The sequence below is a fragment of the Acidovorax sp. Root267 genome (genome assembly GCF_001429215.1).
GTDB lineage: Bacteria > Pseudomonadota > Gammaproteobacteria > Burkholderiales > Burkholderiaceae_C > Acidovorax > Acidovorax radicis.
In genome coordinates this window covers 229743-284115 of sequence record NZ_LMJC01000030.1, presented here as the reverse complement: position 1 = coordinate 284115, position 54373 = coordinate 229743, and the positions used below count along the sequence as shown (strand labels likewise).

The 54373-nt window shown below is 62.8% G+C and carries 58 protein-coding genes and 2 tRNA genes (2 of these 60 only partly in view); 35 read left to right on the top strand and 25 right to left on the bottom strand.

Features of this window, described 5'->3' with window-relative positions; genetic code table 11:
• The 12 genes from hisH to tatC all read left to right on the top strand — a co-directional run.
• Positions 1 to 152, top strand: the 3' portion of a protein-coding gene (hisH, locus tag ASE39_RS19970) for an imidazole glycerol phosphate synthase subunit HisH (RefSeq protein WP_057272269.1). It extends 517 nt beyond the left edge of the window; only the last 152 of its 669 coding nucleotides appear in the window; the start codon falls outside the window, past its left edge; its stop codon occupies positions 150 to 152.
• A gap of 65 nt (positions 153 to 217) precedes the next feature.
• Entirely contained in the window at positions 218 to 958 is a 741-nt protein-coding gene (gene hisA / locus ASE39_RS19965) for a 1-(5-phosphoribosyl)-5-[(5-phosphoribosylamino)methylideneamino]imidazole-4-carboxamide isomerase (RefSeq protein WP_010462075.1), read from the top strand.
• A gap of 125 nt (positions 959 to 1083) precedes the next feature.
• Entirely contained in the window at positions 1084 to 1884 is an 801-nt protein-coding gene (gene hisF / locus ASE39_RS19960) for an imidazole glycerol phosphate synthase subunit HisF (protein ID WP_057272268.1), read from the top strand.
• Positions 1884 to 2453 carry a hypothetical protein gene (locus ASE39_RS19955; protein ID WP_057272267.1) on the top strand — a complete coding sequence of 190 codons (570 nt, stop codon included), beginning with the start codon at positions 1884 to 1886 and terminating at the stop codon, positions 2451 to 2453. Before hisF ends, ASE39_RS19955 begins: the two co-directional genes overlap by 1 nt.
• A 240-nt stretch (positions 2454 to 2693) precedes the next feature.
• Positions 2694 to 3092 (top strand): phosphoribosyl-AMP cyclohydrolase, encoded by a 399-nt coding sequence (hisI, locus tag ASE39_RS19950; protein WP_181147543.1) that lies wholly within the window; start codon positions 2694 to 2696, stop codon positions 3090 to 3092.
• Between the two features lie 5 nt (positions 3093 to 3097).
• A complete protein-coding gene (locus ASE39_RS19945) occupies positions 3098 to 3472 on the top strand; it encodes a phosphoribosyl-ATP diphosphatase (protein ID WP_010462066.1) in 375 nt (124 codons plus the stop codon).
• Positions 3469 to 3855, top strand: a complete 387-nt coding sequence (locus ASE39_RS19940; protein ID WP_010462065.1) for a membrane protein — start codon at positions 3469 to 3471, stop codon at positions 3853 to 3855. The genes ASE39_RS19945 and ASE39_RS19940 overlap by 4 nt, the downstream gene beginning before the upstream one ends.
• Positions 3848 to 4912 (top strand): patatin-like phospholipase family protein, encoded by a 1065-nt coding sequence (locus ASE39_RS19935; protein ID WP_057272266.1) that lies wholly within the window; start codon positions 3848 to 3850, stop codon positions 4910 to 4912. The genes ASE39_RS19940 and ASE39_RS19935 overlap by 8 nt, the downstream gene beginning before the upstream one ends.
• 164 nt (positions 4913 to 5076) lie before the next feature.
• Entirely contained in the window at positions 5077 to 5433 is a 357-nt protein-coding gene (locus ASE39_RS19930; protein WP_057228893.1) for a histidine triad nucleotide-binding protein, read from the top strand.
• 106 nt (positions 5434 to 5539) lie between these two features.
• Positions 5540 to 5782 carry a Sec-independent protein translocase subunit TatA gene (tatA, locus tag ASE39_RS19925; RefSeq protein WP_010462059.1) on the top strand — a complete coding sequence of 81 codons (243 nt, stop codon included), beginning with the start codon at positions 5540 to 5542 and terminating at the stop codon, positions 5780 to 5782.
• Between the two features lie 43 nt (positions 5783 to 5825).
• A complete protein-coding gene (gene tatB / locus ASE39_RS19920) occupies positions 5826 to 6290 on the top strand; it encodes a Sec-independent protein translocase protein TatB (protein ID WP_010462057.1) in 465 nt (154 codons plus the stop codon).
• 62 nt (positions 6291 to 6352) lie between these two features.
• Complete coding sequence (gene tatC, locus ASE39_RS19915; protein WP_010462055.1) at positions 6353 to 7147, top strand: twin-arginine translocase subunit TatC; 795 nt, start codon at positions 6353 to 6355, stop codon at positions 7145 to 7147.
• Between the two features lie 224 nt (positions 7148 to 7371).
• Here tatC and ASE39_RS19910 read toward each other — a convergent pair whose 3' ends face one another.
• Positions 7372 to 8523: a trypsin-like peptidase domain-containing protein gene (locus tag ASE39_RS19910; RefSeq protein WP_010462053.1), complete on the bottom strand. Its 1152-nt coding sequence runs from the start codon at positions 8521 to 8523 to the stop codon at positions 7372 to 7374.
• Positions 8524 to 8645: 122 nt separating this feature from the next.
• On the opposite strand from ASE39_RS19910, the gene ASE39_RS19905 reads away from it, so the two are divergent.
• Complete coding sequence (locus ASE39_RS19905) at positions 8646 to 9407, top strand: Nif3-like dinuclear metal center hexameric protein (protein WP_057272332.1); 762 nt, start codon at positions 8646 to 8648, stop codon at positions 9405 to 9407.
• 94 nt (positions 9408 to 9501) lie between these two features.
• Positions 9502 to 10530 (top strand): 4-hydroxythreonine-4-phosphate dehydrogenase PdxA, encoded by a 1029-nt coding sequence (gene pdxA / locus ASE39_RS19900; RefSeq protein ID WP_057272265.1) that lies wholly within the window; start codon positions 9502 to 9504, stop codon positions 10528 to 10530.
• Between the two features lie 183 nt (positions 10531 to 10713).
• On the opposite strand, the gene mscL is transcribed toward pdxA, so the two are convergent.
• Positions 10714 to 11145 (bottom strand): large conductance mechanosensitive channel protein MscL, encoded by a 432-nt coding sequence (gene mscL / locus ASE39_RS19895; RefSeq protein WP_057272264.1) that lies wholly within the window; start codon positions 11143 to 11145, stop codon positions 10714 to 10716.
• Positions 11146 to 11290: 145 nt separating this feature from the next.
• Between mscL and petA the strand changes: the two genes are divergently transcribed.
• From petA to ASE39_RS19865, 6 genes are all read left to right on the top strand, one after another.
• Positions 11291 to 11890, top strand: a complete 600-nt coding sequence (petA, locus tag ASE39_RS19890) for a ubiquinol-cytochrome c reductase iron-sulfur subunit (protein ID WP_035197058.1) — start codon at positions 11291 to 11293, stop codon at positions 11888 to 11890.
• A gap of 11 nt (positions 11891 to 11901) precedes the next feature.
• The gene (locus ASE39_RS19885; protein WP_057272263.1) at positions 11902 to 13317 is read left to right on the top strand and encodes a cytochrome bc complex cytochrome b subunit; all 1416 of its coding nucleotides are present in this window, start codon (positions 11902 to 11904) and stop codon (positions 13315 to 13317) included.
• Between the two features lie 17 nt (positions 13318 to 13334).
• Positions 13335 to 14096 carry a cytochrome c1 gene (locus tag ASE39_RS19880; RefSeq protein ID WP_010462043.1) on the top strand — a complete coding sequence of 254 codons (762 nt, stop codon included), beginning with the start codon at positions 13335 to 13337 and terminating at the stop codon, positions 14094 to 14096.
• A gap of 110 nt (positions 14097 to 14206) precedes the next feature.
• Complete coding sequence (locus tag ASE39_RS19875; RefSeq protein WP_007854512.1) at positions 14207 to 14818, top strand: glutathione S-transferase N-terminal domain-containing protein; 612 nt, start codon at positions 14207 to 14209, stop codon at positions 14816 to 14818.
• Between the two features lie 49 nt (positions 14819 to 14867).
• The gene (locus ASE39_RS19870; RefSeq protein WP_057272262.1) at positions 14868 to 15419 is read left to right on the top strand and encodes a ClpXP protease specificity-enhancing factor; all 552 of its coding nucleotides are present in this window, start codon (positions 14868 to 14870) and stop codon (positions 15417 to 15419) included.
• Positions 15420 to 15470: 51 nt separating this feature from the next.
• A tRNA-Thr gene (locus ASE39_RS19865) sits at positions 15471 to 15546 on the top strand.
• A 44-nt stretch (positions 15547 to 15590) separates the two neighbouring features.
• Here the strand turns inward: ASE39_RS19865 and ASE39_RS19860 are convergent.
• Positions 15591 to 15890 (bottom strand): hypothetical protein, encoded by a 300-nt coding sequence (locus ASE39_RS19860; RefSeq protein ID WP_057228881.1) that lies wholly within the window; start codon positions 15888 to 15890, stop codon positions 15591 to 15593.
• 31 nt (positions 15891 to 15921) lie between these two features.
• Here ASE39_RS19860 and ASE39_RS19855 point away from each other — a divergent pair, with 31 nt between their 5' ends.
• From ASE39_RS19855 to ASE39_RS19835, 5 genes are all read left to right on the top strand, one after another.
• Entirely contained in the window at positions 15922 to 16905 is a 984-nt protein-coding gene (locus ASE39_RS19855; protein WP_010462031.1) for a M23 family metallopeptidase, read from the top strand.
• A gap of 137 nt (positions 16906 to 17042) precedes the next feature.
• A complete protein-coding gene (gene secA / locus ASE39_RS19850; RefSeq protein WP_010462028.1) occupies positions 17043 to 19796 on the top strand; it encodes a preprotein translocase subunit SecA in 2754 nt (917 codons plus the stop codon).
• A gap of 96 nt (positions 19797 to 19892) precedes the next feature.
• Complete coding sequence (argJ, locus tag ASE39_RS19845; RefSeq protein ID WP_010462027.1) at positions 19893 to 21122, top strand: bifunctional glutamate N-acetyltransferase/amino-acid acetyltransferase ArgJ; 1230 nt, start codon at positions 19893 to 19895, stop codon at positions 21120 to 21122.
• Between the two features lie 57 nt (positions 21123 to 21179).
• Entirely contained in the window at positions 21180 to 22052 is an 873-nt protein-coding gene (locus tag ASE39_RS19840; protein WP_010462026.1) for an ATP-binding protein, read from the top strand.
• The gene (locus ASE39_RS19835; protein WP_050812517.1) at positions 22045 to 22512 is read left to right on the top strand and encodes an NUDIX domain-containing protein; all 468 of its coding nucleotides are present in this window, start codon (positions 22045 to 22047) and stop codon (positions 22510 to 22512) included. Before ASE39_RS19840 ends, ASE39_RS19835 begins: the two co-directional genes overlap by 8 nt.
• A gap of 95 nt (positions 22513 to 22607) precedes the next feature.
• Here the strand turns inward: ASE39_RS19835 and ASE39_RS19830 are convergent, their stop codons facing one another.
• The 8 genes from ASE39_RS19830 to ASE39_RS19795 all read right to left on the bottom strand — a co-directional run bounded on the left by ASE39_RS19830 (position 22608) and on the right by ASE39_RS19795 (position 29382).
• Complete coding sequence (locus ASE39_RS19830; protein ID WP_010462022.1) at positions 22608 to 22826, bottom strand: DNA gyrase inhibitor YacG; 219 nt, start codon at positions 22824 to 22826, stop codon at positions 22608 to 22610.
• A gap of 52 nt (positions 22827 to 22878) precedes the next feature.
• Positions 22879 to 23634, bottom strand: coding sequence for a cell division protein ZapD (zapD, locus tag ASE39_RS19825; RefSeq protein WP_010462020.1), 756 nt, complete (start codon positions 23632 to 23634; stop codon positions 22879 to 22881).
• 85 nt (positions 23635 to 23719) lie between these two features.
• Positions 23720 to 24340 carry a dephospho-CoA kinase gene (gene coaE / locus ASE39_RS19820; RefSeq protein ID WP_057272261.1) on the bottom strand — a complete coding sequence of 207 codons (621 nt, stop codon included), beginning with the start codon at positions 24338 to 24340 and terminating at the stop codon, positions 23720 to 23722.
• Positions 24341 to 24343: 3 nt separating this feature from the next.
• Positions 24344 to 25225 carry an A24 family peptidase gene (locus ASE39_RS19815; protein ID WP_057272260.1) on the bottom strand — a complete coding sequence of 294 codons (882 nt, stop codon included), beginning with the start codon at positions 25223 to 25225 and terminating at the stop codon, positions 24344 to 24346.
• Complete coding sequence (locus ASE39_RS19810; protein ID WP_057272259.1) at positions 25225 to 26442, bottom strand: type II secretion system F family protein; 1218 nt, start codon at positions 26440 to 26442, stop codon at positions 25225 to 25227. The genes ASE39_RS19815 and ASE39_RS19810 overlap by 1 nt, the downstream gene beginning before the upstream one ends.
• An 18-nt stretch (positions 26443 to 26460) precedes the next feature.
• Positions 26461 to 28200, bottom strand: coding sequence for a type IV-A pilus assembly ATPase PilB (gene pilB, locus ASE39_RS19805; RefSeq protein WP_057272258.1), 1740 nt, complete (start codon positions 28198 to 28200; stop codon positions 26461 to 26463).
• Between the two features lie 132 nt (positions 28201 to 28332).
• Positions 28333 to 28409 (bottom strand) — tRNA-Pro (locus tag ASE39_RS19800).
• Positions 28410 to 28452: 43 nt separating this feature from the next.
• Positions 28453 to 29382 (bottom strand): polyprenyl synthetase family protein, encoded by a 930-nt coding sequence (locus ASE39_RS19795; RefSeq protein WP_057272331.1) that lies wholly within the window; start codon positions 29380 to 29382, stop codon positions 28453 to 28455.
• A gap of 225 nt (positions 29383 to 29607) precedes the next feature.
• Between ASE39_RS19795 and rplU the strand changes: the two genes are divergently transcribed.
• The 4 genes from rplU (at position 29608) to proB (ending at position 32669) form a co-directional block, all read left to right on the top strand.
• Positions 29608 to 29919 carry a 50S ribosomal protein L21 gene (rplU, locus tag ASE39_RS19790; RefSeq protein WP_010462012.1) on the top strand — a complete coding sequence of 104 codons (312 nt, stop codon included), beginning with the start codon at positions 29608 to 29610 and terminating at the stop codon, positions 29917 to 29919.
• A gap of 16 nt (positions 29920 to 29935) precedes the next feature.
• Positions 29936 to 30193 carry a 50S ribosomal protein L27 gene (rpmA, locus tag ASE39_RS19785; RefSeq protein WP_008905145.1) on the top strand — a complete coding sequence of 86 codons (258 nt, stop codon included), beginning with the start codon at positions 29936 to 29938 and terminating at the stop codon, positions 30191 to 30193.
• A 174-nt stretch (positions 30194 to 30367) separates the two neighbouring features.
• Positions 30368 to 31438 carry an Obg family GTPase CgtA gene (gene cgtA, locus ASE39_RS19780; protein ID WP_057272257.1) on the top strand — a complete coding sequence of 357 codons (1071 nt, stop codon included), beginning with the start codon at positions 30368 to 30370 and terminating at the stop codon, positions 31436 to 31438.
• A gap of 91 nt (positions 31439 to 31529) precedes the next feature.
• A complete protein-coding gene (gene proB / locus ASE39_RS19775) occupies positions 31530 to 32669 on the top strand; it encodes a glutamate 5-kinase (RefSeq protein ID WP_057272256.1) in 1140 nt (379 codons plus the stop codon).
• 118 nt (positions 32670 to 32787) lie between these two features.
• Here the strand turns inward: proB and ASE39_RS19770 are convergent, their stop codons facing one another.
• A complete protein-coding gene (locus tag ASE39_RS19770; protein ID WP_057228863.1) occupies positions 32788 to 33456 on the bottom strand; it encodes an RNA pyrophosphohydrolase in 669 nt (222 codons plus the stop codon).
• Between the two features lie 92 nt (positions 33457 to 33548).
• On the opposite strand from ASE39_RS19770, the gene ASE39_RS19765 reads away from it, so the two are divergent.
• Positions 33549 to 35291 carry a proline--tRNA ligase gene (locus ASE39_RS19765; RefSeq protein ID WP_057272255.1) on the top strand — a complete coding sequence of 581 codons (1743 nt, stop codon included), beginning with the start codon at positions 33549 to 33551 and terminating at the stop codon, positions 35289 to 35291.
• On the top strand, positions 35288 to 35980 hold the full coding sequence (locus ASE39_RS19760) for a lytic transglycosylase domain-containing protein (RefSeq protein ID WP_057272254.1): 693 nt from the start codon (positions 35288 to 35290) through the stop codon (positions 35978 to 35980). Before ASE39_RS19765 ends, ASE39_RS19760 begins: the two co-directional genes overlap by 4 nt.
• 127 nt (positions 35981 to 36107) lie before the next feature.
• On the opposite strand, the gene ASE39_RS19755 is transcribed toward ASE39_RS19760, so the two are convergent.
• From ASE39_RS19755 to hemA, 7 genes are all read right to left on the bottom strand, one after another.
• Positions 36108 to 37457 (bottom strand): hemolysin family protein, encoded by a 1350-nt coding sequence (locus ASE39_RS19755; protein WP_057272253.1) that lies wholly within the window; start codon positions 37455 to 37457, stop codon positions 36108 to 36110.
• A 119-nt stretch (positions 37458 to 37576) separates the two neighbouring features.
• On the bottom strand, positions 37577 to 38584 hold the full coding sequence (locus tag ASE39_RS19750; RefSeq protein ID WP_057272252.1) for an AAA family ATPase: 1008 nt from the start codon (positions 38582 to 38584) through the stop codon (positions 37577 to 37579).
• A gap of 178 nt (positions 38585 to 38762) precedes the next feature.
• Positions 38763 to 39086, bottom strand: a complete 324-nt coding sequence (grxD, locus tag ASE39_RS19745; RefSeq protein ID WP_010461991.1) for a Grx4 family monothiol glutaredoxin — start codon at positions 39084 to 39086, stop codon at positions 38763 to 38765.
• Between the two features lie 74 nt (positions 39087 to 39160).
• Entirely contained in the window at positions 39161 to 39868 is a 708-nt protein-coding gene (locus ASE39_RS19740; protein WP_057272251.1) for a DUF3053 family protein, read from the bottom strand.
• A 284-nt stretch (positions 39869 to 40152) separates the two neighbouring features.
• Positions 40153 to 40986, bottom strand: coding sequence for a peptide chain release factor N(5)-glutamine methyltransferase (prmC, locus tag ASE39_RS19735; RefSeq protein ID WP_010461987.1), 834 nt, complete (start codon positions 40984 to 40986; stop codon positions 40153 to 40155).
• A gap of 73 nt (positions 40987 to 41059) precedes the next feature.
• Positions 41060 to 42172, bottom strand: a complete 1113-nt coding sequence (gene prfA / locus ASE39_RS19730; protein WP_057228851.1) for a peptide chain release factor 1 — start codon at positions 42170 to 42172, stop codon at positions 41060 to 41062.
• A 114-nt stretch (positions 42173 to 42286) separates the two neighbouring features.
• Entirely contained in the window at positions 42287 to 43603 is a 1317-nt protein-coding gene (gene hemA / locus ASE39_RS19725) for a glutamyl-tRNA reductase (RefSeq protein WP_010461984.1), read from the bottom strand.
• 72 nt (positions 43604 to 43675) lie between these two features.
• On the opposite strand from hemA, the gene ASE39_RS19720 reads away from it, so the two are divergent.
• Positions 43676 to 43954 carry a hypothetical protein gene (locus ASE39_RS19720; protein ID WP_057228849.1) on the top strand — a complete coding sequence of 93 codons (279 nt, stop codon included), beginning with the start codon at positions 43676 to 43678 and terminating at the stop codon, positions 43952 to 43954.
• A 151-nt stretch (positions 43955 to 44105) separates the two neighbouring features.
• Complete coding sequence (locus ASE39_RS19715) at positions 44106 to 45074, top strand: tripartite tricarboxylate transporter substrate binding protein (RefSeq protein ID WP_057272250.1); 969 nt, start codon at positions 44106 to 44108, stop codon at positions 45072 to 45074.
• Between the two features lie 228 nt (positions 45075 to 45302).
• Here ASE39_RS19715 and ugpQ read toward each other — a convergent pair whose 3' ends face one another.
• The 6 genes from ugpQ to ugpB form a co-directional block, all read right to left on the bottom strand.
• A complete protein-coding gene (gene ugpQ / locus ASE39_RS19710) occupies positions 45303 to 46100 on the bottom strand; it encodes a glycerophosphodiester phosphodiesterase (protein ID WP_057228845.1) in 798 nt (265 codons plus the stop codon).
• The gene (locus tag ASE39_RS19705; protein WP_057228841.1) at positions 46097 to 46465 is read right to left on the bottom strand and encodes a VOC family protein; all 369 of its coding nucleotides are present in this window, start codon (positions 46463 to 46465) and stop codon (positions 46097 to 46099) included. The genes ugpQ and ASE39_RS19705 overlap by 4 nt, the downstream gene beginning before the upstream one ends.
• 4 nt (positions 46466 to 46469) lie before the next feature.
• Entirely contained in the window at positions 46470 to 47480 is a 1011-nt protein-coding gene (locus ASE39_RS19700) for a sn-glycerol-3-phosphate import ATP-binding protein UgpC (RefSeq protein ID WP_010461971.1), read from the bottom strand.
• 60 nt (positions 47481 to 47540) lie between these two features.
• Positions 47541 to 48392 carry a sn-glycerol-3-phosphate ABC transporter permease UgpE gene (gene ugpE, locus ASE39_RS19695; protein ID WP_010461970.1) on the bottom strand — a complete coding sequence of 284 codons (852 nt, stop codon included), beginning with the start codon at positions 48390 to 48392 and terminating at the stop codon, positions 47541 to 47543.
• 149 nt (positions 48393 to 48541) lie between these two features.
• Positions 48542 to 49423, bottom strand: a complete 882-nt coding sequence (ugpA, locus tag ASE39_RS19690) for a sn-glycerol-3-phosphate ABC transporter permease UgpA (protein ID WP_010461967.1) — start codon at positions 49421 to 49423, stop codon at positions 48542 to 48544.
• Positions 49424 to 49626: 203 nt separating this feature from the next.
• Entirely contained in the window at positions 49627 to 50937 is a 1311-nt protein-coding gene (gene ugpB, locus ASE39_RS19685; RefSeq protein WP_010461964.1) for a sn-glycerol-3-phosphate ABC transporter substrate-binding protein UgpB, read from the bottom strand.
• 300 nt (positions 50938 to 51237) lie between these two features.
• Between ugpB and serA the strand changes: the two genes are divergently transcribed.
• Positions 51238 to 52467 (top strand): phosphoglycerate dehydrogenase, encoded by a 1230-nt coding sequence (gene serA, locus ASE39_RS19680; RefSeq protein ID WP_057228839.1) that lies wholly within the window; start codon positions 51238 to 51240, stop codon positions 52465 to 52467.
• Positions 52468 to 52588: 121 nt separating this feature from the next.
• A protein-coding gene (locus tag ASE39_RS19675; protein WP_057272330.1) for an FAD/FMN-binding oxidoreductase crosses the window boundary here: on the top strand, positions 52589 to 54373 show its 5' portion. Its footprint extends 2142 nt past the window's final position; the window shows 1785 of its 3927 coding nt (coding positions 1-1785); its start codon is at positions 52589 to 52591; its stop codon lies beyond the right edge, outside the window.

Below are 54373 nucleotides of genomic sequence, written 5' to 3'. Positions count from 1 at the left end.
ATTCCGTCCATTGCGCGGGTCAAACGGACTACGGCGGTTTGTTCGCAGCCGCCATTGCACGCGATAATATTTTTGCCACCCAGTTTCACCCGGAGAAAAGTGCGGAGCACGGCCTGGCCCTGTACCGCAACTTTCTGCACTGGAACCCCTGATCTCTTAACATCCACCCGTTCGGGCCGAGCCCTGCCTCGCCCTTTTCCTCCCGAACTTCACCACCATGCTGCTCATCCCCGCCATCGACCTCAAGGACGGCCACTGCGTTCGCCTCAAACAAGGCGATATGGACCAATCCACCACCTTTGGCGAAGACCCGGCCGCCATGGCGCGCAAGTGGGTGGATGCCGGCGCGCGCCGCCTGCACCTGGTGGACCTGAACGGCGCGTTCGCGGGCGTTCCCAAGAACTACAGCGCCATCAAGTCCATCCTCCAAGAGGTGGGCGACGATATCCCCGTGCAGCTCGGCGGCGGCATCCGCGACCTGGACACCATCGAGAAGTACATCGACGGCGGCCTGCGCTACGTGATCATCGGCACGGCCGCGGTCAAGAACCCCGGATTCCTGAAGGACGCGTGCAGTGCCTTTGGCGGCCACATCATCGTGGGCCTGGATGCCAAGGACGGCAAGGTCGCCACCGACGGCTGGAGCAAGCTCACCGGCCACGAAGTGGTGGACCTCGCCAAGAAGTTCGAGGACTGGGGCGTCGAATCCATCATCTACACCGACATCGGCCGCGACGGCATGCTTTCGGGCATCAACATCGATGCCACGGTGAAGCTGGCGCAGGCGCTGAGCATCCCCGTCATCGCCTCGGGCGGCCTGTCGAACATGGCCGACATCGAGCAGCTGTGCGCGGTGGAAGGCGAGGGCGTCGAAGGTGTGATCTGCGGCCGCGCCATCTACAGTGGCGACCTGGACTTTGCAGCTGCGCAAGCGCGGGCTGACGAACTGAACGGGTGACCCCCCTGAGCGGCTGCGCCGCTTCCCCCCAGGGGGACGACGCCAGTGGCCTGGCGGAGCCAGTTCCACGGCGTCTGCTGGCCTCGGCAGCGCCCCATCAACGAATCGCTGACTGACTGACCGACATGCTCGCCAAACGCATCATCCCCTGCCTCGACGTCACCGGAGGCCGCGTGGTCAAGGGCGTCAATTTTGTCGAACTGCGCGACGCGGGCGACCCGGTCGAGATCGCCGCGCGCTACAACGCCCAGGGCGCCGACGAACTCACGTTTCTGGACATCACCGCCACCAGCGATGGCCGCGACCTGATCCTGCACATCATCGAGGCGGTGGCCAGCCAGGCGTTCATTCCCCTCACCGTGGGCGGCGGCGTGCGCACCGTGGAAGACGTGCGCAGGCTGCTCAATGCGGGTGCGGACAAGACCAGCTTCAACTCGGCCGCCATCGCCAACCCCGAGGTGATCAACGCCGTGTCGGCCAAGTACGGCGCGCAGTGCATCGTGGTGGCCATCGACGCCAAACGCCGCTCGGCCGAGGATGCCCAGCGCATCGGCGCCCACGGCCAGCCCGTGGGCGCGGGCTGGGATGTCTACAGCCACGGCGGGCGCAAGAACACGGGCCTGGACGCCATTGCCTGGGCCACCGAGATGGCGCAGCGCGGCGCGGGCGAAATCCTGCTGACCAGCATGGACCGCGACGGCACCAAGGCAGGTTTTGACCTGGAGCTGACCCGCGCCGTCAGTGACGCCGTGAGCGTGCCCGTGATCGCCTCGGGCGGCGTGGGCAATCTCGACCACCTGGCAGACGGCATCCAGACCGGTGGCGCCGACGCGGTGCTGGCCGCCAGTATCTTCCACTACGGCGAATACACCGTGGGCCAGGCCAAGGCCCGCATGGCCGAGCGCGGCATTCCGGTGCGCCTGTGATGGCGCGGCTCACAGGCGTGCGCTGGGCGCTGGCGGTGGCCCTCGTCGCCACGGCGCTGCCCGCTGCGGCCCAGGTGCCGCCACCGTCGTACGCGAGTTTTTCCGAGCGACTGCCCTGTGTGCACCGCATTGGCCGGTGTTTTGATGCGACCATCGGCGGCAAGCCGGTGGAGGTGATTGCCGACAAGGCCGAATTCGAAAAGCTCAAGGCCCTGCTGCAGACGCTGAACAGCAATGTGCGCGACGTGCACTGGATCGTGCGCGAACCCGTGTTGGGCACGCAGGCGCTGGACGTGGAAACCCGCGCCAACGCGCTGGGTCTGCCGCTGGTGGGCGATGAGAAGGAGGAGCCCGATGTCACCGTCTATGCCCTCGACGGCCAGGACCTGGAGAGCGAGTCGGAGCTGGTGGCGCAGCAAAGCGTGCGCGTGAATGGCCAGCCCGTGGTGACGCAGCAGGAAACCCTCACGCAGGATTTTCTGCCCTCGGGGCGTTATGCCTTTGCCATCAAGTACCTGGGCCGCAAGAACTGGGATCGCAAGTGGGTTTTTTTGACCGTGGCGAAGTAAATTTTCGATAAAAATTGGTTCTGGCGCTTGATGGAAAATCGTCAATAGCTATTATTTTTGTAGCAAAAATTGCAAACTGCGCAGTGCCTCACTTGGGCGCAAGCTGCCCGATGGTGCGTCTGGTTTTTCATGGAACTCTCATTTTTATAGCTGCTAGCGCTTGATGGATAAGCGCTAGAGGCAAAAATGACCTTCAATCCGCTCGCCCGGCAGGCGGGCCGGTCCTTCAAATCACCGACAATCCCGCCCATGAACTGGCTCAACGAAGTGAAATGGGACGCGCAGGGCCTGGTGCCCGTGATTGCGCAGGAGCAGGGTACGGGCGACGTGCTGATGTTTGCCTGGATGAACCGTGAGGCCCTTGCCAAGACGGCGGAACTCGGCCGCGCCGTGTACTTCAGCCGCTCGCGCAAGAAGCTGTGGTTCAAGGGCGAAGAATCCGGTCACGTGCAGACCGTGCACGAGATCCGCCTGGACTGCGACAACGACGTGGTGCTGCTCAAGGTCACCCAGCTTGGCCACGAGCCCGGCATCGCCTGCCACACGGGCCGCCACAGCTGCTTCTTCAGTGTGCTCAAGGATGGTGCCTGGAGTGCCATCGACCCGGTCTTGAAAGACCCTGAATCCATCTACAAGTAAGAGCCATGAGTTCCAACGATTCTCTGGCGCGCCTGGCGGCCATCATTGAAAGCCGCAAGCCTGCCAACGGCGGTGACCCGGACAAAAGCTACGTCTCGCGCCTGCTGCACAAGGGCCCTGATGCGTTTTTGAAGAAGATCGGCGAGGAAGCCACCGAAGTCGTCATGGCGGCCAAGGACGTGGACCACGGCGCGGACAAATCCAAGCTGGTCTACGAAGTGGCCGACCTGTGGTTCCACTCCATGGTGGCGTTGGCCCACTACGGCCTCACGCCTGCCGACGTGCTGACCGAGCTGGAGCGCCGCGAAGGCACCAGCGGCATCGAGGAAAAAGCCTTGCGCAAGGCCGTTGCGCGCACTGCCGAAGAAGGGGCTCCATGAACGACATCATCGACGTGCAAAGCAATGAGCAGAAGGCCCAGGGCCTCAAGAACGTCGGCTGGGTCAGCTATGTGCTGCACCTCATCGTGGCCGTGGGGGCTGTGCTGCCGGGTGCGCAAGCCAGCGCCCTGCTGCTGGTCATTGCGCTGGTGATCGATCTGGTCAAACGCAGCGATGCCGAGGGCACCTGGCAGGCCAATCATTTTTCGTGGCGCATCCGCTCGACGATCTGGGCCGGCGTGCTGTATGTGGTGACCTCGCCCCTGTGGCTGTTGTTGATTGCGCCGGGCTGGATCGCCTGGGGCATCATTTCCTTGTGGTTCCTGTACCGCATCGTGCGCGGCATGCTGGCCATGAGCAAGAACCAGGCGGTGGATGCCTGAACCCACAGCGCCCCGGCCGCACTTGCCCTCCTTGCCACGGCTGAACCTGGCCCTGCAGGGCGGAGGCTCCCACGGTGCGCTCACCTGGGGTGTGCTGGATGCGCTGCTGGAGGATGGCCAGTGGCAGTTTGATGGCGTGAGCGGCACCAGCGCTGGCGCGATGAATGCCGTGGCCATGGCGCATGGCTTTGCCAAAGCCGCACAGGAGCACAAGGATCCGCACGAAGCGCACCTGGCCGGTTGTGCCCAGGCGCGTGAAACGCTCACCCGGCTGTGGGAGGGAGTGGGCACGCTGGGCAGCCTCATGTGGGGCTCCCCCCTGTCGGCCGCCAACCCGATGATGGGCCTGATGCGCCAGTGGCTGTCGCCCTACCAGACCAATCCGCTCGACATCAATCCGCTGCGCCGCCTTCTGGAGCGTGAGGTGGACTTTGACCTGCTGTGCACCGTACGCCGCGCCAGCGCTGCGGCGGGCGGGCCCAAGGTGTTTGTGTGCGCCACCAACGTGCGCACCGGGCGCGGTGAAATTTTCTCGGGCTCCCGGCTGAGCGCGGATGCCGTCATGGCATCGGCCTGCCTGCCGTTGCTGTTCAAGGCGGTGGAGATCGATGGCGAGCATTACTGGGACGGCGGCTACTCGGGCAACCCGGCGCTGCACCCGCTCATTTATCAGACCGAAACCTCCGACATCCTGCTCGTGCAGATCAACCCCATCGAACACCTGGAACTGCCCGATTCAGGCCAGGAAATCATGGAACGCATGAATGAAGTCACCTTCAACGCGAGCCTGCTGGCCGAGATGCGCGCCATCGAGTTCGTGCGCCGTCTGCTGGCCGAGGGCAAGCTCGATGCGCGCCGCTACAAAAACGTGCGCATGCACCGCATTGACGGTGGCGCGGTGCTGGCGCCCTTTGGCGCCGACAGCAAGTCCCGTGCGGACCTGGCCTTTGTGCGCAAACTGTTCGCCCTGGGCCGCACGGCCGGGCAGGAGTGGCTGCACGCGCACCGCAAGGATGTGGGCGTGCGGCCCACCATCAAGATCGCTGACAATGCGTGAGCCCCCTGTGTCGCCTGCGGCGCCTTCCCCCCAAGGGGGACGCCACCCGTGGCCTGGCGGAGCCAGTTCCACGGTGGCGCTGGCCCTGAGGCTCGCCGGTTTCGACGGCTTGGGGTGGTGAGCAGCGACCGGTGAACTGTTAACTTCGTACCGACATTTTTCTCATGCACGATCCGAACTGCCTTTTCTGCAAGATCATCGCGGGCCAGATTCCTTCGAAGAAGGTTTATGAAGACGAAGAAATTTTCGCCTTCCACGACATCCACCCCTGGGCGCCGGTGCACTTTCTGATGGTTCCCAAGCTGCATATCCCTTCGATGGCGCAGGTCACCGCAGAGCATGCGGGGGTTCTGGGGCGCATGATGGCGCTGGCGCCCCAGCTGGCTTTGGAGCAAGGCTGCAACCCGTACCCGGAAGGTGGCTTTCGCGTCGTGGTAAACACGGGGCTTGAAGGTGGGCAGGAAATCCACCACCTGCATGTCCACGTGATGGGTGGCCCCCGCCCGTGGCTCAAAGGCTGAACCAGGCTGACAGGCGCCGCAGATAGTTGTACGAAGGCATGCCGCCGCCGTGAACTCCTGCCTTGCCCCCCGTCTAAAATGATTGCAATTCGTTAGGAGATATTTCATGGGCTCTTTTTCCATCTGGCACTGGCTGATCGTGCTGCTGATCGTCGTCATGGTGTTCGGCACCAAGAAGCTCAAGAACATGGGTTCTGATCTCGGAGGCGCCGTCAAGGGCTTCAAGGACGGCATGAAGGACGGTTCGGCCGATGCGGCAGCCACCACCACACCACCCGCAGGCCAGGTTGCCAACAACCCGGCGGCTGACAAGACCACCATCGATGTCGAAGCCAAGCAAAAGAGCTGAGCGGGCCGTTCCGGCTGGCACCCGCACGCTTTGCGCTTGACCCATGATTGATATTGGCCTGTCCAAGATGGCGCTGATCGGCGCGGTGGCACTCATTGTCATCGGGCCCGAAAAGCTCCCCCGCGTGGCCCGCACGGTGGGCACGCTGCTGGGCAAGGCCCAGCGCTACGTGTCCGACGTGAAAGCCGAGGTCAACCGGTCCATGGAGCTCGATGAGCTCAAGAAGATGAAGGACACGGTGGAGAGCGCCGCACGCGATGTGCAGAACTCCATCCAGACCAGCGCCAGCGAGTTCGAGAAAGACTGGGCGGCCGCCACGGACACCAGCAACAGCGACCTGCATGGATCGCAGGCTGCCGTGGTGCCCGCCTACAAGCACCCCGGCAAGAACTGGCGCCTCAAGCGGGGCGCGGTGCCCCAGTGGTACAAGGCCCGAAGCGGTGTGCGCACCAAGGCCCAGTCCGGTGCGGCCCGTGTGGCACGTTTCCGTCCCCGTAAATTCCACTGATGCAGCAGCCACCAGCGCCCCGCGCGCTGCATGGGCGGCCCTGACGCCCACGAAAACCCAACATGTCCGAAACCCCTTCCCAAGAAGACGAGCTGGCCGGTACCGAGCAGCCGTTTGTGCAGCACCTGATGGAGCTGCGCGACCGGCTGGTCAAGGCCATCATTGCCATCGCCATCGCGGCGGCGATCCTGTTCTTCTTCCCCGGCCCAGGCGCGCTGTATGACTTTCTGGCGGCGCCGCTGGTGGCGCACCTGCCCAAGGGCGCCACGCTGATCGCCACATCGGTGATCTCGCCGTTCATGGTGCCGCTCAAGATTTTGCTGATGTCGGCCTTTTTGCTGGCGCTGCCGTTTGTGCTGTGGCAGGTGTGGGCCTTCGTGGCACCAGGCCTGTATTCGCACGAGAAGAAGCTGGTGCTGCCGCTGGTGGTCTCCAGCACGCTGCTGTTCTTCATCGGGGTGGCGTTTTGCTACTACCTGGTGTTCGGCCAGGTGTTTGCCTTTATCCAGAGCTTTGCCCCCAAGAGCATCACGGCCGCGCCAGACATCGAGGCTTACCTGAGTTTCGTGCTGTCGATGTTCCTTGCGTTTGGCCTGTCTTTTGAGGTGCCGATTGCCGTGGTGGTGCTGGCGCGCATGGGCATCGTGAGCGTGCAGAAGCTGCGTGAATTCCGTGGCTATTTCATCGTGATCGCGTTTGTGATCGCCGCCGTCGTCACGCCGCCCGATGTGGTTTCGCAGCTGTCGCTGGCCGTGCCCATGTGCCTGCTGTACGAGGTGGGCATCTGGGCAGCGCAGATCTTCATCAAGCACACCAAGGCGCCGGAAGATGCCGATGAAGTGGCTTCCAACCCCTGAATGTGAAAATTTTGGGTATTGATGGACTCTGGCGCTTGCTGGATAAGCGCTAACAGCTATATTTTTGATAGCCGACGGGTTGCATCAGCAACCGTGCCGCCCTGTTCTGCGCGCAGCCCCTAGAAACTGGCGCGTGCCCAATACCAGTGCCACTGCGGAGCCGGCTCCGCCGGGCCGCTGGAGGCGTCCCCCTTTGGGGGAAGATGCGCAGCGGCTCAGGGGGCTTACCGTTTCACATTGCGCTGGGGCCGGGGGCGCACCCCGGGGTTGATGCTCAGCTCCACGATCTTTTCGCCACGCTGCACGTTGAACGGCGCCGCAGTGCCGGGTTTCAGCGCGGCCACGGCGGTCAGCAGCTCGGACACATTGCCCACGTTCCTGCCTTCCACGCGCACGATCACATCGCCGGGCCGCATGCCGGCCTGGGCTGCGGGGCCGTCCTGCAGCACGCCGGTGATGATCACGCCCTCTGTGGCTTTCACACCAAAGGTCTCGGCCAGTTCGGGCGAGAGTTCGTTGGGCTCCACACCGATCCAGCCGCGCGTGACCTGTCCATCCTTCACGATGCCGTCCAGCACCATGCGGGCCGTGGACACGGGGATTGCAAAGCCGATGCCCATGCTGCCGCCCGAGCGCGAGTAGATGGCGGTGTTGATGCCCATGAGGTTGCCGTTCACATCCACCAGCGCGCCGCCCGAGTTGCCAGGGTTGATGGCCGCATCGGTCTGGATGAAGTTCTCGAAGGTGTTGATCCCCAACTGCGTGCGGCCCAGTGCGCTCACGATGCCGCTGGTCACCGTCTGGCCCACACCGAACGGGTTGCCGATGGCCAGCACCTGGTCGCCCACGGCGAGCACATCCGAGTTGCCCAGCACGATGACGGGAAGCTTGTCGAGCTCGATCTTGAGGATGGCCAGATCGGTGTCTGGGTCGGTGCCGATCACGCGGGCGCGGGCGCGGCGGCTGTCGGTCAGCGTCACTTCGATTTCGTCGGCGCCTTCCACCACATGGTTATTGGTCAGGATGTAGCCATCGGGGCTCACGATCACCCCGCTGCCCAGCCCGGCCTGCGCCTGGGCACCCTGGTCGCCAAAGAAGAACTGGAACCAGGGGTCGTTGCTGCGCGGATGGCGCACGGCCTTGCTGGTATTGATGCTCACCACCGCAGGCGCCGCCTGGCGCGCCGCACCGCTGAAGCTGCCCGCCGCCGGTTGCGGGCTGGCGGTGGTGGCCGGGGCTTCCCGCAGCGCAATGCCTGCGCCGGAACGTGTGGTGGCACCCCGGCCCAGCCAGCTGGGCTGAAGGGTGGCGACAACGAAGTAGGCCGCAACGAACACCGTCACGGCCTGGGAGAACAACAGCCAGATGCGTTTCATGAAATTCTGTACAGGTGGTGGGCTGGAGAAGGGGGCGCGTCGGTGCCCGCGCCATGGTTGCCTTCCGGAGAAAAGCATTGTCTCCCAATGTGTGGGTGCGGGCCACGCGCGACAATAGCTGCATGAGCATTTCCCGCCCCGAACTTCTGCAGGCGTTTGACAGCCTGCTGCAACCCGAGCGCTTCAAGGACTATGGCCCCAATGGCCTGCAAGTGGAGGGCAAGGCCGAGATCACGCGCATCGTCAGTGGCGTGACGGCCAGCCGCGCCCTGATCGAGGCGGCCATCGCTGCCCGCACCGACGCGATCTTCGTGCACCACGGCCTGTTCTGGCGCGGGCAGGACGGCCGCGTGACGGGCTGGATGAAGCAGCGGCTGCAACTGCTGCTGGCGCATGACATCAACCTGTTTGCCTACCACCTGCCCCTGGACGCGCACCCTGAACTGGGCAACAACGCCCAGCTGGGCCGTGTGCTGGGCCTGGTGGCCGACGCGCGGTTTGGCGAGAACGATCTGGGCTTTGCCGGGCCTGCCGCGTTTGCCCATGGGCAGGCACTGGCAGACCATGCCTCGCAGGTCCTGGGCCGTGCCGTCACCTGGGTGCCGCCAGAAGGCGCCGCCGCACAGCGGCCTGTCCGCCGCGTGGCCTGGTGCACGGGTGGTGCGCAGGGCTACTTCGAGGCGGCGATTGCGGCCGGGGCGGACGTGTTCATCACGGGCGAGATTTCAGAGCCCCAGGCGCATCTGGCCCGGGAGATGGGGGTGGGCTTCATTGCTGCGGGGCACCACGCGACCGAGCGTTATGGCGCGCCTGCGGTGGCGGCGCAGGTTGCAGGGCAGTTCGGGCTGAGCCACCAGTTCATCGAGATCGACAATCCTGCCTGATGGCGGGTGGTGTGATCTCATTCGCTATTAAAACAATAGCTTGCAACGCATGTTGGTAAAGCGCTGAAGCCTTTTTCTCTGAAATAAAACTGCCATGAAGTCCTTCGCCATCACCCAGGGTGACCCTGCAGGCATCGGCCCCGAAATTGTGGCCAAGGCATTTCGCGATGCACCGGCCGATTTGGCGGGCTGCTTCGTGGTCGGCGATGTCGCCACTCTGCGGCGCGCGGCGCAGGCCATCGTGCGCCCCGGGGTGCCGATGGTGCCCGTGGCGCAGATCACCGCGCCCACCGATGTGCTGGAGGTGCCGCCCCGCTGTGTTCCGGTGCTGCAGCTGCCGGGCATTCCTGGCCCGCAACCCTGGGGTCTGGTCAGTGCCGCTGCGGGCCGCGCCGCTGCTGACAGTGTGGTCTGGGCCGCGCGGGCAGCGCTGCGGGGCGAGGTGGCGGGGCTGGTCACAGCGCCGTTGCACAAGGAGGCCTTGTCGGCCGCGGGCGTGGCGTTTCCGGGCCACACCGAGCTGCTGCAGGCTGAGGCCGCCACACACCAGGGGGTCGCGTTGGCGCAAATGCCTGTGCGCATGATGCTCGCCAGCGACGAGCTGCGCACCGTGTTGGTCAGTATCCACATGTCGCTGCGTGAGGCCATTGCCGCGGTCACCACGGACAACGTCCTGCAGACGCTGCTGATCACGCACGCCGCCCTGGTGCGCAGCCTGGGCCGGGCGCCGCGCATTGCGGTGGCGGGGCTCAATCCTCACGCGGGCGAGGGCGGGCTGTTTGGCGGCGAGGAGGCCGAGGTGATTGCGCCGGCGATGGTCGCCGCGCGCGCGCAGGGGCTGGATGTGCACGGCCCTTTTGCGCCCGACACGGTGTTCATGCGCGCGCGCAGCACGCCCCATCGTGCGGGAGAGTTTGACGTGGTCATTGCCATGTACCACGACCAGGGGCTCATCCCCGTGAAGTACCTGGGGGTGGACAAGGGGGTGAATGTGACCCTGGGCTTGCCCCTGGTGCGTACCAGCCCCGACCACGGCACCGCGTTCGACATCGCAGGGCAGGGCGTGGCCGATGCTGCGAGCCTCATCGAGGCGGTGCGCATGGCGCGGGCGCTGTGTGGGTAGTGGGCTATAGCGCTTGAATACAAAGCGCTAGCAGCTATCGATAATGTAGCAATAGGGTAGGCCATGACCCACGCTGGACGCGCGACCTAGGAAGCCCGCACGCTCTGCGTCAGTGCCACTGTGGAACCGGCTCTGCCGGGCCACCGGTGGCGGGGGAAGGCGCGCAGCCGCCTCGGGGGGGTCTTACTTTTTCAGGCTGTCCCTGATCTCGCGCAACAGCACGATGTCCTCGGCGGGTGCGGCCGGGGCTTCGGGGGCGGGCGTGGGGGCTTCGCGCTTGAGGCGGTTGATCTGCTTGATCATCATGAAGATGATGAACGCCAGAATGATGAAGTTGACGGCTACGGTCAGGAAGTTGCCGTAGGCAAACACCGGCACGCCTGCTTTTTTGAGCGCATCCAGTGTCATGGCCGTGCCTGGCGGCGCCGTGCCCAGCACCACAAAAAGGTTGGAAAAGTCGAGCTTGCCGAACACCAGCCCCACCACCGGCATGATCAGGTCGGACACCACCGAATCCACGATCTTGCCAAATGCCCCCCCAATGATCACGCCCACGGCGAGATCAATCACATTGCCCTTGACCGCGAATTCCCTGAACTCTTGCATCATCCCCATGGTGTGCTCCTTGTTTGAATGGTGATGCCGGAGTATTGCCCGGCGCGGTGCCCTGTCAAGACAGTCCCTCACTTTGAAATAACCATTTTCACTCCGCTACAATTCGCGGTTGACCCCAATCTAGCGATGTTCATCGAGGATCCCCATGAGTGACACTCCAATCGACTCCAGCAAACGGACGTGGCTGATCGCGTCCGGCTGTGCTGGTGCGGTGGGCGGCGTGGCAACCGCCGTACCTTTCGTGAGTACTTTTCAGCCCTCCGAGCGCGCCAAAGCCGCCGGGGCTGCCGTCGAGGTCGATATTTCCGCCCTCAAGCCGGGCGAGAAGCTCACCGTGGAGTGGCGCGGCAAGCCCGTCTGGATCATCAAGCGCACCCCCGAGCAGCTTGCCGAACTGCCCAAGCTCGACGGCCAGTTGGCGGACCCCAAGTCGGAGCGCAAGCCATCCGAGTTGACCCCCGAGTACGCGCGCAACGAAGCGCGTTCGATCAAGCCAGAGATTTTTGTGGGTGTGGGCATCTGCTCGCACTTGGGTTGCTCGCCCTCCGACAAGTTCCAGACCGGTGCTCAGCCTTCGCTGCCCGACGACTGGAAGGGCGGTTTCCTGTGCCCTTGCCACGGCTCCACGTTCGACATGGCTGGCCGCGTGTTCAAGAACAAGCCCGCGCCTGACAACCTTGAAGTCCCTCCGCACATGTACCTGTCCGACACGCGCCTCGTGATCGGTGAAGACAAGAAGGCTTGACGGAGAACGACATGGCCCACGAATTCAAAGAAATCTCTCCCAACGCCCCGATCAGCGCCCAGGTCACGAACTGGTTCGAAAACCGGTTCCCCACGGCCTTTGACGCCTACAAGGTGCACATGTCGGAGTATTACGCTCCGAAGAATTTCAACTTCTGGTACATCTTCGGCTCGCTGGCCCTTGTGGTGCTGGTGATCCAGATCGTGACCGGCATCTTCCTGGTCATGCACTACAAGCCCGACGCCAGTCTGGCGTTCGCTTCTGTCGAGTACATCATGCGCGATGTGCCCTGGGGTTGGCTGATCCGCTACATGCACTCCACGGGCGCTTCCGCGTTCTTCGTGGTGGTGTACCTGCACATGTTCCGGGGCCTCATCTACGGCAGCTACCGCAAGCCGCGCGAGTTGGTCTGGATCTTTGGCTGCGCGATCTTCCTGTGCCTGATGGCCGAGGCCTTCATGGGCTACCTGCTGCCCTGGGGCCAGATGTCCTACTGGGGCGCCCAGGTGATCGTGAACCTGTTCGCTGCCATCCCGTTCATCGGCCCTGACCTGGCGCTGCTGATCCGTGGCGACTACGTGGTGGGCGACGCCACGCTGAACCGCTTCTTCAGCTTCCACGTGATCGCCGTGCCGCTGGTGCTGCTGGGCCTGGTGGTGGCCCACTTGCTGGCGCTGCACGATGTCGGTTCCAACAACCCCGACGGCGTGGAAATCAAGGGCCCGCAAGCCCCCAAGGATGCCAATGGCAAGCCCCTGGATGGCGTGCCGTTCCACCCCTACTACACGGTGCATGACATCTTTGCGTTGAGCATGTTCCTGATGGCGTTCACGGCGGTGGTGTTCTTTGCCCCTGAGTTCGGTGGCTACTTCCTCGAATACAACAACTTCATCCCTGCCGATCCGCTCAAGACGCCTGCGCACATCGCACCGGTCTGGTACTTCACGCCGTTCTATTCGATGCTGCGTGCCATCACCACCGAGATGATGTACGTGCTGGTGCTGTGCGTGGTGGTCGGCGCAGGCTTTGGCATCCTCAAGGCCAAGCTGCCCAGCTTCGTCAAGGCGGGCATTGCCGTTGCGGCCATCGCGGTGATCGCGATGATGCTGTCCATCGACGCCAAATTCTGGGGCGTGGTGGTGATGGGTGGTGCCGTGATCATCCTGTTCTTCCTGCCCTGGCTGGACTACAGCCCCGTCAAGTCGATCCGCTATCGCCCTGACTGGCACAAGTACTTGTACGGCATTTTCGTGATCATCTTCCTCATCCTGGGCTACCTGGGCGTGCAGCCTCCGTCAGCTATCGGCGAGCGTGTATCGCAGGTGGGTACGCTGTTCTACTTCGGCTTCTTCCTGCTGATGCCTTGGTGGAGCCGCATCGGCAAGACCAAGCCCGTGCCCGACCGCGTGACCTTTGTGGCGCACTGAGCCTGGAGATAACAACAATGAAGAAACTCATCCTCACGCTGATCGCCGCAGTGGGTCTCGTGGCAGGTGCTGCACACGCCTCGGGTGGTGACACCATCGCCTGGGACAAGGCTCCCAACAAGACCAACGACCTGGCTTCCCTGCAAAACGGTGCCAAGGTGTTCGTCAACTATTGCCTGAGTTGCCATTCGGCTGCGTTCATGCGCTTCAACCGCCTGCGCGACATCGGTCTGACCGAGCAGCAGATCAAGGACAACCTGCTGTTCACGACCGACAAGGTCGGCGAGACCATGAAGGCCTCCATCGATCCCAAGCAGGCCAAAGAATGGTTCGGCGCCAACCCGCCCGACCTGACCGTGATCGCACGCTCGCGCGCCGGCCACGGTGGCACGGGTGCCGACTACCTCTACACCTTCCTGCGCACGTTCTACCGTGACGAGACCAAGGCCACGGGCTGGAACAACCTTGCCTTCCCAAGCGTGGGCATGCCCCATGTGCTGTGGGAAATGCAGGGCGACCGCCGCCCTGTGTTCGAAGAGCACGAAAGCCATGGCCACAAGACCCAGGTCTTTAAGGGCTGGGAGCAGGTCAAGCCAGGCTCGATGACCCCGCTGCAGTTTGACCAGACCGTGGGGGATCTTGTGAACTACCTGCAATGGATGGGTGAACCTGCCCAGAACACCCGCGTCCGAGTTGGCGTGTGGGTGCTGATCTTCCTCGGTGTTTTCACCGTCATCGCCTGGAGGTTGAATGCGGCCTTCTGGAAGGATGTGAAGTAAGCAGCACAAGCCGTCGATCCATGAGAAGGCGCCCTTCGGGGTGCCGCCGGATTGTTTGTAGAGTGGGCGCTTTGGGCTCCCACTCTTTTGATTTTTAGGAGCCTCCCACCATGATGGTGCTTTACTCGGGTACGACCTGTCCCTTCTCCCACCGCTGCCGTTTTGTCCTGTTCGAAAAGGGCATGGACTTTGAAATCCGCGATGTGGACCTGTACAACAAGCCCGAAGACATCAGTGTGATGAACCCGTACGGTCAGGTGCCTATCCTGGTCGAGCGCGACCTGATCCTGTACGAGTCGAACATCATCAACGAGTACATCGACGAGCGCTTCCCTCACCCGCAACTCATGCCTGGCGACCCGGTGGACCGCGCGCGCGTGCGTCTGTTCCTGCTCAACTTCGAGAAGGAACTGTTCGTGCATGTGAATATCCTCGAATCGCGGGCCACCAAGGGCAACGAAAAGGCGTTGGAGAAGGCGCGCGCGCACATCCGTGACCGCCTGACGCAACTGGCTCCCGTGTTCCTCAAGAACAAGTACATGCTGGGCGACAACTTCTCCATGCTCGACGTGGCGATTGCCCCGTTGCTGTGGCGCCTGGACTACTACGGCATCGATCTGTCGAAGAACGCTGCCCCACTGCTCAAGTACGCCGAGCGCATCTTCTCGCGCCCTGCCTACATTGAGGCGTTGACCCCGTCCGAGAAGGTCATGCGCAAGTAACTTGCGGCCTGCCCCATTCCCCTATTCACAGCCGTTGCCTTTCACCTCCATGACCGCACAGGAATCAACGTCCACGCGCCCGTACCTCATTCGTGCCTTGTACGAGTGGTGCACCGACAATGGGCTCACGCCCTATGTGGCGGTGCGTGTCGATGATTCCGTTCAGGTGCCGCGTGAGTATGTGAAGGATGGTGAGATTGTCCTGAACATCAGTTTTGATGCGACGAGCGCCTTGCAGTTGGGCAACGATTTCATCGAATTCAAGGCACGGTTTGGTGGCAAGCCGCGAGAGATTCTCGTGCCGGTGGGGCGTGTGATTGCTATCTATGCCCGTGAGAACGGCCAGGGCATGGCGTTCCCGCCTCCGGTGGATGTGTTGGCCGGTAGTGGGGGGGCTGGGGGCATGGCACCTGTGCTGGCTGATACCTTGGCTTCTTCCGAATCCGTGGCGGCGAGTATGGCGCCGTCGGTCCCGGAGGACCGCGTGGTTCAGTTGGTACCCACCGATGATGGCAAGAAGGATGGCGAGGAGGGCGGCGATGCGCCTCGGCCGCCCCCTGCTGCAGGCGGAGCGCGGCCGTCCCTCAAGCGGGTCAAATAACGGCTCTGGTATTTTTTGAGGCTGCTTTTTCCGCGATAAAATGCAGCCTTCGCCGGTTTAGCTCAGTTGGTAGAGCACCCGCCTTGTAAGCGGTAGGTCGTCAGTTCGATTCCGACAACCGGCACCAGTTTTCCTGGTCTCTCTCGCATTCCCTGCCCCTGGCGTAGGCCGTCAGGTTTGAACTTTCAGGCGAATCGCGTTAACCTCCCACCCCCGGCTGCGCAAATGCGCCTGCAAAGCAGGCAGCAACTGGCGTATTTTTGCCGCTGCGGCATTGCTTTTGACCAGCAGGCACCAGGAGTCCCCATCGATGGGGCCCGCCTGGATCGCTGGTCGCAGCGCTGCGGGAATCAGCATTTCAATGGCCTTGAGCCGATCACTGGAGTCGCGTGTCAGCGCTGTGAGCTTCGCCAGCGTGGGAGAGTCCTCGCTGGCCTGCTGCAGGCTGACGGCGTAGTGGCGGCGGTTCATGGTGTGCGTCTTCGGGCGTGGAGAATTCGTAGTGCATCTGATTATCACGGACGCCCGTCTGGCCCGCAGCCGGGCCATTCACTTGTCGGGGACGCGCCTGGTTCTGGCGGGGCTGGGACTGTCTCTGTGCCTCATGTTGGTCGCTGCGACGCTTTACCACTGGGTCTTTCTCAAAGGCGCGCGCGAGGGCTGGCCCATTGTCGGCTCGCTGGTGCGGCTGGTCGTCAAGGATGAGTTTGCCGAGCGGGACCGCTTCATGCGGGCCAACCTGGATGCGATGGCCCGCCGCGTGGGTGAAATGCAGGCGCGCATGGTGCAGCTGGAGTCGCTCGGTGACCGCGTGCTGGGCCTTGCAGGCATGGCCCCCGCCGATATCCAGAAGTCCGATGCCCGAGGAGGTGTGCTGGTGAGCGCCCGGAACCTGTCCATGGAGGAGTTGCAGTCCACGCTCGATGAGCTGGAGCGCCTGACCAACCAGCGCGTAGACCTGATGACCGTGCTCGAATCGCGCCTCTTCGATCAGCATATCCGCAAGAAGATGATCCCCACCCACGCACCTGTCACGGGGCGGGCGCCTGGTTCGGCCTTTGGCTGGCGTGTAGACCCTATCACCGGCCAATCGGCCTTGCACACGGGCCTGGACTTTCAGGCAGATACGGGCACACCCATCCTGGCTGCTGCCGGTGGGGTGGTGATGACGCAGGAGTATCACCCCGCCTATGGAAACATGATCGAGGTGGACCATGGCAATCAATTGGTCACACGCTATGCCCACGCGTCCCGGACGCTGGTCAAGCAGGGCGATATCGTGCGGCGAGGACAGAAGATTGCCGAGGTGGGCACCACGGGGCGCTCCACCGGGGCCCACCTTCATTTTGAGGTGCTGGTACAAGGTGTTTTCCAAGACCCGCAGAAGTTTCTGAGTGCTGGTGGCACGGCTGCGGGGGCACAGGTCGCCTCGGTCCAGCCGCGCGCATCGCCCAGCCAGTCGTCCACGCCCGCAGCGGGCAGGTAAAATCGCGGGTCCGGTGTTCACAGCCCGGGATCGCAGTGCTTGCAATCCTTGGCGATGCACCCACCTGAACTCAATTCATCTTAGGGATTTCGGTCGCTTGGCGCGCTGATTTGCAGCGGCCCGGCGGTCCTGTTCGCATGGCCACCAACTTCCTCACCAAACTATTCGGCAGCCGCAATGACCGGCTCCTCAAGCAGTACCGCAAGACGGTGACCCGCATCAATGCGATGGAGCCCGACTACGAGAAGCTGTCGGACGAGCAGCTCAAGGCCAAAACGCAGGAGTTCAAGGAGCGTGTGGCCAAGGGCGAATCGCTGGATGACATCCTGCCCGAAGCCTTTGCCGTGGTGCGAGAGGGCTCCAAGCGCATCATGAAGATGCGGCACTTTGATGTGCAGCTGCTGGGGGGCATGGCGTTGCACTTTGGCAAGATCTCCGAAATGCGGACGGGTGAGGGCAAGACCCTCACCGCCACCTTGCCCGTGTACCTCAATGCCCTGTCGGGCAAGGGCGTGCATGTTGTGACCGTCAACGACTACCTCGCCAACCGCGATGCGCAGTGGATGGGGCGCCTGTACAACTTCCTGGGCCTCACGGTGGGTATCAACCTGCCCAACATGCCGCGCGAGCAAAAGCAGGAAGCCTACCGTGCCGACATCACCTACGGCACCAACAACGAATACGGCTTCGACTACCTGCGCGACAACATGGTCTACGAAGCGCGGGACCGCGTGCAGCAGGGCTTGAACTTCGCCATCGTCGATGAGGTGGACTCGATCCTGATCGACGAGGCCCGCACGCCGCTGATCATCAGTGGTCAGGCCGAAGACCACACGGCGATGTATATCGCCATGAACAAGGTCGTGCCGCTGCTGGTGCGCCAGGAAGGCGAAGCCGACCCCCGCACGGGTGAGGGTGTGACCAAGCCGGGTGACTTCACGCTGGATGAGAAGACGCACCAGGTGTTCCTGACCGAACAGGGCCATGAGAGTGCCGAGCGCATCCTGGCCAGCCAGGGACTGATCGCCGAGGGCGCCTCGGTGTACGACCCGGCCAACATCACGCTGATGCACCACCTGTATGCCGCGCTGCGTGCCAACCACCTCTACCACCGCGACCAGCACTACGTGGTGCAAAACGGCGAAATCGTGATCGTGGACGAGTTCACCGGCCGCCTGATGTCGGGCCGCCGCTGGAGCGAAGGCCTGCACCAGGCCGTGGAAGCCAAGGAAGGCGTGAACATCCAGGCCGAGAACCAGACGCTGGCATCGATCACGTTCCAGAACTACTTCCGCCTGTACAACAAACTCGCCGGCATGACCGGTACGGCCGATACGGAAGCCTACGAGTTCCAGGAAATCTACGGCCTGGAAACCACGGTGATACCGCCCAATCGCCCCAGCCGCCGGGACGACCAGCTTGACCGCGTCTACAAGACCACGCGCGAGAAGTACGAAGCGGCCATCAAGGACATCCGTGAATGCCATGAGCGCGGCCAGCCCGTGCTGGTGGGCACGACGTCGATCGAGAATTCTGAAATCATCGACCAGCTCCTGAACAAGGAAGGCCTGCCGCACCAGGTGCTCAACGCCAAGCAGCATGCCCGCGAGGCGGACATCGTGGCCCAGGCCGGTCGTGCCGGCATGATCACCATTGCCACCAACATGGCCGGTCGTGGGACCGACATTGTGTTGGGCGGCAACATTGAAAAAGATGTGGCGGCCATCGAAGCCGATGAAGCCCTGTCAGAAGCCGAACGCGCCGACAAGGTGGCTGCGTTGCGCGAGCAGTGGAAGATCGACCACGAGAAGGTCAAGGAGCTCGGTGGCCTGCGCATCATTGCGACCGAACGCCATGAGTCGCGCCGCATCGACAATCAGCTGCGCGGCCGCTCGGGCCGCCAGGGCGACCCCGGTTCCTCACGTTTTTACCTGAGCCTGGACGATTCGCTGATGCGCATCTTCGCGGGCGACCGCGTCAAGGCGATCATGGACCGCCTGAAGATGCCCGATGGCGAGGCCATCGAAGCCGGCATTGTGACGCGCAGCATCGAGTCGGCGCAGCGCAAGGTGGAGGCCCGCAACTTCGACATCCGCAAGCAGTTGCTGGAGTACGACGATGTGTCCAACGACCAGCGCAAGGTGATCTACCAGCAGCGCAACGACATTCTGGATGCAGCCGACCTGTCGGACGTGATCGCCGCCATGCGCGAAGATTGCATGACCGATCTGGTGCGCCAGTATGTGCCCGCCGAGTCGGTGGAAGAACAGTGGGATCTTCCCGCTCTGGAGAAGGTGCTGGCCGAGGAGTGGCAGGTATCGATTGCTTTGCAGCAGGTGGTGCAGGGCGCCAGTGCCATCACCGACGACGAGATCCTGGAGAAGGTGCTGGCCGCGGCCCATGCCTCCTTTGACTCCAAAGTGGAGCAGGTCGGGCGGGAGAATTTCACGCAGTTTGAACGCATGGTGCTGTTGCAGAGCTTCGACTCCAACTGGCGTGACCACCTCTCTGCGCTGGATTACCTGCGCCAGGGAATCCACCTGCGCGGCTATGCGCAAAAGCAGCCCAAGCAGGAATACAAGCGCGAGGCCTTCGAGCTGTTCCGCCAGTTGATCGACCAGGTCAAGAACGAAGTGACCAAGATCCTCATGACCGTGCAGGTGCAGTCGCAGGAGCAGCTGGACCAGGCAGCGCAAGAGATGGAAAACCGCGGCGAAAGCATTGCCAACGTGACCTACACAGCGCCCACGGAAACCGGGGAGGTCGAAACCACGGTGGACGCTCAGACACAGAGTCTGGCGCTGCCAGAGGGCGTGCGCGTGGGCCGCAACGATCCCTGCCCTTGTGGCAGCGGCATGAAGTACAAGCAGTGCCACGGCAAACTCGCCTGATTTCCTGATCCACACAACACGGGCTTCGGCCCGTGTTTTCATTGGCGTGCCACGGTTTTCCGGATAATCGGCCGCAGTTTTTTGAGAAGGACCTCCATGCCCGTCAATCTAGTCGCCCCCGTTGCCGCCGATCTGCACCCGATAGCTGGCGTCCGCATCGGTGTTGCCGAAGCCGGTGTCCGCAAAGCCAACCGCAAGGACCTTACCGTGTTCCTGCTGGACGAGGGCGCCAGCGTGGCGGGTGTGTTCACGCAGAACCGCTTTTGCGCGGCGCCGGTGCAGATCAGCCGCGACCACCTTGCCAGTGGGCAGCCCATTCGCGCCATGCTGATCAACACTGGCAACGCGAACGCGGGCACGGGTGCGGATGGCCTGGTGCGTGCGCGCGCCACCTGCGTTGCCCTCGCGCGCCAGCTCAGCGTGGCACCCGAGCAGATCCTGCCTTTTTCCACCGGCGTGATCATGGAGCCGTTGCCCAACGACCGCATCGAGGCGGGCCTGCCCGCTGCCATTGCCGACGCGCAGACGGGCCATTGGGCACGCGCCGCCGAGGGCATCATGACCACCGACACCCTGCCCAAGGCTTTCTCGGCACAGGCGCAGATTGGTGGTGCCACCGTGTCCATCACCGGCATCAGCAAAGGCGCGGGCATGATCCGGCCCAACATGGCCACCATGCTGGGCTTTATGGCGACGGATGCCTGCGTGGCCCCTGGAGTGATGCAGCAGCTGGCCCGCGAGCTGGCCGATGGTTCGTTCAACCGTGTCACCATCGATGGCGACACCTCCACCAACGACTCGTTTGTGGTGGTGGCCACCAACAAGGCCGCGCATGCCCCCATCACCTCGCTGAACAGTGCCGAGGGCCAGGCCCTCAAGGCCGCCATGCTGGCGGTATCGCAAAAGCTCGCCCAGGCCATCGTGCGCGACGGTGAGGGCGCGACCAAGTTCATCACCGTTCAGGTAGAAGGTGGCAAGACCGGTGAAGAGTGCCGCAAGGTGGCCTACGCCATTGCCCACTCGCCGCTGGTCAAGACCGCGTTCTATGCCAGCGACCCGAACCTGGGCCGTATCCTGGCGGCGGTGGGTTACGCAGGCATCGACGACCTCGACCAGACGGGCATCGACCTGTACCTGGACGACGTGCATGTGGCCATCCAGGGCGGCCGCAACCCTGCCTACCGCGAGGAGGACGGTCAGCGCGTGATGAAGCAAAGCGAGATCACGGTGCGCGTGCTGCTGGGCCGGGGCGATGCGTCCGACACGGTGTGGACCTGCGATTTCAGCCACGAATACGTCACCATCAACGCGGACTACCGTTCGTGAACGACGCTCTTATTTTGATAGCTATTGGCGCATGATGAATAAGCGCCAGGCCCCAAAATGAATCAAAAATTCGAACATCTGATCGAGCGGGCCGAGCAATTGATCGCCCGCATCGAGTCTGTGCTGCCCCAACCCCTCGGAGCGCCGGACTGGTCCTCGTCCATTGCCTGGCGCTACCGCAAGCGCAGCAGCGGCCATGGCTCCCTGGAGCCCGTGCGCCATGTGGCTGCGATGCAACTGGCCGATCTCAAGGAGATCGGCGGGCAAAAGGAAAAGATCCAGCGCAACACCGAGCAGTTTGTGCAGGGCAAGCCCGCGAACAACGTGCTGCTGACGGGGGCGCGCGGCACCGGCAAGTCGTCGCTCATCAAAGCCTGCCTCAATGCGTACGCGGGGCAGGGCCTGCGCCTGATCGAAGTGGACAAGGCGGACCTTGTGGATCTGCCCGACATCGTGGATGTGGTGGCCGACCGGCCTGAGAAATTCATCGTCTTCTGCGATGACTTGAGCTTTGAAGATGGCGAGCCCGGCTACAAGGCGCTCAAGTCGATCCTGGATGGGTCGGTGGCCGCCGCCACGCCGAATGTGCTGATCTACGCCACCAGCAACCGGCGCCACCTGTTGCCGGAATACATGGCCGAAAACCTCACCTACACCCATACCGAAGATGGCGAAGTGCACCCCGGCGAAGTGGTGGAAGAAAAAATTTCACTGTCGGAGCGGTTTGGCCTGTGGGTGAGCTTCTACCCCTTCAGCCAGGAGGAGTACCTGACCATCGTCGCCCAGTGGCTGGCCTCCTTTGGGGTGTCCCAAGCTGCGATTGCAGCGGCCCGGGCCGAGGCGCTGGTCTGGGCACTGGAGCGTGGCTCGCGCAGTGGCCGTGTGGCCTACCAGTTTGCACGTGACTATGCGGGGCGCCACGATGGTTGATTCCGCGACCATCTCCGCGACGCCAGCTTCAACCGCTGCAGCCGCGGAGCGCAAGCACACCGAAGTGGCTGTGGGTATCCTGCTGCGGGCCGATGGCGCCATGCTGCTTTCCACACGCCCACCCGGCAAACCCTATGCCGGGTACTGGGAGTTTCCGGGCGGCAAGCTCGAAGCGGGCGAGACCGTGGAGCAGGCGCTGCGCCGCGAGCTGGTTGAAGAGCTGGGGGTGACCATCGGCGCTGCGAGCGTCTGGAAAATCACGGAGCACGACTACCCGCATGCCCTGGTGCGCCTGCACTGGTGCAAGGTCTGGGAGTGGTCGGGTGAGTTTGAAATGCGCGAAGGGCAGGCCATGGAGTGGCAGCAGATGCCGCTGACAGTGTCGCCAGTGCTGCCTGGTGCCTACCCGGTGCTGCAGTGGCTCGCTGAGGAGCGTGGCCTGGAGTATTCGCCAGAGTGAATGTAGTTTGCTATTAAATTAATAGCTATTCGCGCTTGATTAGTAAGCGCTAGGGTGCAATTTTTCTTGAAATCCCGTAGCGCCGTCCGCCAGGATCAGTGCTGCAGGCGAGGATCGCCATACGGTTCGTCGGCGGGCGGGGCCTCGGCAGGCATGCGGAAATCCTCGCTGGCCCAGGCGCCGAGGTCAATCTGCTTGCAACGCTCGCTGCAGAACGGGCGGTACACGTTGGTGGGGCTGTAGACGCTGTCACCGCCACAACTGGGGCAGGTGACGGTGCGTGCGGGTGGTTTGGTGTGCGTGGAGTGGGCCATGCTCGTCGTCATTCTCAATGTTTTTGCCTGCCGTCTACCTACCCGCCGCAGCTTATGCGCACAGGGTCAGCTCGAAGGCCGCGTCTTCATTGCAGGCATGCAGTCGGCCGTCACCCTCCAGCCGCATGAGCCGCACCGAGACAATCAGGCGGTTGCCGCTGATCTCGGGAATCAGGTTGAGGGCCGGGTCAATGCGCAGGCGCAGCAACTGAAACGTGCGGCCCTGCGGCAGGTTCTGCTGGAACTGGCCGCGCTCGGCGGCCACCTTTTGCGGCACACCCGAGTCGCGCAGCAGCTTGAGCAGCACATAGATGGATTCAGCCATCGGTGCGAGAGTCGATGCCCACTCTTCGAGGGCCTGCTGGCGGACATCCGGTGCGTGGTGTTGCCACGCATAGTAAGCCGGTAGATCAAACCCGCAGGTGCCGCCTGGAATGCCCACCCGGCTGCGAATGCTCATCAGCCAGTCGTTTTCCGTGAGCGAGTGGCCCGACTTGCCCGACTGGGTGTTGAGCGCCGTGAAGCAGCGGTCCAGCTGGGCGATGACGGCGTCCAGTGCCGCCTCAGAAATCGAGGGGTTGCCACGATAGCTGTCGAGTTGATGTTTGTGTTTCTCGATGTCCTTGAGCACATCTGACTTGAGGTCGGCCCGTGCGGCCACATCCATGATCTCGAAGATCGTGACCAGCGCAAAGTGGTGGTCGAGCGCGTGGGAGCGGGGAATCAACTCTCCCAACCGGCGAAACAACTGCTCAAGCCGCAGATAGGTTCTGAGACGCTCGTTAAAGGGATATTCGTAAAGGATCACGCTGGCGGGTTCCTGGGGGCTCAGGGAGTATTCTGACGCCGGTGGCGCACGGCATGGAGTGAAAGCACAAACGGTTTCGCTCGCATCATAGCCCGAACAGCGCAGCCACCTGCCGCGTCTGCGCGTGCAGGTCCTCCATCGAGCAATCCTTGTCATTGGCAATCACGGCGTCCGCCACCGCCCGCCGTGCCGCGCGGCTGGCCTGCGAGGCTATGATGCCCTGCACCACCTCCCGCATGAGGCCGTTGCGCTGCATGACACGCTCAATCTGGGTTTCCGCAGAACAATCCACCACCACGACCGCATCCAGCCTGCGGGTCCATCGGCTGGATTCCGCCAGCAGCGGGATGTCAAACACGATCAAGGCATGGCCGTGGTCCATGGCCTGCTGGGCCAGGGTGTTGCTGTGGAGGGTGACCAGGGGGTGCACGATGCCTTCGAGCCGGGCCCGAGCCTCGGGGTGGCTGAAGGCCAGAACGCGCATGCGTGCACGGTCCAGTGCCCCGGTGGCATCCACAAAGTCAGCCCCGAAAGTCTCCCGGATTGCATCCATGGCCGCGCCGTGTGGACCGGTGACGTCCCGGGCCAGCTGGTCTGCATCAATCAGGCTGGCACCCAGTGAGGTCAGCATGCTGCCCACCGTGCTCTTGCCGCTGCCAATGCCTCCGGTCAAGCCAAGGCGCAAGGGGCGCTTGCGCGGGTTCATCGTTCACAGTCCCAAAAGATTCAGCACGGCGCCGAGGATGGCATTGGGCCCAAACACCATGGCCGTAAATCCCGCGCCGACGAGGAAGGGGCCAAAAGGAATGTAGCCGCCTTCACGCAGGCTGCTGAAGACTTTCATCGCAATGCCGATGATTGCACCGATGACCGAAGACATCAGGATGATAGGCACCAGTGCTTGCCAGCCAAACCAGGCCCCCAGCGCCGCAAACAGCTTGAAGTCCCCATAACCCATGCCTTCCTTCCCCGTGGCCAGCTTGAATCCCCAGTAAACCAGCCAGAGTGAAAGGTACCCCGCGGCTGCTCCGAGCACCGAGGCGTACAAGGGCACCTCAATCCATTGCAGGGCAGAAGCGAGCAGTCCGGCCCAAAGCAGGGGAAGGGTGATGTCGTCAGGGAGCAGGGTGGTATCCCAGTCAATGAATGCCAAGGCAATCAGCGCTGCCGAGAAGCCGCACCAGACAAAACCCGTAGGCGTCATGCCCCAACGCTGAATACAAAGGAAGAACAGGGCCCCGGTCGCCATCTCGACCAACGGGTAGCGCACCGATATCCGTGTCTTGCACGCCGAACAGCGGCCGCGCAGAAAAAGGTAGCTCAGGACGGGGATGTTCTCGTACCACTGCACTAGGTGCCCGCACGACGGGCAGCGGGAGCGGGGAACCATAAGGTTGAACCGCTCATGGTCAGAAGGGGCAGATGGATGCACATCTTCTTGCCCGTCCAGCACCTGCGTTGCCCGCACTTCCTCAGCCCACTGGCGTTCCATCATTTTGGGAAGCCGGTAAATGACCACATTGAGAAAACTACCGATCAGAAGTCCCAATACCCCACCCAGACTCGCGTCCCACCAAGCCGCCATCTCCATTACACAACTTGACCAAGTTTGAAGATAGGAAGATACATGGAGACGACGATGCCGCCGATCAGCGTACCCAGGAACACAATGATGATGGGCTCCATCAGGCTCGATAAGCCCGCCACCATTTCATCCACTTCTGCCTCATAGAAATCGGCGGCCTTGCCCAGCATGTGGTCAATGGAGCCGGATTCTTCCCCAATGGCGCACATCTGAAGGACCATGGAGGGGAAAATATTTGCATTGCCCATGGCTGCGGTGAGGCTGGTACCTGTGGAAACTTCCTGTTGGATCTTTTCGGTCGCCATGGAGTACAAGGAATTTCCAGAGGCTCCGCCCACAGAGTCGAGCGCCTCTACGAGGGGTACTCCGGCGGCGAACATGGTGGATAGAGTGCGAGTCCAACGTGCAACACAGGATTTTTCGATCAGGGCACCAAAAATCGGAATTTTTAATAGAACCCGATCCATAAACATCTGCATTTTTTCATTTCTTTTCCAGGCTTGCATGAAAAAGAAGAAGCCGCCGCCAATCACACCAAATATCAACCACCACCATTTTACGAAAATTTCGCTGATAGCCATCACAAACAAAGTAGGTGCGGGCAAGTCCGCACCAAACGAACTGAAAACCTCCTTGAATGCTGGAATTACGAAAATCATGATCACTGTGACGACCACAAAGGCCACAATCATCACTGAGATGGGATACATTAAAGCCGATTTAATTTTTGATTTAATGGCTTCCGTTTTTTCCATGTATGTAGCCAGCCGGTCAAGGAGGGCTTCTAAAATACCGGCTGCCTCACCTGCTTCTACGAGGTTGCAATAGAGGCTGTCAAAATACATGGGATGCTTGCGGAATGCAGCATTTAACGATGTGCCTGTTTCAACATCAGAACGGATGTCATTTAGCAATTTGGTAACACTTGCGTTGGTATTGCCTCGTCCTACAATATCAAACGACTGCAGGAGAGGTACCCCTGCTTTCATCATGGTGGCAAGCTGTCGCGTGAACAAAGCGATGTCTTTGGGCTTAATTTTTTTGCCCGAGCGCATTCGGCGCTTTTTGATCTTTGTAGGGAATACCCCTTGTCGGCGCAGAGTGGCTTGCACCTGGTTCTCGCCGGAGGCTCGTACTTCGCCGCGCACTACCTTGCCATGGCGATCCTTGCCTTCCCATTCAAAAACAAAATCCTTGATATTCCGTGATGCAGCGGTTGCCATGCTGGTCCCTCTAGCTTGTTATTCGTTGGTGACGGCGAGCACTTCTTCGAGCGAAGTGAAACCCAGCCTCGCCTTGTGCAGGCCCGATTCGCGGAGCGAACGAACGCCTTCTGCTCTGGCTTGCTCGGCGATTTCCAGCGCGCTGCCGTCGCGCAATATGATTCGTTGGATGTCTTCAGAGATTGGCATGACCTGGTATATTCCAACCCGTCCCTTGTACCCGTTATTGCAGGCGGAACAACCCATTGGACGGTAAGTCACCCAACTTCCGTCAATTTCCTCTTCCTTGTACCCCGCTTCAAGAAGCGATTCGTGCGGTATATCGGCCGGTGTTTTGCACACAGGGCACAACCGGCGGGCAAGGCGCTGCGCCGTAATGAGAATGACGCTGGAGGCAATATTAAAAGGGGCAATCCCCATATTGCGCATGCGTGTCAAGGTGGTGGGAGCATCATTGGTGTGAAGTGTCGACAGCACCAAATGGCCCGTCTGTGCTGCTTTAATGGAAATATCAGCAGTTTCCAGGTCGCGAATTTCACCGACCATGATGATATCGGGATCTTGCCGCAGGAAGGATTTGAGAGCCACGGCAAAGGTCATGCCAGCCTTCTCGTTAACATTGACCTGGTTGACTCCCGGGAGATTAATTTCCGACGGATCTTCGGCCGTGGCGATGTTGACTCCGGGTTTATTCAAAAGATTCAGACACGTATACAAAGACACGGTCTTGCCAGAGCCTGTGGGCCCGGTGACCAAGATCATTCCATAGGGGCGCCCAATGGCTTCGAGCAACCGTTCCTTTTCCTGAGGTTCATAGCCTAATGCGTCGATCCCCAGCTTCGCACTGCTGGGGTCCAGAATACGGATAACGATCTTTTCGCCAAACAGTGTGGGGAGGGTGCTGACCCGAAAATCAATCACTCTGTCCGGACCCACCTTCAATTTCATGCGCCCGTCTTGCGGAACCCGTTTTTCAGAAATATCCAGCCGAGAAATAACCTTGATACGAGAGGCCAGCTTGTCCTTAATGGCGATCGGAGGAGATGCGATTTCGCGGAGTTCTCCATCAATCCGGAATCTCACACGGTACTGGTGCTCGTAAGGTTCAAAATGCAGATCCGATGCACGCATGTTGAACGCGTCCAGCAGCATCTTGTGCAAGAACTTGACGATGGGAGCGTCTTCTACATCACCGGCGCCGGCGTCATTATTGTCTGGTGCCTCCTCGATGGGGGCATCGTCAAATTCAAAATCACCACCACCACTCGTCAGTGTTTCCAAGGACTCGCTGGCCGATTTGGTCGTTGCCTCTACCAATCGGCTGAGCTTGTCGTACTCAGCGATAATCCAATCCACCCCCATTTGGGTGGTAAATTTTATTTTCTCTGCTGCTTCCTGGTCGGTAGGATCTGCTGTAGCGACAATTAGGCGATTATTGCGCTTGCTCAGAACAACAACCCGATATGCTTGGCATATCTTGCTGTCCAGGAGTTCTTTGGGGAGCCGCAGCGGATCAATCGCTTCCAAATCCAGCAGGGGTGCGCCAAAAACGGCCGATACGGTGTGGGCCAAGTCGGCGGCAGACACCGCGCCGGAGCCAGTCAACTCGGCAATAAAGCTGGTTCGGCTAAGTTGTGATTTTTTGTAAATGTCCTCTGCTGCCTTTTGGGTCAGCTTGCCAGCAGACATCAGGGCCCTGCCCAATCCGGGAAGGGCCACTGCGGAGGCTTCTTTGGGGACAGTATCGACAGCGGCCATGTAACCGGTAATGTGTTAGGTGTGGAAAAGAAACCATCCTATCATCACCGATCATCTGCAGGCTGTACAGTGACCGATATTGGCAACAGCACCACAGAAGCAGTGCTATTGTTAGAAATGCGCTTGTATTTATGGTCGGGGTGAGAGGATTCGAACCTCCGGCCTCTACGTCCCGAACGTAGCGCTCTACCAGGCTAAGCTACACCCCGCGTGCCCACTAGATTGCACTCAAGAGTCGATGCAATGAGTGTTTCAGTTGCGTCGTATGAGCAACTGTGCTGCCAATTTTAGCAAACCTGCTGAATATTCATTCGCCGGTAATTGCTCTGCAGCAGCCATGGCCCGGCGGGCTTCCGCGGACGCGGCTGCCCGGGTGACTTCCAGGGCGCCGGTCTCGCGAACGATCTGGACGATGTCCGCCAATTGATCGGTGGAGCCTTGTTCAATGGCTTCGCGCACCACGCGCGCCTGGCTCGCCGTGCCGCGTTCCATGGCCGCAATCAGGGGGAGGGTGGATTTGCCTTCGCGCAGATCGTCGCCCAGGTTTTTCCCCATCTCTGTCGCGTCTCCGTCGTAGTCAAGGACGTCGTCAATGATCTGGAAAGCTGTGCCTAGTGCTTGCCCGTAGATTGCACATGCTTCTTCAACCTCGGGGGGGCTTTCGGCGAGTACCGCACCAAGGCGCGCACTCGCTTCAAAAAGTTTGGCAGTCTTGGAGCGAATGACGCGCAGGTAGCCCGCCTCGTCGAGCGAGGCGTCGTGCATGTTCATCAGCTGCAGAACCTCCCCCTCTGCGATCACGTTGGTGGCCTCCGAGAGTATTTCCATGATCCGCATGCTGCCTGCCTCGACCATCATCTGGAAGGAGCGGGTGTGCAAAAAATCACCGACAAGCACACTGGCAGGGTTGCCAAAAGTCTCGTTGGCGGTAGGGCGGCCCCGGCGCAGGGTGGATGCGTCAACGACATCGTCGTGCAGCAGCGTGGCGGTGTGGATCAGCTCCACGACGGCCGCAAGGCTGTGCCGATGTGCCCCTCGATAGCCCAAGGCGCCACACACCATCAGCAGCAGGGCGGGGCGCAGGCGTTTGCCGCCCGCAGCAATGATGTACTGCGATATCTGGGCCACCAGGGGAACGCTGGATGTCAGGCGCTGACCAATGACCTTGTCGACCTCGTGCATGTCTTGTGCAACGAGCAGGATGGGAGATGCTGCGGGGGCGGTGTGGTCAGTCAAGATGGTGGTCACAGAAAGAGCCCGGATTATAGGAACCCCCGAAGGTGCTCTGCGACGACGTGCAAGGGTGTCGCGCAGCGGGCGCGAAGGGATTGGCGCTTTGACGAGCTATGCGTTATACTCTTTGGCTCTGCGGAAATTCGTCTGCAGAACTCATATCAAGAGGTCAACATGTACGCGGTCATAAAAACCGGCGGCAAGCAGTATCGCGTTGCTTCCGGCGAAAAAATTAAAGTAGAACAGATTGCTGCGGACGTAGGCCAGGAAATTGTGATCGATCAGGTTTTGGCAGTCGGCAACGGCGCTGAACTCAAGATCGGTACGCCCCTGGTGTCCGGCGCAACCGTGAAAGCCACTGTCGTGGCCCACGGCAAGCACGACAAAGTGCACATCTTCAAGATGCGCCGTCGCAAGCACTATCAAAAACGCCAAGGCCATCGCCAGCAGTTCACTGAGCTGCAAATCGGTGCGATTGCTGCTTAATCGAAGGAGCTGAGTCATGGCACAGAAAAAAGGCGGCGGCTCTACGCGAAACGGGCGCGATTCCAAGCCAAAGATGCTTGGTGTCAAGGCGTTCGGTGGTGAACTGATCAGCGCTGGCTCGATCATCGTGCGTCAACGTGGCACGCGTTTCCATCCCGGCAACAATGTCGGTGTGGGCAAGGATCACACCTTGTTCGCCCTGGTGGACGGTCATGTGTCGTTCGGTACCAAGGGTGCGTTGTCCAAGTCCACGGTCAATGTGACTCCTGCCTGAGGTTCACCCCTCTGGTAGCCATCGAAGCCCCGCGTTGCCGGGGCTTTGTTGTTTGGTCTGTACGATGTGGCGCGGCCACGTGCGTGCAGACAGCGCCTTTAAGGCGTTCAGCAGTCCCAACTGAATTTGGCAGTCTGACGTGGGTGCTGCGCCCTTTTGTAAACTGGATATTCCATGAAGTTCGTCGATGAAGCCTTTATTGACATTGCCGCAGGCGATGGTGGCAATGGCTGCGTGTCTTTCCGGCATGAAAAGTACAAGGAGTTCGGCGGTCCCAACGGGGGGGACGGTGGGCGCGGCGGGCATGTGTTTGCGGTGGCTGATCCTAATCTGAACACCCTGGTGGATTTTCGCTATTCGCGACGGCATGAAGCCAAGCGTGGCGAGCATGGCATGGGATCGGACATGTTCGGTGCCGCCGGCACCGACATCACCCTCAAGATGCCCGTGGGCACCATCATCACCGACGCCGAAACCGGCGAAGTGCTGTACGAATTGCTCAACCCGGGCGAAGTCATCACCATCGCTAAGGGTGGGGATGGCGGTTTTGGCAACATGCGCTTCAAGAGCGCCATCAACCGTGCCCCGCGCCAGAAGACGCCGGGCTGGCCTGGCGAGAAGAAGAACCTGAAGCTGGAGCTGAAGGTGCTGGCCGACGTGGGCCTGCTGGGTATGCCCAATGCAGGAAAATCGACCTTCATCACGGCGGTGTCCAACGCCCGCCCCAAGATTGCGGACTACCCGTTCACCACGTTGCATCCCAACCTGGGTGTCGTGCGCGTGGGTCCCGAGCAGAGTTTTGTGGTGGCTGATATTCCGGGGCTGATCGAAGGTGCTTCGGAGGGCGCGGGTCTCGGACACCAATTCTTGCGCCACCTGCAGCGCACCCGCCTGCTGCTGCACATTATCGATCTGGCGCCCTTCGATGACGCGGTGGACCCCGTGGCCCAGGCCAAGGCCATCGTGAACGAGCTCAAAAAATATGACCAGCAGCTGTACAACAAGCCGCGTTGGCTGGTCCTGAACAAGCTGGACATGGTGCCCACCGATCAGCGGGAAGCGCGGGTGAAGGACTTCGTCAAGCGCTTCAAGTGGAAAGGGCCCGTCTTCGAGATTTCTGCCCTCACGCGCGAAGGCTGCGAGCCGCTGATCCATGCCATCTTCCGCCACGTGCAGTCTGAGCAGCGGGTGGAGAACGAGCCGGTGGAAATTGATCCACGTTTTGCCGGTGATGCTCCTGCCTGATTCGTCGCAGGGCTATTTGGATTTGATCGCTATATTTTTAATAGCTATTGACGCTTGATAAACAAGCGCTAGTGGCCAAAAACACTACACAATGGTTTCCAGCGTATTGCGAGATGCCCGCCGCATCGTGGTCAAGGTGGGTTCCAGTCTTGTGACCAATGAGGGGCGTGGCCTGGACGAAACCGCCATTGGTGAATGGAGCCGCCAGCTGGCTGCCCTGGTGCGTGGCGACGGCGGCGCGCCGCGCGAGGTTGTGATGGTGTCCAGCGGTGCCATTGCCGAAGGCATGAAGCGCCTGGGCTGGACCACGCGGCCGCACGAAGTCCACGAGTTGCAGGCCGCCGCGGCCGTCGGGCAGATGGGGCTGGCGCAGATGTACGAAACCAAGCTGCGCGAGCAGGGCATGGGCAGCGCGCAGGTGTTGCTCACCCATGCGGACCTGGCTGACCGCGAGCGCTACCTGAACGCCCGTTCGACACTGCTCACGCTGCTGCGCCTGGGCGTGGTGCCGGTGATCAATGAGAACGACACCGTCGTCAACGACGAAATCAAGTTCGGCGACAACGATACGCTGGGTGCCCTGGTGGCCAATCTGGTGGAGGCCGATGCGCTGATCATCCTGACCGACCAGAAGGGGCTGTACACGGCCGATCCGCGCCGTGATGCATCGGCGCAGTTTGTCCACGAAGCCAAGGCGGGCGACCCGGCACTGGAGGCCATGGCCGGCGGCGCGGGTTCCAGCATCGGCAAGGGCGGCATGATCACCAAGATCCTGGCAGCCAAGCGGGCTGCTGGCTCGGGTGCGTCCACCGTGATTGCCTGGGGGCGTGAACCCGAAGTACTGGTCCGCCTTGTGCGTGGCGAGGCGCTGGGCACTTTGCTCGTGGCCCAGACGCAGAAGAAGCAGGCCCGCAAACAGTGGATGGCCGACCACCTACAGCTGCGGGGTTCGGTGGTGGTGGACGCCGGGGCTGCCGCCAAGGTGCGTGATGAAGGCAAGAGCCTGCTCCCCATCGGAATGACAGCGGTCGAGGGCGACTTTTCCCGCGGGGAAGTGATTGCAGTGCGAGATGCATCCGGTACGGAAATTGCCCGTGGCCTGGCCAACTATGCAGCGGCGGAGGCCCGGATGTTGTGTCGCAAGCCTTCGACTGAATTTGAGAAGTTGCTCGGTTACGTGGCAGAGCCCGAGATGGTGCATCGCGACAACATGGTGCTGACCACAAGCTGAGCGCGAAGCACGAACAGCCTCTGCACAGCAAAACGCCTGCTATTTGCAGGCGTTTTTCATGGAGCTTCGAAGTTAACTGAAGAACTTCACTGGCTAACTGGCTAACTGGCTAACTGGCTTAACGCGGCGTAGTGACCGTGGGCAGGCCATCCAGCTCCCCAGGCACACTGTTCTGCGGGTCGGGATCGAAACTGGCCCCTGGGGGAAGCTCCATGCCCGGATTGATCAGCATGGACCCCGTCCGGAACATGGTGCCCGCGTGTTCACCCTCGCGCGTGCGCATGCCACTGCGCAGATAGCGGTTGCGCTGTTCGTGCCGAGGCAGGAAGCGGGCCAGCTCCGTCAGCGCCATTTCATACACGCCACGTTTGAACTCGACCACCACGTCCAGCGGAACCCAGTAGTCGTTCCAGCGCCACGCGTCAAATTCCGGGTGGTTGGTGGCACGAAGGTTCAGGTCCCAGTCGTGGCCCACCAGTTGAAGCAGATACCAGATTTGTTTCTGGCCCTTGTAGTGTCCGCGTGCATCGCGGCGGATGTACCGGTCAGGCACCTCATAGCGCAACCAGTCCCGGGTGCGGGCCACCACGCGTACGTGGTTGGGCAATAAGCCCACTTCCTCATGCAATTCCCGGAACATGGCCTGCTCGGGGGTTTCGCCCCGGTCAATGCCACCCTGCGGAAACTGCCAGCTGTGGGTGCGTATGCGTTTGCCCCAGAACACCTGGTTTTTCTGGTTGAGCAGGATGATGCCGACGTTCGGCCGAAAGCCGTCCCGGTCAAGCATAATCAAACCCCAAATTTTTAAACTGTGTCCATTATGCACGGCGCCTAGCGCGCAGCAAGTGGACGGCCCCGTTCTGCCTGCAATCGATTCCGATGAAAGCCTCCCAATTCTTTATTTCCACCCTCAAGGAAGCTCCGGCGGATGCCGAAGTGGTCAGTCACAAACTCATGACGCGGGCGGGGCTGATCAAGAAGCTGGGCGCTGGCATCTATAACTACATGCCCATGGGGCTGCGGGTGATCCGCAAGGTAGAGGCCATCGTGCGCGAGGAAATGAACCGTGCAGGTGCCGTGGAGCTGACCATGCCCGTGGTGCAACCCGCTGAGCTGTGGCAGGAGACGGGCCGTTTCGACAAGATGGGCCCTGAGTTGCTGCGCATCCAGGACCGCCACGGCCGTGACTTCGTGGTGCAGCCCACCAGCGAAGAAGTGATCACTGACATCGCACGCCAGGAGCTCAAGAGCTACAAGCAGCTACCCAAGAATTTCTACCAGATCCAGACCAAATTCCGCGACGAGCGCCGTCCGCGTTTTGGCCTGATGCGTGGCCGCGAATTCGTCATGAAGGACGCCTACAGCTTTGACCGCGACCAGGCGGCGGCCAAGGCCAGCTACCAGGTCATGGCGCAAGCCTATCGCCGCATTTTTGACCGCTTTGGCCTGACCTACCGCGCCGTGGCGGCCGACAGCGGTGCCATCGGTGGTGACCTTTCCGAAGAGTTCCAGGTGATCGCCGCTACGGGCGAGGACGCCATCGTCTATTGCCCAGAGAGCGATTACGCCGCCAACATGGAAAAGGCCGAAGCCCTGGCCCCCGCCGGTCCACGCGGCGCTGCCACGCAGGCGCTGACCAAGACAGCCACACCGGGCAAGAGCACCTGTGCCGACGTCGCAGAGCTGCTCAGCGTGCCGCTCGCGACCACCGTGAAGTCGCTGGTACTCGCAACGGACGAAACCAACGAGGCGGGCGAGATCGTCAAGACCCAGGTGTGGCTGCTGCTGCTGCGTGGCGACCACGATATGAACGAGATCAAGGTGGCCAAGGTGCCGGGCCTGGCGGGTTTCCGTTTTGCCACGCTGGGCGAAATCGAGGAGCACTTTGGCTGCAAGCCGGGTTATCTGGGGCCGATCGGTTTGAAAAAGCCTTTGAAGATCGTGGTGGACCGCGAGGTGGCCTTGATGGCCGACTGGGTCTGCGGGGCCAATGAGGTCGATTTCCACATCACGGGCGTCAACTGGGGTCGCGATCTGCCCGAGCCCGATGCGGTGGCAGACCTGCGCAACGTGGTGGCGGGCGACCGCTCGCCCGACGGCAAGGGCGAACTGGCGATCGAGCGTGGCATCGAAGTGGGCCACGTGTTCTACCTGGGCACCAAGTACAGCAAGGACATGAACGCGACCTTCCTCGGCGACGATGGCCGGCCCGCATTTTTCGAAATGGGCTGCTACGGCATTGGCGTCACGCGCCTGCCCGCTGCGGCCATCGAGCAAAACCACGACGAGCGCGGCATCATCTGGCCCGACGCCATTGCCCCATTCACCGTGGTGGTCTGCCCTGTGGGCATGGACCGCAGCGAGGCCGTCAAGGCCACGGCCGAGCAGCTCTACGTTGACCTGCTGGCAGCGGGCGTGGACGTGATCCTGGACGACCGGGGCGAGCGCCCCGGTGCCATGTTTGCCGATTGGGAGCTGATCGGTGTGCCGCACCGCGTGACCATTGGCGACAAGAGCCTCAAAGACGGCGTGGTCGAGTACCAGCACCGCCGTGATTCAGCGGCCACCAAGGTGGCTACGGCAGACATCCTGGCCCACGTGAAGGGCCGCATGGCGGTATGAACGGGGCGCGGCTGGTTTCTGCGGCAGGTACGCCCCTCGACGACGGGGGCGGCGTGTCCCGGCGCGCATGCCTGGCTGCCCTGTCGGTGCCAGCGGCGTGGCTGGCGGCGCCTTTGCTCGCGCATGCGGGCGGGCAACTGGAGGAACCCTTGATGGATTCCGTGCGCACCGCACTGAGTTCGGCCATTGCCAACCAGGCCCCGCCGGAGCCGCATTTTTTTACCACCGAGGCCCGCATTCACTATGTGCGCTGGCTGGCCGCGATGAGCGACCGCCTGCGCCGCCGCAAGCCCGAGTGGGAGGTCCGCCGCGATTTCCTGCAAACCGCGTGGTACGAGTCCAAGCGCGCCGGGCTCGATGTGTCCCTGGTGCTGGGCCTGATCCAGGTGGAGAGCGCATTCCGAAAATACGCGGTCTCCAGCGTGGGTGCGCGCGGCTACATGCAGGTCATGCCGTTCTGGACACGGGTGATCGGAGATGGGGATGCCGGCAAGCTGTTCCAGATGCAGACCAATCTGCGCTTTGGCTGCGTGATCTTGCGGCACTACATCGACCGGGAGCGGGGCGACCTGTTCATGGCGCTGGGTCGCTACAACGGCAGCCGGGGCCGTTCGCCCTATCCGGACGCCGTGTTTGGCGCACAGCGCAACTGGCTGTTTGGCGAAAAACCACAACTGCCTGCCGCTTGAATTGCTACTATTTATATAGCTGTTAGCGCTTATCTATCAAGCGCCAGGGGGCAATTTGGCTTGTATTCAGCGGGTAACAGAGGCAATCAGCTTCCGCTGGGCCTGCGGGGCCAATTCGCAGGCAGGCCTATTTCGAAGCGGGCGTGGTGCTGTCTATCTGGATGACCGGGGTGGAGCCCTCTGATTGGGGGGCTCCGAGGCGGGACACCATCACCTGGTCGATGCGGTAGCTGTCCACGTCCAGCACCTCGAACTTGTAGCCGCCCCAGCTCACGCTGTCGGTGCGCCGTGGCACGCGGCGCAGCATCACCATCAGGAAGCCCGCCAGGGTTTCGTATTCCTCGGCGTGGGGCAGTTCGTCCAGCGACAGTGCGTGCAGCACGTCCTCCACCGGCGTCACGCCGTCAATGAGCCACGAGTTTTCATCGCGCCGCACGATCTGCTCTTCGTCTGCCGGGCCCACCAGGTCGCCCATCACGGTGCTCATCACGTCGTTCAGCGTCACCACCCCCACCACCAGGCTGTACTCGTTCACGATCACGGCAAAGTCTTCGTGCACTTGGCGGAACTGCTCCAGCACCTCTGAGAGGGTCAGCCGGTCCGGCACGATGAGCACCTTGCGCACCAGGCTGTCGTCGGCCAGCGAGATCGGCTGGTTGTTCAGCACCCGCTGGAACAGGTCTTTTGCGTCCACGTAGCCCACCACGTGGTCGATGTCGCGCTCGCACACGGGGTAGGTTGAAAACGGCTCGGCGGCGATGCGCAGGCGGATGACGGAGTCCGGCTCGTCGCGCAGAAAGAAGGCAATGCGGTCGCGTGGCGACATGGCGCTGGACACCATGCGCGTGTCGAGCTCAAACACGTTGGTGATGACCTGCTGCTCGCGGGCGGCCAGCACTCCGGCACGCGCACCTGCTTCCATCATCGCCAGGATGTCGTCCGAGGTGATGCGGTCGTCCCGCAGCGACGACATGCCCAACACCCGGAACAGCGCATCCGCCCCCCGGCTGTAGAACCACACCACGGGGCGCAGCAAGGCCATGCACCAGGCCATGGGCTGTGCCAGCCGCACCACCAGCCGCTCGGGCTCGGCCATGCCCAGGCGCTTGGGGAACAGGTCCGCAAACAGGATGAACAGGGAGGTGATGACCAGGAACGAGGCGAGAAAGCCCACCTTCTGCGCACTCGACTCGGACAGCCACAGGCCGAACAGTGCGCTGAAGTGCGGGCTCAGGGCACCTTCGCCCACGATACCGCCCAGGATGGCGACGGCATTCTGCCCCACCTGCACCACCGTGAAGTAGTCGCCTGGCTGCTCCTGCATGCGCAGCACCTGGTCCGCCCGGGCATCCCCTTCGTCGGCCATCTGCCGCAGGCGCAGGCGGCGCGCTGCGGCGAGCGATATCTCGGCCATGGAAAAGAAGGCGCTGGCTGCAATCAGCAGCCCGATGACGAAGAGGCTTTGGGACAGGGTCATGGGAAGGTGACGACAGAGCACAGGCCGTGGCTCACCGGCCCTTCGAGTGTATCTGGGCGCCCCGCGCCCGGATACCGGGGCCGCGCATGCGCAGCGGCCCTCAACGCACCTTGCAGCGGCTACTGCATGAAGCCGATGCGGCCGCGCCCTGACGTCGCCTTGGGCAGGTCGGTGATCTCCACGGTGGACCGGCGGTCCAGCCGCGCATTGCCAAAGCCCGTCATCAGTGCACGCCGCATTTCGCGCGGGGGCATCTGTGCGAGGTGGTCCAGCACATCATCGAGTGGCTCGGGGTCCAGCAGGCGGCCCCAGTCGTGCCCCGAGCGGATGCCCTGGTACAAGATACGGGCGATGGTGCGCGCCTGCTCCAGCGTGGGGGCCTCTACCTCGAAGACGTTCATGCGGTTCAGGATGGGGTCGGGGATGCCGCGTGTGTCATTGGCCGTGGTGATCCAGATCACCTGGCTGGCATCGATGGCTACCTCGGCAAATTCGTCGGTGAAGCTTTGCGCCGTGTCGTGTTCGAGCAGGCTGTACAGCGCGCCCAGCGGGTCGTACTGGGCGTCGGTGCTGGCCTTGTCAATTTCGTCCACCACGATGACAGGATTGGCGTATTCGCCCTCCACCAGCGCTTCGAACACCTTGCCGGGGCGGGCGCCCTTCCACTGCGCGGACGAGCCCGACAGCAGCCAGCCTGCGGTCATGGAGCTCATGGGCAAGAGGTTCATGCCCGTGCCCAGCAGCTCGGCCAGGTGGCGCGCAAAGTGGGTCTTGCCGATGCCGGGCGGGCCCAGCAGCAGCATGGGCGTGACCTCCAGGCCGTCGCTGCTGTCTTGTGCCAGTGCCACATGGCGCTTCACGTCGTCCAACACCTCGGTGAAGTTGGGCAACTGCTCGTACAGGCTGGCCATGTCGGGGATGCCCGAGGGCTTGACCTGAAAGCGCTCCGGGCCACGCTCCAGCATGCGTTCGTAGACGGTGCGCAGGGTTTCGTATTCGCGCTGGTTGCCGGACTCCTGCAGCCGTGCGAGCTTGCGCTCGACATCGCCGGGGTGGAACACGTTGCGCATCTGGGCCACCGGCAGGCGCAGGGCCGGGGGCTGGGGAACAAGGCTATGGCTGGTCATTGCATGCTCCTTTGTGATGTGAGGTCACGCAATCATTCAAGCACACAACATGCCTGCGGCAATATCGGATAAGCCCCCGATTGGTGCCCCTGTTGCAGGAACACCCAAAAATCAAATGCCCAAAAGCAAAAAGGCCGCCCGATGGCGGCCTTTTTTTGAGGGATGTCTCCGGGAGAGATCAGGCCTCGGTGCCCAGCACCTGCTTGAGTTCGCCCGACTCGTACATCTCCATCATGATGTCCGAGCCGCCAATGAACTCGCCCTTCACGTAGAGCTGGGGAATCGTGGGCCAGTTGCTGTATTCCTTGATGCCCTGGCGGATTTCTTCGTCTTCCAGCACGTTCACGGTGACCACGCTCTTGGGGTCCACGCCGCAGGCCTTCAGGATCTGGATGGCGCGGCCCGAAAAGCCGCACATGGGGAAACTGGCGTTGCCCTTCATGAACAGCAGGATCTCGCTGGATTTCACGAGGGCGTCGATGCGTTGTTGGGTATCGCTCATGGGGACTTCCGTAGGGGTTTTGTGCGCAGATGGGGCTGCATTATCCCTGTTTCAAGTGGGCTGGCGTGTGCATATCAGCCTGTCAACTTTCGCAGTGCGGTTTCCATCTTGGCCACCGAAGCCGCTTCGCTCTCCAGCTTCTTGAGCAGGACACTGACCTTGTCCAGGCTGGCCTTGGTGGTCGCCTGGACGCTGGAACCCACGATCTGCACCTCCTTGGGGTTTTGCTCCACGTAGGTCGCGAGGTCCATGGCGGCTGCGAGCATGCCTTGCATGGGCGGTAGCAACTGCAGCATCATCCCGCCGAGCTGGGTCACCAGTTTGTCGAAGGCGGCGTCGTAGACCGCCTTCAGGTCAGCGGGTTGGCTCAAAGCGTTCTTGGCGGCCGTGGCACGGTCGATGCGCGCTTTCACGTCCTGCTGGGCCTGGGGCACGTGGGCCAGCAGTTCGCCCACCTGGGTGCGCTTGGCCAGCAGCTGAGGCAGCGAGCGCATGTTCTGCATGGCGGCCATCATGCGGGTCAGGGGCGCATCGGTCATTTCCTGGTTGAAGCCCGTAATGATGTCGTAGTGCGCTGCATACGCGCCGAACGCCTTGCGCTGCTGCTCGTTCAGCTTGGGCACGGCGGCACGCGGGGTGTTGAGCACACGGGTCTGCAGGAACTCGATGAACGCCTTGCGCTCGCCGGGCTCCGAGCCGCAGCCACTCAGGGTCAGGGCGGCGCCCAGGGAAAGCGCGCTCAGGCGGGTCAACGCCGTGCGGCGCGAAGCAATGTGAAGCATGGTGTCTCGCAAAAAATGGCGGCAGTCCAAGGCCGCAGGCCACGGGGAAGAAATGTGCGGGCGGCTGGAGCGTCCGAGGGTGCCTGGCGCGGATGGCATGGCACCGATCGATCACACGGGCGCCGTCCGAAGCGGTGGCGGCAAGGTGTTGCCCCGCAGCGGGTGCCGGTGATTATTGAATTGCCCACACCGCTGCGTCGGGCTTTGTTTGTAACAGTTGGTGGGAAGAGAACCGTTCCGCTGCGGCCGATTTGCAGCCGACGACTCCCAAGTCCGGCAGCCTGCTAGGCCCAGCAACCACCTGTGCAGCGCTCGATGCCTGCCAGATCGCGCCTGCTGGCCACCGTGCTGAAGCCTGCACGCTGCAGCAGATCGCGCACCGCCTGTGCCTGGTCATGGCCGTGTTCCAGCAGCAACCAGCCGCCCGGCGCAAGGCAGCCGGGCGCCTGCGCGACGATGGTGCGGATGTCGTCGAGCCCATCGGCGCCACTGGCAAGGGCCTGCAACGGTTCGTGCGTGAGGGCGGCCAGGTGCGGGTCGGCACTGGCGATGTAGGGCGGATTGGAGACGATGGCGTCGAAGCGCCCATGCACCTCGGTGAGCCAGTTGCCCTGTGCAAACCGAACGTGCAGGCCCAGCCGGTCGGCATTGGCCCGGGCCACGGCCAGGGCATCGGTGCTGGCGTCCACGGCCATCACCTGCGCGGTGGGGCGCTGGCTCTGCAGGGCCAGTGCAATCGCGCCGCTGCCGGTGCCCAGGTCCACCACCTGCGGTGCGGGCAGAGGGGCGATCACCTCCAGCGCCCAGTCCACCAGCGTCTCGGTGTCCGGGCGCGGGTCCAGCACGCGTGCATCCACCTGCAACGGCAGGCCATAGAACTCCTTGCGCCCGGTGAGGTAGGCCACGGGTTCGCCCGCCACGCGGCGCTGGCACAACGCAATGAACTGGCCGTGCACGACCGCATCCATCGTGTCGGTGTCGTGCGCCAGCAGCCAGGCGCGGCCTGCATCCGGGCGGGCCAGGGCGTGCAGCAGCAGCAGTTGCGCATCGATGCGGTCCAGGCCCAGGGTGCGGGCCTGGTTCAGTGCCTGGGCCAGGGTGGGGGAGGTGTTGTTCACTACTATTTTGATAGCTTCTGGCGCTTTCTCATCAAGCGCCAGAGGCCAATTTTGTTCAAATTTTGGGTAGAAATCAGCCTGTGGTGCCCATCTCCAGCTCTTCCAGTTGCTCGGCTTCGCGCGCATGGGCCAGGGCCTGCAGCACGTCGGCCAGGTCGCCTTCCATCACATACAGCAGCTTGTACAAGGTGAGGTTGATGCGGTGGTCCGTCAGGCGGCCCTGCGGGAAGTTGTACGTGCGGATGCGGTCGCTGCGGTCGCCGCTGCCGATCAGGCCCTTGCGCAGCGCGGCCTCTTTGGCGGCGCGCTCGCTACGGTCCTTTTCCTGGATGCGCGCCTGCAGCACCTGCAGCGCCTTGGCCTTGTTGGCGTGCTGGCTGCGGCCATCCTGGCATTCGGCCACGATGCCGGTGGGCAAGTGCACCACGCGCACGGCGGAGTCGGTCTTGTTGATGTGCTGGCCGCCCGCGCCGGATGCGCGGAAGGTGTCGATGCGCAGGTCCGCCGGGTTGAGCTTGATGGCCTCGTGCTCGTCGGGCTCGGGCATCACGGCCACGGTGCAGGCGCTGGTGTGGATGCGGCCTTGTGTTTCGGTGGCGGGCACGCGCTGCACGCGGTGGCCGCCGGATTCGAACTTGAGGGTGCCGTAGACACCGCTACCGGAGGGGCCCGTTCCGGGCTGGCCTTCGACGCGCAGCACGATTTCCTTGTAGCCGCCCAGTTCGGCCGCGTTCTCGCTCACGATCTCCACCTTCCAGCCCACGCGGTCGGCGTAGCGGGTGTACATGCGCGTGAGATCGCCCGCGAACAGGGCCGATTCGTCGCCGCCCGTGCCGGCGCGGATTTCGACGAACGCGTTGCGCGCATCGTCGGGGTCCTTCGGCAACAGCAGGCGCTGCAGTTCGTCTGCGAGCTGCAGCAGTTCGGCTTCGGCACTGGTGATTTCTTCCTGCGCCATCTCGGCCATGTCGGGGTCGCCCAGCATTTCGCGGGCGCCGGCCAGATCAGCTTCGCGCTGCTGGTAGCGGGCGTAGCGCCCTGCCACCTGTGTGACCTCGGCATGTTCGACGGAGATGCGCCGGTACTGCGCCATGTCGCTCATGATGTCTTCGCGCGAGAGCAGAAAGTCGAGTTCGCCCAGGCGCTGCGCATAGCGCTCCAGCTGGCTTCGGAGAAATGGTTTCATGGAATTCTGGAAAAGGAGGGGCTACTGATTTTGTAGCTTGTGGCGCTTGTGGATAAAGCGCTAGGGGCCGATTTGGATTGAAATCGGGGCGGGCTGTGGAGCGGGCGAGCGCCGCTACAGGCCGTTGTGGGGGGTCTTGCTTTGCGAGCGCAGGAACAGGCGCGAGACGGTCTGGGCCGTCTGGGCGCGCACTTCGGCATCGCCAGCGCGCAGCTCGGCCAGGGTGCCGTGCAGCATCTTTTGCGTGAGGCCGCGCGACAGCGCCTCCAGCACGGCGTCCACATCCTCGCCCTTGGCCAGCAGCTTCTTGGCGCGTGCGATCTCCAGCGCGCGCCACTCGTCGGTCTGCGCGTTGAGCTGCTGGATCAGCGGCACGACACCACCGGTCTCGCCCACGGGGCTGCGCAGCTCCATCCAGTGCATGAAGCTCTGTACGCCGGCGTCGATGATGGCCTCGGCCTGGGCCACGGCGGCCTGGCGGTTGGCCTGGGCGGTCTGCACCACGCTGGCCAGGTCGTCCACGGTGTACAGGTAGACATCGCCCAGGGCCTTGACCTCGGGCTCGATGTCGCGCGGCACGGCCAGGTCGACCATGAACATGGGACGGTGGCGGCGCTTCTTGAGGGCGCGCTCCACGGCGCCCAGGCCGATGATGGGCAGGCTGCTGGCGGTGCAGCTGATCACCGCGTCGAACTCGTGCAGGCGCTCGGGCAGGTCGGCCAGGCGCATCACCTCGCCGCCAAAGCGGGTGGCCAGCTTCTCGCCGCGCTCGAGCGTGCGGTTGGCAATGGCGATCTGCTTGGGGTTCTTGGCCGCGAAGTGCGTGGCGCACAGCTCGATCATTTCGCCCGCGCCGACGAACAGCACGCGGATCTTGCCGAGGTCTTCAAACAGCTGGCTGGCCAGGCGCACGGCGGCGGCGGCCATGCTGATGCTGTGGGCGCCGATCTCGGTGCTGGTGCGCACCTCCTTGGCCACGGCAAAGCTGCGCTGGAACAACTGGTTGAGCGTGGTGCCCAGGGCGCCAGCGGTTTCGGCGGCGCGCACGGCATCCTTCATCTGGCCCAGGATCTGGGCTTCGCCCAGCACCATCGAGTCGAGCCCGCTGGCCACGCGGAAGGCGTGGCGCGCGACCAGGCTGTCTTCGAGCGTGTAGGAGTGCGAGCGCAGCAGTGCGGGGCTCACACCGCCGCTCTGGGCCAGCCAGCCCAGCGTATGGTCCATGGCGGCCTGCTCGCCCGCGCAGTAGATTTCGGTGCGGTTGCAGGTGGAGATGATGGCGGTTTCCACCCCGGGGTGGCGGCTGGTGGTGCCCAGCGACTGACGCAAACCGTGTAATGTGGGGGCGATCTGGTCGAGCGCGAACGCGAACCGGCCACGCAGATCGAGCGGCGCGGTGGTGTGGTTGATGCCGAGGGCCCAGACTGCCATAGTCACCGATTATAAAATTGTTGGCCCGAACAGGCGGCCTTGCTTGTTCAAGCCTTGATTTGGGTCAATTCCATGGGTCCTCTGGACGTTTTCAACCACCTGCTCAATTTTGCGGCACCTGCCGCCGCCATGGCGCTGCTGCTGGTGCTTTCAAGGCGTTTCATCCACTCCAAGGCGCCCGCAACGCTCTCGGGGTGGCTGCATGCCGCTGTTGTTTTTGGGGTCGGGCTGGCCACGCTGCTGGCAGGGCTTGTGGTGTGGGGGCGTGACGGCAAGATGCTGACCTACGCTGCCCTGGTCGTGGTCTGTGCAACCTGCCAGTGGGTTCTGGTGCGGGGCTGGAAGGCCTGAGCGCCTGCCCTCCTGAGGGTTTGCGAGGGCCGGGGGACGGGGTTCTGGCGCCCTGGTGTCTGCTAGCCTTGGTGCCTCTTCAGCGGCGTCGCCCCATGGTCCGCCGCTGAAGGACGCACACCCATAACACTGACTGCTGGAGACACCCCCCATGAAGCTGATGCGTACCTGGATCGCCCTTGCCGCAGGTCTTGCCCTGTCTGCCGCCGCGCAGGCCCAGGCCTTCCCTTCCAAACCCATTCGCATCGTGGTGGGGTTTCCGGCGGGCGGCCCGCTGGACCAGCATGCCCGTTTGCTTACCGACAAGCTGCAGGCCGTGCTGGGCCAGCCCGTGGTGGTGGATTACAAGGCTGGCGCGGGTGGCACCGTGGGCGCGCAGGACGTGATGAAGGCGCCGCCCGACGGCCACACCCTCATGCTGGCCAACACCGGCGTGATGGTCATCAACCCGGGGCTCTACAGCCGGTTGCCGTATTCGACCCTCAAGGATTTTGTGCCGATTGCGCGCACCGCCATGCAGCCACTGGCCCTTTTGGTGAACCCCGGCGTGCCCGCCAAGAACCTGCAGGAGTTCATGGCCTATGCCAAGTCGCGACCGGGCCAGGTCAACTTTGGCTCGGCGGGCAACGGCGGCATCAGCCACCTGGTGCCCGAGATGTTCAAGACCGCCACGGGCCTGTTCATGGTGCACATTCCCTACCGGGGCAGCGCCCCGGCATTCACCGACCTCATGGGCGGGCAGGTGCAATTCATGGCCGAGAGCATCCCGCAGGCGGCCAGCTACCACAAGCAGGGCAAGGTGCGCGCCCTGGCCGTGACCAGCAAGGAGCGCAACCCCGCGCTGCCCGATGTGCCCACGGTGATCGAGAGCGGCATCAAGGGCTTTGAGGTGGTGGGCTTCTACGGCTTTCTGGCCCCTGCAGGCACGCCCAAGGACGTGGTCAACAAGCTCAGCGATGCCTTTGGACAGGTGCTGCAGATGCCCGATGTGCGCAATCGCATGGTGAGCCAGGGGGCCGATCCGGCGTTTCTGGGATCGGACGATTTTGCGAAATTCCTTGCGGCCGAGCTGCCGCGCTGGGCCGACGCGGTGAAGAAGTCGGGCGCAAAGTTGGACTGACCCCCTGAGGCGCTGCGCGCCTTCCCGCTGGAAGGGGGACGCCGCCGGTGGCCCGGCAAAGCCGGTTCCACGGTGGCGCTGGCCTTGGTGCGGGGTTGGGGTGACGGCATGCCCTAGGGCGTGGCGGGCAAAAAAAAGTCCGCGCGGAGAGGGACGCCAATGGAGGCCCGGCAAAGCCGGTTCCGCGGTGGCGCTGGCCTTGGAGCGGGTTTCGGGTGACGGCACGCCCTAGGGCGTGGCGGGCGAAAAAAAGTCCACGCGGTCGGTGATGATGCCGTCGGTTTCCAGGTGAATGAGCCGCTGCGCGGCCCAGTCGTCGTTCACTGTGTAGCTCAGCGCACGCAGGCCTGCGCCGTGGACCTGTGCGACCAGTGCCGCATCCCACAGTGCGTGGTTGCACACGATGGCCACACAGCCCAGCTGGCGTGCCAGGTCCAGCCAGCCGTTGCGCAACGTGTCCAGCAGCAGGGCGCGTGGAATGTGGGGGGCCGTGGCCCGGGCGCCTGCCAGCGCTTCGGGCTGGAAGGACGAGAACAGGGGCAGCACGGCCTGGCCTTGCCACAGCCGCGCCGCATGTTCCCCCACCACCCGGCCCGTTTTTTCCTCGGCCCCGGGTGTCGGTTTGATTTCGATGTTCAGGAAGAACCCGTTGGCGATGCAGTAGCGTGCCATGTTCTCCAGAGTGGGCAACGGCTCSCCCGCATGGGTGCGCGAATGCCAGCTGCCGGCGTCCAGCTGGGCCAGCGCGCTCCAGGGGTGGTCGCCCCCGGTGTTGCTGGCGGTGGTGCCTAGCACCTGCGCCGCGTTGGTGGTGCGGTCCAGCGTGGCGTCGTGCATCAGAAACGGCACGCCGTCGGCACTCAGCTTGGCGTCGCACTCGAACATGCGGTACCCATGCTGGGCGCCCAGCCGGAAGGCGGCCAGGGTGTTTTCAGGGGCCAGCTTGCCGGCGCCGCGGTGCGCGATCCAGCGGGGGTAGGGCCAGGGGGCCAAGGTGGATACAGGGGCGGGCGAGGGAGCGCTCATGCGGGTTCACCAAACTTCAGCAGGTTGCCGTGGGGGTCGATGACGTACATCTCCTTCATGCCCCAGGGCTGGACGATGGGGGGTGCCACTTGCAGGCCCCGTGCCGTGAAATCCGCGTGCAGCGATTCTGTGTCTGCACGCACATAGCACGAGGTGTTCTCTGCAATGTGGGGTTCGTTGCAGGGCCAGAAATGCAGTTCACAACCATCACGCTGCAGGATCAGGTAGTTGTCCATCTCCAGCAGCGGAGCAAAGCCCAGGTGCTCGGTGTAGAACCGCAGGGTTTCTGCAAGGTTCAGAGACGCCAGCACAGGAACGGTGGCCTGAACCCCGTTCCCGCTGCTGGCGGCCGGCTTGGGCAACATCAGCTCAGGCAGCGATGCGTTTGCCGGTGGTGGCGTCGAATGCGTGCAGGCGGTCTGGGCGCGGCACCACGTGGATCACCGAGTCAGGCGCTGGTGCATGGGTGCCTTCTTCCACGCGCACAATGATCTGCTCGCCATTGATGCGGCCGTAGATCAGGCGTTCGGCGCCCAGCAGTTCGACCGTTTCCACCTTGATTTCCCAGCCTTCGCTGCGCACGTCCAGGTGCTCGGGGCGGATGCCCAGGATGGTGCCGGGCGCGGCGCTGGGGGCGTTCTTGAGCAGGTTCATGGGCGGCGAGCCGATGAAACTGGCCACGAAGGTGGTGGCGGGCGTGTGGTAGACCTCTTCGGGCGTGCCGAACTGCTCCATGTTGCCCGCGTTCATCACGATCATGCGCTGCGCCAGCGTCATGGCTTCCACCTGATCGTGGGTCACGAACAGGCTGGTGATACCGAGTTCACGGTGCAGCTTCTGGATTTCGAGGCGGGTTTGCGCGCGCAGCTTGGCGTCCAGGTTGGACAGCGGCTCGTCAAACAAAAACACCTGGGGCTGGCGCACGATGGCGCGGCCCATGGCCACGCGCTGGCGCTGGCCGCCGGACAGCTCGCGCGGCTTGCGCTCAAGCAGGTGCCCCAATTCAAGGATCTTGGCGGCCTTGTCGACGCGCGCCTTGATTTCTTCCTTGGGGACCTTGGCGATCTTCAGGCCATAGGCCATGTTGTCGAAGTTCGTCATGTGCGGATACAGCGCGTAGTTCTGGAACACCATCGCGATGTCGCGCTGGGCGGGTTCCAGGTCATTGACCACACGGTCGCCGATGCGAAGCTCGCCGCCAGAGATTTCCTCCAGGCCCGCCACCATGCGCAGCAGGGTGGATTTGCCACAGCCCGAGGGGCCCACGATGACGATGAACTCGCCGTCCTTGACCTCGGCGTTGACGCCGTGGATCACCTGGTTGGCCTTGGGGCCGTGGCCGTAGCGCTTGATGATGTTGCGAAGAGATATGGATGCCATGATGCAATAAATTTGATAGCTACAAGTGCTTGATAGATAAGCGCTAGCAGGGGTTTTGTCTTATTTTTCGGTGTCCACCAGGCCCTTGACGAACCAGCGCTGCATGACCACCACCACAAAGGCGGGTGGCAGCATGGCCAGCAGGGCCGTGGCCATCACGATGTTCCACTCGTTGCCCGCATCGCCGCCGGCCAGCATGCGCTTGATGCCGATCACCACGGGGTACATGTCTTCGGACGTGGTCACCAGCAGCGGCCACAGGTACTGGTTCCAGCCATAGATGAACTGGATCACGAACAGCGCGGCAATCGACGTGCGCGACAGCGGCACCAGGATGTCCTTGAAGAAGCGCATCGGGCCGGCGCCGTCCACGCGGGCGGCTTCCACCAGTTCATCCGGCACCGTGAGGAAGAACTGCCGGAACAGGAACGTGGCCGTGGCCGAGGCAATCAGCGGCACCGTGAGGCCCGCGTAGCTGTTGAGCATGCCGAGGTCCGACACCACCTGGTAGGTGGGGCCGATGCGCACTTCCACCGGCAGCATCAGCGTGATGAAGATCAGCCAGAAGCAGATGCCCTTGAACGGGAAGCGGAAGTACACGATGGCGAATGCCGACAGCAGCGAGATCGCGATCTTGCCCAGCGTGATGACGATGGCGGTGACAAAACTCACCCACATCATGCGCGCCACGGGTGCGGTGGAGCCCGCGCCGGAGCCGCCGCCGAACAGGGCGTCGTGGTAGGTTTGCCAGAAGTTGCCGCCGGGCACCATGGGCATGGGCACCTGGACAATGTCCTGCGCCGTGTGGGTGGAGGCCACAAAGGCCAGGTACAGCGGAAAACCGACGATGACCACGCCCAGCACCATGACGAGGTGCGAGAACGCGGTGAAATAAGGACTGCGCTCTACCATGCGAGGGCTCCAGGAGAGAGGGGCGATGAAGAAGACATGCGTGAATCAAAGGGCGCCATTGCGCGTGCCACCGCGGAACCGGCTTTGCCGGGCCGCTGGAGGCGCCCCCTCGAGGGGGAGGCGCCAAAGGCGCTTCGGGGGGGAGTCATCTAGTACTGCACTTTCTTTTCAACGTAGCGGAACTGGATCACGGTGAGCACCACCACGATCACCATCAGCACCACCGACTGCGCGGCCGATCCGCCCATGTCCATGGCCTTGAACCCATCGTGGTAGACCTTGTAGACCAGGATGGCGGTGTCTCGGCCCGGGCCGCCTTGTGTGGTGGCATCGACGATGGCGAAGGTGTCGAAAAACGCGTACACCACGTTGATCACCAGCAGGAAGAACGTGGTGGGCGACAGCAGCGGGAACTGGATGCTCCAGAACCGGCGCCAGGGGCCTGCACCGTCTATGGCGGCGGCCTCGATGAGCGACTTCGGTATGGACTGCAGGCCTGCCAGGAAGAACAGGAAGTTGTAGGAGATCTGCTTCCACACCGCCGCGATCACGATCAGCGCCATGGCGTGGTCGGCGTTGAGCATGTGGTTCCAGTCGAAACCGGACTGGCGCAGCATGTAGGCCACCACCCCCAGCGAGGGCGAAAACATGAACATCCACAGCACGCCCGCCACGGCGGGGGCCACGGCGTAGGGCAGCAGCAGCGCGGTCTTGTAGACCATCGCGCCCTTGATGATGCGGTCGGCAAAGATCGCGAGGATCAGCGACAGCGTGATGCCGCTGACTGCAACCAGGATCGAGAAGAAGGCCGTGGTCTTGAACGACGCCAGGTAGCCCGGGTCCTGGAACAGGTCCCGGAAGTTGTCAAAACCCACCCATTCCTTCGAGAAGCCGAAGGAATCCTGCATCTGGAACGATTGCACCAGGGCCTGACCGGCAGGCCAGAAGAAGAAGACGCTGATGATGGCCAGCTGGGGTGCCAGAAGCACCCACGGCAGCCATGCAGAGCGAAAGAGAACGCGTTTTTCCATGTCCAGACTCTCAAAAAATGTCCCCGCGCTGGCTGCTGCGCGGGAGCGCGGGCCCGCCATCGGGCCGCTTTTGCCGTGGGACTGCCCGGCGGCAAAAAAAGACAACCCGCCGCCCAGTAAACCGCAGGGTTTACGGGGGCGGCGGGCTTTCGATGCCACCGGGCCTCAACGGCCCGGTGGCATCAATAGACGCTCGTCAGAACTTACTTGTTGGCGCGCGCGAAACGGGCCAGTTGCTCGTTGCCACGGGTCACGGCCGTGTCCAGGGCTTCCTTGGGCGACTTCTTGCCCGACCAGATCTGTTCGGTTTCCTCGTCGATGATGGAGCGGATCTGCACGAAGTTGCCCAGGCGGATGCCCCGCGACTTTTCAGTGGCCTTCTTGATCATCTGCGTCACGGCCACGTCGGTGCCGGGGTTCTTGGTGTAGAAGCCCGAAGCCTCGGTCAGCTGGTAGGCGCCCATGGTCACGGGCAGGTAGCCCGTGCGCTGGTGGCTGGCGGCCTGCACCTTGGTGTCATTCAGGAAGTTCAGGAAGTCGGCCACGCCCTTGTATTCCTCAGCCTTCTTGCCAGCCATCACCCACAGGCTGGCGCCGCCGATCGCGGTGTTCTGGGGCGCGCCCTTCACATCGTCGTAATAGGGCAGGGCAGAGATGCCGTAGGCAAACTTGGCTTCCTTGGCCACGCGGGCGTACAGACCGGAAGAGCCGGTGATCATGGCGCATTCGCCCGAAGGGAAGGATGCGTCCGGCAGATTGCCGCGGCCCTTGTAGACGAAGCTACCGTCCTTGGAGGCCTTGGCCAGGTTCTCGAAGTGGCGCACGTGCAGGGGGGTGTTGACCTGCAGCTGGGCGTCGTTGCCGTCAAAGCCGTTGTTCTTGGAGGCGAACAGGGTGTTGTGCCACAGCGAGAAGCTCTCCAGCTGCGTCCAGCTGATCCAGCTGGTGGTGAACGGGCAGCTGTGGCCGCTGGCCTTGAGCTTGGAGGCGGCTGCGAACACTTCGGGCCAGGTCTTTGGCGGCTTGTCGGCGTCCAGGCCGGCCTTCTTGAAGGCGTCCTTGTTGTAATAGAAGATGGTGGTGGAGCTGTTGAGCGGGTAGCTCAGCATCTGGCCATTGGGCGCGGTGTAGTAGCCGGCGACAGCGGACACGTATTGGGTGGGGTCGAACTTGAAGCCTGCATCGTTGAGCACCTTGGCCGCTGGGACGATGGCGCCCTTGCTGGACATCATGGTGGCGGTGCCCACTTCAAACACCTGCAGGATGTGGGGTGCGTTGCCAGCACGGAAGGCGGCGATGGCGCCTGTCATCGATTCGTCATACGTGCCCTTGTAGGTGGGCACGACCTTGTATTTGGTCTGGCTGGCGTTGTATTGTTTGGCCAGATCGTTGACCCAGTCGCCGAGCGCTGCGCTCATCGAATGCCACCACTGAATCTCCACCTGTTGTGCCTGCGCTGGTGCGCAGACCGACAAGGCAATGGCAGCGCAGACCGCCAGATGCTTCGTTTGCATGAATATTTCCTCCGAGGATGACGAAAAGCACAAGGGCTGGATGCTATGCAGCCGATGTGACATTGATATGTCGTTGTCGCATGAGCCTTGCGCTTGCAACAACCGGGGAAACCCCTTGGGGTCCCCATGAGGGAAGCGATTGTGACTCTTTTGTGACAAGGTGTGGCGCATTTGCCGAGGCTTGCAAGGTTTTGTGCAATGCACCATGCTGCGGGTCGCGTGCCAGTCGCCTCCGCGTCGGTTCGTTCGCGCTGCAAACGCGCCGAGTCTCTTTTCTCCACACCCTTTCTTCTTATCGCCATGGCTACCAATTCGCTGGACAAGAACAAGATCAAATTCCTGCTGCTCGAGGGCATCCACGCTTCCGCCGTGGATGTGATCCGTGCTGCTGGCTACACCCAGATCGAGACGGTGTCCGGTGCGCTGCCGGACGAGGAACTCAAGCGCAAGATTGCGGATGTGCACTTCGTGGGCATCCGCTCGCGCACCCAGCTCACCGAAGAGGTGTTTGCCCAGGCGCACAAGCTGGTGGCCGTGGGCTGCTTTTGTATTGGCACCAACCAGGTGGACCTGAACGCCGCGCGCGAACGCGGCATTGCCGTTTTCAACGCGCCGTATTCCAACACCCGCTCTGTGGCCGAGCTGGTGCTGGCCGAGGCCATCCTGCTGCTGCGCGGCATCCCCGAGAAGAACGCGGTGGCGCACCGGGGTGGCTGGCTCAAGTCGGCCGACAACGCGTACGAAATCCGGGGCAAGACTTTGGGTATCGTGGGCTACGGCTCCATCGGCACGCAGCTGTCCGTGCTGGCCGAGGCCCTGGGCATGCAGGTGGCCTTCTTCGACGTGGTCAACAAGCTGCCGTTGGGCAATGCACGCCAGGTGCAGCATCTGCACGACCTGCTGGGGCAGTGCGACATCGTGAGCCTGCACGTGCCCGAACTGCCGTCCACCGAAGGCATGATCGGCGCCGCCGAAATCGCGGCGATGAAACCCGGCGGCATCCTCATCAACGCCGCGCGTGGCACGGTGGTGGATATTGAGGCGCTGGCAGAAGCGCTCAAAGCCAAGCAGCTGCTGGGCGCCGCCATCGACGTGTTCCCGGTGGAGCCGCGCACCAACAAGGACGAGTTCCAGTCGCCCCTGCGCGGCCTGGACAACGTGATTCTGACCCCCCACATCGGTGGCTCCACCATGGAAGCGCAAGCCAACATTGGCCTCGAAGTGGCGGAAAAGCTCGTGAAATACAGCGACAACGGCACCAGCACCTCGTCGGTCAACTTCCCCGAGGTGGCGCTGCCTGCACACCCTGGCAAGCACCGCCTGCTGCACATCCACCGCAACGTGCCGGGCGTGCTGTCGGAGATCAACCGCATCTTCTCGGACAACCAGATCAACATCTCGGCCCAGTACCTGCAGACCAACGAGAAGATCGGCTATGTGGTGATCGACATCGACGCGGCATCGTCCGACCTGGCGCTGGACAAGCTGGCCAAGGTCGGCGGCACACTGCGCAGCCGCGTGCTTTTCTGACGCTGTCCATCGGTCCCTGGCGCCGATCCGCGTAGCCCCGGCCCGGCGAGAGGAGGGCCGGTGGCTTAAAATCGCGCCCCCAAGGCTCATGGGCGCGCAGCGCCCGCCCCAGGTTGACCCCATGAATGTTCCGATTGCGTTGGCTGCCTTGCAGACGCAGGCTGCCGAGCCTGTGCGTCTGCGCGAAATTCCTTACAACTACACCTCGTTCTCCGACCGGGAGATCGTGATCCGCCTGCTGGGGTCTCCGGCCTGGGATGTGCTGGACCAGCTGCGCAAAGAGCGCCGCACCGGGCGATCTGCCCGCATGTTGTATGAAGTGCTGGGCGATATCTGGGTGGTGCAGCGCAACCCCTACCTGCAGGACGACCTGCTGGACAACCCCAACCGCCGCAAGCTCCTGGTCGATGCCCTGCAGCACCGGCTGGGCGAGATCGAAAAACGCCGCACACCCGACGACGACGCCGGGCGCGACCGTCTGGTGGGTGAACTGGTGGTGGCTGCGCGCCGCGCCGTGGCCGAATTCAACGCCACCTTCGAGCAGGCCGCGCAGCTGCGCCGCCAGATCCAGAAGACCCTGGGCCGCCTGACTGCCAAGGACAACATCAAGTTTGACGGCCTCTCGCGCGTGAGCCATGTGACCGACGCGACCGATTGGCGCGTTGAATACCCGTTTGTGGTGCTCACGCCGGATACGGAAACCGAGATGGCAGGCCTGGTCAAGGGCTGCATCGAGCTGGGCCTGACCATCATTCCACGCGGAGGCGGCACCGGCTACACCGGCGGCGCGATTCCGCTGACGTGGAAGAGCGTGGTCATCAACACCGAAAAGCTCGAAGCCATGACCGAGGTGGAGATGCGCCGCCTGCCGGGCATGGACCGCGAAGTGGGCACGGTGTGGACCGAGGCCGGCGTGGTCACCCAGCGCGTGGCCGATGCGGCCGAGCGTGCGGGTTTTGTGTTTGCCGTGGACCCGACCAGCGCCGAGGCCAGCTGCATCGGCGGCAACATCGCCATGAACGCGGGCGGCAAGAAGGCCGTGCTCTGGGGCACGGCGCTGGACAACCTGGCCAGCTGGCGCATGGTGACGCCCGACGCCCAGTGGCTCGAAGTGACGCGGCTGGACCACAACATGGGCAAGATCCATGACGCGGAGACGGCCACCTTCGATCTGCAGTATTTCGAGGCCGACGGCAAGACGCCCGTGCGCACCGAGCGCCTGGCCATCCCCGGTCGCACCTTCCGCAAGGAAGGCCTGGGCAAGGACGTGACGGACAAGTTTCTGTCGGGCCTGCCCGGTATCCAGAAAGAAGGTTGCGATGGCCTCATCACCAGCGCGCGCTGGGTGGTGCACCGCATGCCCGAGCACACGCGCACCGTGTGCATGGAGTTCTTCGGCAACGCCAAGGACGCCGTGCCTTCCATCGTCGAGATCAAGGACTTCATGTTCGCCGAGCAAAAGCGCAGTGGCGTGCTGCTGGCGGGGCTGGAGCACCTGGACGACCGCTACCTGAAGGCCGTGGGCTACGCCACCAAGAGCAAGAAGGGCAACGGTGGCCTGCCCAAGATGGTGCTGATAGGAGACATCGCGGGCGACAACGCCGACGACGTGGCCCGCGTGACCAGCGAGGTCGTGCGCCTGGCCAACACCCGCAGTGGCGAAGGTTTTGTGGCCATCACGGCCGAAGCGCGCAAGAAGTTCTGGGCCGACCGCAAGAAGACGGCCGCCATCAGCCGCCACACCAACGCCTTCAAGATCAACGAAGACGTGGTGATCCCGCTGCCGCGCATGGCCGAGTACACCGACGGCATCGAGCGCATCAACATCGAGCTCTCCCTGCGCAACAAGATCAAGCTGTGCGACGCGCTGACCGAGTTCTTCGAGCGGGGCAACCTGCCCTTGGGC

Excerpts from the sequence above, each read along its gene's own strand:
- hisA (WP_010462075.1), top strand. The coding sequence starts at position 218 with ATGCTGCTCATCCCCGCCATCGACCTCAAGGACGGCCACTGCGTTCGC.
- hisF (WP_057272268.1), top strand. The coding sequence starts at position 1,084 with ATGCTCGCCAAACGCATCATCCCCTGCCTCGACGTCACCGGAGGCCGC.
- ASE39_RS19955 (WP_057272267.1), top strand. The coding sequence starts at position 1,884 with ATGGCGCGGCTCACAGGCGTGCGCTGGGCGCTGGCGGTGGCCCTCGTC.
- ASE39_RS19945 (WP_010462066.1), top strand. The coding sequence starts at position 3,098 with ATGAGTTCCAACGATTCTCTGGCGCGCCTGGCGGCCATCATTGAAAGC.
- ASE39_RS19940 (WP_010462065.1), top strand. The coding sequence starts at position 3,469 with ATGAACGACATCATCGACGTGCAAAGCAATGAGCAGAAGGCCCAGGGC.
- ASE39_RS19935 (WP_057272266.1), top strand. The coding sequence starts at position 3,848 with ATGCCTGAACCCACAGCGCCCCGGCCGCACTTGCCCTCCTTGCCACGG.
- ASE39_RS19930 (WP_057228893.1), top strand. The coding sequence starts at position 5,077 with ATGCACGATCCGAACTGCCTTTTCTGCAAGATCATCGCGGGCCAGATT.
- tatA (WP_010462059.1), top strand. The coding sequence starts at position 5,540 with ATGGGCTCTTTTTCCATCTGGCACTGGCTGATCGTGCTGCTGATCGTC.
- tatB (WP_010462057.1), top strand. The coding sequence starts at position 5,826 with ATGATTGATATTGGCCTGTCCAAGATGGCGCTGATCGGCGCGGTGGCA.
- tatC (WP_010462055.1), top strand. The coding sequence starts at position 6,353 with ATGTCCGAAACCCCTTCCCAAGAAGACGAGCTGGCCGGTACCGAGCAG.
- ASE39_RS19910 (WP_010462053.1), bottom strand. The coding sequence starts at position 8,523 with ATGAAACGCATCTGGCTGTTGTTCTCCCAGGCCGTGACGGTGTTCGTT.
- ASE39_RS19905 (WP_057272332.1), top strand. The coding sequence starts at position 8,646 with ATGAGCATTTCCCGCCCCGAACTTCTGCAGGCGTTTGACAGCCTGCTG.
- pdxA (WP_057272265.1), top strand. The coding sequence starts at position 9,502 with ATGAAGTCCTTCGCCATCACCCAGGGTGACCCTGCAGGCATCGGCCCC.
- mscL (WP_057272264.1), bottom strand. The coding sequence starts at position 11,145 with ATGGGGATGATGCAAGAGTTCAGGGAATTCGCGGTCAAGGGCAATGTG.
- petA (WP_035197058.1), top strand. The coding sequence starts at position 11,291 with ATGAGTGACACTCCAATCGACTCCAGCAAACGGACGTGGCTGATCGCG.
- ASE39_RS19885 (WP_057272263.1), top strand. The coding sequence starts at position 11,902 with ATGGCCCACGAATTCAAAGAAATCTCTCCCAACGCCCCGATCAGCGCC.
- ASE39_RS19880 (WP_010462043.1), top strand. The coding sequence starts at position 13,335 with ATGAAGAAACTCATCCTCACGCTGATCGCCGCAGTGGGTCTCGTGGCA.
- ASE39_RS19875 (WP_007854512.1), top strand. The coding sequence starts at position 14,207 with ATGATGGTGCTTTACTCGGGTACGACCTGTCCCTTCTCCCACCGCTGC.
- ASE39_RS19870 (WP_057272262.1), top strand. The coding sequence starts at position 14,868 with ATGACCGCACAGGAATCAACGTCCACGCGCCCGTACCTCATTCGTGCC.
- ASE39_RS19860 (WP_057228881.1), bottom strand. The coding sequence starts at position 15,890 with ATGAACCGCCGCCACTACGCCGTCAGCCTGCAGCAGGCCAGCGAGGAC.
- secA (WP_010462028.1), top strand. The coding sequence starts at position 17,043 with ATGGCCACCAACTTCCTCACCAAACTATTCGGCAGCCGCAATGACCGG.
- argJ (WP_010462027.1), top strand. The coding sequence starts at position 19,893 with ATGCCCGTCAATCTAGTCGCCCCCGTTGCCGCCGATCTGCACCCGATA.
- ASE39_RS19840 (WP_010462026.1), top strand. The coding sequence starts at position 21,180 with ATGAATCAAAAATTCGAACATCTGATCGAGCGGGCCGAGCAATTGATC.
- ASE39_RS19835 (WP_050812517.1), top strand. The coding sequence starts at position 22,045 with ATGGTTGATTCCGCGACCATCTCCGCGACGCCAGCTTCAACCGCTGCA.
- ASE39_RS19830 (WP_010462022.1), bottom strand. The coding sequence starts at position 22,826 with ATGGCCCACTCCACGCACACCAAACCACCCGCACGCACCGTCACCTGC.
- coaE (WP_057272261.1), bottom strand. The coding sequence starts at position 24,340 with ATGAACCCGCGCAAGCGCCCCTTGCGCCTTGGCTTGACCGGAGGCATT.
- ASE39_RS19815 (WP_057272260.1), bottom strand. The coding sequence starts at position 25,225 with ATGGAGATGGCGGCTTGGTGGGACGCGAGTCTGGGTGGGGTATTGGGA.
- ASE39_RS19810 (WP_057272259.1), bottom strand. The coding sequence starts at position 26,442 with ATGGCAACCGCTGCATCACGGAATATCAAGGATTTTGTTTTTGAATGG.
- pilB (WP_057272258.1), bottom strand. The coding sequence starts at position 28,200 with ATGGCCGCTGTCGATACTGTCCCCAAAGAAGCCTCCGCAGTGGCCCTT.
- ASE39_RS19795 (WP_057272331.1), bottom strand. The coding sequence starts at position 29,382 with ATGCACGAGGTCGACAAGGTCATTGGTCAGCGCCTGACATCCAGCGTT.
- rplU (WP_010462012.1), top strand. The coding sequence starts at position 29,608 with ATGTACGCGGTCATAAAAACCGGCGGCAAGCAGTATCGCGTTGCTTCC.
- rpmA (WP_008905145.1), top strand. The coding sequence starts at position 29,936 with ATGGCACAGAAAAAAGGCGGCGGCTCTACGCGAAACGGGCGCGATTCC.
- cgtA (WP_057272257.1), top strand. The coding sequence starts at position 30,368 with ATGAAGTTCGTCGATGAAGCCTTTATTGACATTGCCGCAGGCGATGGT.
- proB (WP_057272256.1), top strand. The coding sequence starts at position 31,530 with ATGGTTTCCAGCGTATTGCGAGATGCCCGCCGCATCGTGGTCAAGGTG.
- ASE39_RS19770 (WP_057228863.1), bottom strand. The coding sequence starts at position 33,456 with ATGCTTGACCGGGACGGCTTTCGGCCGAACGTCGGCATCATCCTGCTC.
- ASE39_RS19765 (WP_057272255.1), top strand. The coding sequence starts at position 33,549 with ATGAAAGCCTCCCAATTCTTTATTTCCACCCTCAAGGAAGCTCCGGCG.
- ASE39_RS19760 (WP_057272254.1), top strand. The coding sequence starts at position 35,288 with ATGAACGGGGCGCGGCTGGTTTCTGCGGCAGGTACGCCCCTCGACGAC.
- ASE39_RS19755 (WP_057272253.1), bottom strand. The coding sequence starts at position 37,457 with ATGACCCTGTCCCAAAGCCTCTTCGTCATCGGGCTGCTGATTGCAGCC.
- ASE39_RS19750 (WP_057272252.1), bottom strand. The coding sequence starts at position 38,584 with ATGACCAGCCATAGCCTTGTTCCCCAGCCCCCGGCCCTGCGCCTGCCG.
- grxD (WP_010461991.1), bottom strand. The coding sequence starts at position 39,086 with ATGAGCGATACCCAACAACGCATCGACGCCCTCGTGAAATCCAGCGAG.
- ASE39_RS19740 (WP_057272251.1), bottom strand. The coding sequence starts at position 39,868 with ATGCTTCACATTGCTTCGCGCCGCACGGCGTTGACCCGCCTGAGCGCG.
- prfA (WP_057228851.1), bottom strand. The coding sequence starts at position 42,172 with ATGAAACCATTTCTCCGAAGCCAGCTGGAGCGCTATGCGCAGCGCCTG.
- hemA (WP_010461984.1), bottom strand. The coding sequence starts at position 43,603 with ATGGCAGTCTGGGCCCTCGGCATCAACCACACCACCGCGCCGCTCGAT.
- ASE39_RS19720 (WP_057228849.1), top strand. The coding sequence starts at position 43,676 with ATGGGTCCTCTGGACGTTTTCAACCACCTGCTCAATTTTGCGGCACCT.
- ASE39_RS19715 (WP_057272250.1), top strand. The coding sequence starts at position 44,106 with ATGAAGCTGATGCGTACCTGGATCGCCCTTGCCGCAGGTCTTGCCCTG.
- ASE39_RS19705 (WP_057228841.1), bottom strand. The coding sequence starts at position 46,465 with ATGTTGCCCAAGCCGGCCGCCAGCAGCGGGAACGGGGTTCAGGCCACC.
- ASE39_RS19700 (WP_010461971.1), bottom strand. The coding sequence starts at position 47,480 with ATGGCATCCATATCTCTTCGCAACATCATCAAGCGCTACGGCCACGGC.
- ugpE (WP_010461970.1), bottom strand. The coding sequence starts at position 48,392 with ATGGTAGAGCGCAGTCCTTATTTCACCGCGTTCTCGCACCTCGTCATG.
- ugpA (WP_010461967.1), bottom strand. The coding sequence starts at position 49,423 with ATGGAAAAACGCGTTCTCTTTCGCTCTGCATGGCTGCCGTGGGTGCTT.
- ugpB (WP_010461964.1), bottom strand. The coding sequence starts at position 50,937 with ATGCAAACGAAGCATCTGGCGGTCTGCGCTGCCATTGCCTTGTCGGTC.
- serA (WP_057228839.1), top strand. The coding sequence starts at position 51,238 with ATGGCTACCAATTCGCTGGACAAGAACAAGATCAAATTCCTGCTGCTC.